Source organism: Pseudoalteromonas sp. DY56-GL22 (assembly GCF_041414715.1).
GTDB lineage: Bacteria > Pseudomonadota > Gammaproteobacteria > Enterobacterales > Alteromonadaceae > Pseudoalteromonas > Pseudoalteromonas simplex.
The window spans coordinates 229,676-287,346 of record NZ_JANHZR010000004.1; the positions used below are offsets into that span (position 1 = coordinate 229,676).

The following is a 57,671-nucleotide window of genomic DNA, read 5'->3' on the forward strand; positions in this document are numbered from 1 at the left end:
GCTTTAAAAACACCATCCTTGTAATTGAAGTGTGTTAGTTCAGTGTTCGGTTTTAATAGCCAAGCATGAAAATCTTCTGTTAAATCATGCAAGCTAGTTTCCTCGGCACTGCATGCCGCCATAAAAGTGCAAAAAACCAGTAACATAGCATTAATTTTCATTATTCCACCACCTTACTTTTTGCTCTTGAGCAGGGTATTCATCGAGAATAGATAGCCAGATTGTTTCTGATGACTCGATTGTTATTGAGTGTAAAGTATCTATATCACTTGATACTAAGTGCGTGACACTTGGATAGCTATTCAGTCGGCTATTCTTTGGGTGAATCAAAAAAGCATTAATTAGTTCAGATGGATAAAGCTGATATTTTTGCTTTTTAATACTGTATTCGCTTGTGAGTCCTGACTTGTATTTTGCTCTTTGTTTGACACTAAGTTCAACGGGAGCCTTATTATTTGATTTAGCAACTTTGAAAACAAGACTAATAGGGCGCTGATACTTATCAAATCTGAGTGTTAGAGGAGTCTTTTTATTTAGTTGGTACAGGCGTTGTTTAACCCAAGGCCGATTACCATACCAATTTTGATACATTGAGCGAGAACTGTCTTGGATTTGCTGTAGTTGTGAAACAGATAAATCCGCCATATTAGTTTCTTTAGCACTATTACCCTTTAAACGATAAATTAGGCTGTTATCTTCAGAGTTAATATACGGCGTATAATTATTCTTATTATAAATACCGTAGTTAAAAACCTGAGCGGGTTGTTTAGGTAAATAGTACTTATTGGGGCTTAGTGTCAGTGCTACATTTGAAATTGGTAGCTGATCAAATAGTTCCCTAGATTGATAGTATGTGACTTGTGGATCTAACTCTGCTGGTGGCGTGAAAGTCCGAATATTCGAAAAGTGCCCCATCAATGTAAGTTCATAATGATTATTGGCGCGCTGTTCATACCACGCAGCGATATCATGAAAGTTTGTAGGTGATTCTGTCACCAAGCCGTGAGTTAAGGTTCTTTGGTAGTTAAAATCAGCAAAGCGGGATTTCAGACGAACATAGACATCTTTATCTGCCTTGACTTCGACTCGCCTTGCATTCTTTGGCGAGCGCAAATAGTAAGTTACTAACATACCAACATCTTGACGTTGCGTGTTTTCGGCAATCAAACGATCAAACTCTGAAGCTTGTCCTTTCAATGTCACAGAATAGCTCTCGATTTGCTCGTTACTTTCATCAAACAAGGTGACATTTAGTTGGCTTGTCTCAAGAGCTCGAACTTCAATATTTAAATGGCTTTGCGATTCAATATCAAAACTGACAGAGGATTGGCTGTTAGCCAAGTAACTGCCTGAGTAACTAGTTAAGATTGCATTACCAGATAATGTTCGCCATTGCGTTAATAAATTATCTTCGCTGCAGATTGTGACTAAGCCCGGATTAAGTGGTTCAGTTTGATAACTATTAGCTTCGTCTATTGCACTAAAGTTTACAGGTAAAGGAGGGGAAAACTGTAGTTTGTCATACCAAATTAACGAAGGAAGCAGCCCTTGTTTGTCTGTTTTGAATATCAGGCTATCGGTTTCCTCTAAGCGAATACTCGCGCAAAGACCCGGTTTCGTGAAATAAGAGCCTAGATCATGTTGCTGTTCACTAAAGTCATATGTGACTACATTGTAGGGTAAACTTTCATACAATATGTCTGATTTAAAATCTATGTCAGGAATTCCCTGTGGTGCAATTTTTTGCCACCAGAATGCCATCGCATTTCTAATCTCTCCATCAGTTAAAGTATTTTCTCCCATAGTAAGGTAATCAGTTGCTCGTCTGCGTCTTTCTAAAGGACGCTTAAGCCAGCTGTTAAGCGGATCAATACTTTGCTCAGGAGTTTTAGCGTGGACCCTTACAACTACACCCTGTAGGTTAGTTTGTTCAGGGATAAGCGTTAGATCGAGACTCGCAGCATTAGGGTAATCTTTAATAGGTAAATAAAAAGATTGACCAGATGCGACGTTCAATGATTGTTTGTTTTCAATTATTTGTTTTACTTGTTGCTCTTGCGAGTTTGTAACCAATTTAGATGCATGATGGTAAACCTTGTCTAAAATGACATCTCCTTCTTGATCATATAGCACGTATTTAATTGCATAATTAACCGGTTGATCAAGTACAACTGACTGATCAAACACGGCATTTGATAAAATGCGTAGTGAGTGAGTACGTTGATTTGAAAACGTAAACTGTAGTGGCTTTTGACTACTAAGCCACTGTACATTTGAACGTGTTTCTTGACTAGTACGCGCATCAATGGGTTCAGCGGAATCGATCCATACCATTATGTTTCGTGAGAAATAAAAAAGTGCCACTAAAGCAATTGTGATTGCTAAAATAGCAAGTAGGCGTTTAATTAAGTACATATGCGCCTCCAGCCATAATGCTATTAAATAAGCTCAGATCAATAATCTGGTTATTGGTTGGATTGTAGATTGCCACAATATCGTTATTGTACTTAATCATAAGCGCGTACTTGTCTGCATTTTCCAGCTTAATGGTGTGTAAAGAGCAGTCTTTAATTTGCTCGCAGAAACCGCTTAATGATGTTAAACGCTGATGAGCTATATAGTTTTTAACGAGAGTTTGAATTCGTTGCTTTTCTTTAGTCGAGATTGCTTGCCAGTTTAGTGGCGACAAGGTAGCCAGATTTATAGTTTTTACCTTTGTATTGGTAGATATTGCCAATAATCGTTGCAATACGCTGTTTTGGTCGATTGAAAATTGTTCTTTAAAGTCTGATGCCAGCCATAATGTTGCCAGCTCACTATTGCTATTAAATTGTTGGTATCCTGATTGAGGTGAGCTGCCTATTTCAAGACCTCGCGTTGATTTTTGTCCTGATACTACTTGATATTCAACCCCTAAGTTATTCAGTTTTCCGTCGATTTGTTTCATTAGTGGCGAGGCCACATCGCTGATGCGCGTAGCTGAGAATGCAATTGCATTTGGGCGTACCCATGACGGCGCGCTATGGCTGCGGATTTGAATGTGTAAACTAGGCTGATTAGCTGTAAAGCGCAAATAGCTTTGATGAATAACATTAAATAAAGAGTCAATATTATCAGCCCCAAGTACATTAGCTTTAGGGTGCGCATAAGGGTGAGCCCCCGCAATTAATAAATTGGCAGTGTTTGCCTCGGAGAATAATTCAGCTGCAAAACTCAGCGTATTACTTTCAAATAAAGGCCTTGGTACACTGAGTGTGATAGCTTCATGAGCAGTCAATTTAAAAGCGTAAAGCCCTTGTCCTTGTGAGCGTGCTTCATTATTTTTAAGTGGGCTTAACAATAGATATCGACCACTGCTATTGTTGATTAGTTGCAATTGATAGTTAAGTAGTTCGGTTGTGCCATTGATTTGCTTTAACTGATTAAGCTTGTCTTCTGTCAGTGGGGCATTACCTATCTGTGTAATTAATTTATAGAGTGGCTTTAAAACTTCATACTCCCACAGCGCTATTTGGCTTTCTGATAGAGGTTGATACTCAAAACTACCTTTTTTACTAATTTGATAAGCAAACTCGTCAACAATAGTATTTATTTCTTCATTGATAACGCTAATTTGGGGGGTATTGTACTTATAGTTATCGCGATAAATGTTAGCCAAAATATTAGTATAGTTAGCACTATCTAAAAATAGTTCAAGCATAGAGCCCGAGTAATTCGCTGTTGGCAAACTGCTTTGTGTTGCTGCACCAAAATAAGTTGCCTCACTGCCTACAAATTGGTGAATGTCTCTTTGGCTAATTGAAGTTGGTAGTTGGTTATATATCCAATATTGGCTGTCGAATTTATTAGAAGGCTTTTCAACTAGTGCTGCCGTGAAGCGATTAGCTTCTCGAATTTGTAAGATTTCGTCACTTTGTAGTGCGTCTATGAAAGCTTGATAATAAAAGCTTTGTTGATCTTCCGTTGCAATCGTCTTTTGTGGCGTTTTAGCAGTGCCAAATAACATTGCTTTATTATTCATATGTTGAAAAATCAAGCTTGCAGAGTCACTCGCTAGACTTTCTGTAATTGGATAGGGAATAGTTATCAACAAAGGAGACTTTGGCGTTTTATTAAAAATAAATAGCCCTCTTTGCTGACTTTCGTAGGTATCTACCAAGTAAACATATTGCTCATCACTTTCAAGCGAAAAACCCAGCTCGCTAAATAAATAACCAAACTTTGCTATGGATTGCTTGTTCTCAAGTGCTTGATTTAACTGGTAAACAGCATACTTGAAATCATTAATTGCTTGATTAGCTTTATAACTACTGACTGTTACTTTATCTGTCCGAGTTGTGTATAAGTAGCTCTTATATTGGCTTACTTGTTGATTTAAGGTGATGACATGTGGATTGTCGATATCTGAATGTACATCCTGATTAGACAGCAAAGAGGGCACTAACATCACTAAGAAACCTACAGTTATAGCGAAAATGCCGCCAATTACCGAAGTTTGAAATGTTGCTCTGATTACTAATCCAAGCGCATTCTTTTGATATATTTTTAGTGCCAGTAGAGTTGCAAGCATGTAGCCAAATGCAAATGTGTCTGTCACTTTTAGCGTAGGAAAATACCAAACAACGACATAATTCAGTATTAACTTATAGACAAAGCCTATAGTGAAGAAGAACATTAATAGTCTGGCACCCTCAATGTTCGCATGTCTTAGCCGAGTAAAATGCACCAATGAGCTACCAATTATTAAAATAACGGCCGTTTCTATAAAAGAAGTTAAAAGCTTTGAAGGCTGTGTTAATTGCAGTGCAAGTAATGCCGGTAGCATTATTCCATTGAACTCCCAGCCGTACTTTATATTTGCTCTGGAAGCAATAAATGCAGTGATGACTAGTATGATATATGCTTTTGGTGCCGCGATGATTGAAGCGGCAACGGCTTCGTACATAATACCCAAATTAGCAATACTAAAATTAGTAAAAGGCATTAAGACAAAACGAACTAGCAAGAAAGTGATAAGTAATTGAATGAAAGTTACTTTAAGCCCGTACTTAAACCCTCCGTTCCACATCACGTTCGCTGTTAGTGCGATAATAATAAGGCCTAAAGAATAAAGCTGAGATGCATAATCAAAAGTAATATCCCATTGGCTTAACTGAGCGGCAATTAAAGGCCAAAACAATGTGTCCATGCAGACACGCACAAGAATACTAAGCAAGATTATGGCGAAAAAGCGATCCCGCCCAAACATTTCTCCATAGCCAAACTTTTCCATCATATAATGAGCACTAAAGCGCATTAATGCATAAACAACGATTGCCTCGATAATAATAACCGCAGCTGAGGTTGGGCTAATAATCAGTAAAGGGACTAGGTAGCCTGGTACAACAAGCCCCGTCAGAGGGAAACCAAAACGCAAATTTAACAAGCAGACGACCGCAGTACCTACCCATACGGTAGTAATAACAGACTGGCCTAAGCCTGTGCCTGCAGGAAAAAGCGCGAGTACAAAGTCCATTAACTTTGGTCCTCTTTAGTGGCTTCTTGCTCGTCTATGACAGCATGGTTATCAATAAATTCAAATAAGATACCTGATACTTGAAATGGTTCGCCTGAGGCAGTTTGCGAACTGTCGGTGTTCAGTGCTTTAATACTTAGCGTATAGTTTCGGTTATTAAGTTTGGCAGGTAAACTTATCTCAGCTTTGTTTAACGTCACATAACGAAGTTTGCCCTTGGCAACCTCAGTATCCAGTTTGCAACAGCGGCATAATAGATCTAATGCAGTCATCTCAAAGACAGCAATTTGATGTTGTTTTGCAAATTGCTCTAATGCGGCATTCGTCTGAATAACTTGGCCAAATAAGTTAAACAAAATATTAGCAGAACGAGTGTGGCTGAATACCATTTCTAAAGTTGTCATTTTTTGCTCCATTTCATCAATAGAGCGCTTAACTCGCTGGCTCGTAGGCTCATGCAGTCTCAAGTTAAGTAGTTGGTTAATTAGAGTTTTATTTTTTCTCTCAGTGGCTTTAAAAATATGGTAATGGAATAGCAATTCAGCGACTTGAGCAGCAAATCTATTAACATTCTTTTCAAAGGCTTGTTGATTGAACTGCGTATTTGGGATCACTGAAAGTGCCCAGAAACCGCGTACATCACCGGCATAAACAAGCGGTACCATAAATTCAATTTCATTCGCACTAACATGTTTAAAAAAAGGTCGAGTTATTTGCACTATCCCCAATGACTTTAACGCATTACTGTAGGGCGTTCGTTGATAATCTCTGCGCATTTCTTGTATGTCATCTAAATTACAATTCATTGCACGAATTTCTACAACTCGGTGATCATCTTCTTTGCGAGCAAGGAAAATTGATTTCTCTAAGTCTAATTGTTGACTAATTAACTGAATAATAGGGTCCCAAGGCGAAGCTTGATCTATAAAGCTTTGTGGTATGAAGCGTCCCATCATCTTTTGTTGGATATTATTTACCACAACATTAAGCTCTGCATCCTCTGTTACTTTGCGGACAACTAGGATCCAGAGAAGGGTGATAAAGGTAAGTATAATGTACTGGCCTATTGGGATATAAATCTGCATTGATTCAACGAAAAAATAACCAATTGTGCACCAGACAAAAATACTCATGAAGGCAATGAAAAATGAGTAAAAGAGTGATAGTTTCTGAAAACTAAAAAGCAGAACCACCACTAAAATTAATTCAATAACAATAGAGTAGGTTGGTTTTAGCAGTGTTACTACAGTGTTCTTATCAATACTGTCAGCCATGTAAGCCGTGAGTAATAGTGGGTCATGTAAGCCGTTAAGTTTTGGCGCGTGTATTTGCACGTTAAATGAGGAAGCTTTTTGACCCACAATGATGACTTTATTTTCTAATTGTTCACTCATAACATCAAAGTTAAGCACTCTTTGAGCACTAAATTTTGGTAAAGCGGCCACGGCGAGCTTAAAGTCAATCAAGGCTATTTGATTATTTTCATAATCAAATATTTCTTGCCAAATACTTATGCAATTCAAACCCTCTTGAGAAGGAATTTGAATCTGATAGGTTGCCCAAGCAATTACATGAGGGACACAATAGCTTTTGTTTGAGTATGGATAGAATACATTGTCTATCGGTAAGGGCTGCAAAGGTTCATCGGCTAAGACAATAATCGCTTTTGGTTTATAATCATGAAGTTTACTTACCAGCTGCTGGTGATTATTGCTCAAATTATCACTGTTGACTAATACGATATTAGTTTGCTGTGTTTGACCTAATGGCTCAAGTGCTTGGTATAAAAAAGCATTACTTGCCTGAAATAGGTTCAGTAAATTGCTGAACATTACAATCGCAAATAAGCTAACTGTTAACCAAAACGCACGTTGGTGCCTCAATCGTAACAATTGTTGAAATACAGCCACTGCTCCTCCTTAGTCAAGTAAAGTGAAAGTGAGCTTTATACTCGTATCATTACTTGCAGAGACTTTTAAAAAGTCAAATCCATGCATTTTACTGGTTTGCCATTGCTTATTTTCAAGACTGATTGGGTTTTGCCAAGTGATCATCGCGATATTGTCTAAGCGCGTTATTGCTTCGCCATTACTTGGCGCATATTGTCTAAATTGAAGCTTAATACCACGAGGCGGTAAGTTTTTTGGGCCAAGGGTAAAGTCGTCAGAAGGTAAGCTGAAATCATGGCTAAATACTTGCCACGAGTTATCACCTCCGTTGCTGATAACTACTTCATTTTCCGAAAAAGTAAGATCATCAATTTCGGTTGTATAAGTTAACAAGCTTTCTAGCTTGCCACCATTCTCAGATTGTAAGTAGCCATATAATGAGAAATCTTTACTCAATAATGGCGCTCCATTTTCGTCAATCAATTCCATCACTCGCATAGTGTGTCTAAAAGGAATGATTGAAGGGGTATTGTCAAACTCATCGCGGCTAGAGCAAAGAGCTTGAATCCCAGTGTAGGGTTTATCGGTGCAAGGAAAAACGCTATCACTAGTATGATCCCAGCGACTTACCTCAAAAGCTTCTGAGTCGTTATCCCAGTCTTCGAAATCGCCGAATACCATGATGTCTCGGCCTAAAATACTATTGCTAAGCTCACCACTAGTCACTTCAATATTAGACAAGTATGCAGCGGATGATGGTGCATATTGACGTAAGTCAATTATGTCACTGCTACTATCGAGTGTAACGGTCACTTGTGAAGTACGCTTTGTTGCTTGGTCTTTAGAGAAATATACTTCAGCATAATTGTCACGCGGTATTAACGTTACCGAGTCATCTGAGAACTCTGCTAGACGGCGCACTAAATAGTTACTTAAAAAGCCAGTGGTAAAACGAGGCTTGTAGTCTTCAATGTAAATAGGGTAAGCAAAGGCACGATTTACTGTTTGTGTGTCTGCGTTTAGGTCAATCATCACCGCAACACCTAATAGAGTGTCTAATCTAGGTTGATCAAACACAAAGTTACCTAAGCCGAGTACTGCAGGAATATCATTATAAACAGCAAAACCCTGAGCAACGTGAGGGTGATGAGCTATTAATAAATCAGTATTTTGCGAAGAAAGTGCTTGGAACCGACCGTCTATATAACTTGTTGGCGAGTAACTATATTCATCACCGCCATGCATTTGTGCAATTATAAAATTATTAGTATCAAGCGCTTGTAGAGTATCATTTACTGCATTTGCATTGGTAAGATCTGCCGCTCCTCCTTTACTCTGCTCTGCAACATAATTAAATTCATGCTCATCTCCAGTGATAGAGGTTGCAGCAAAGAGTGTTAAGTTAATGTCCCCAAGACTAGCATTCACAGGTGCAAGAGCATCAGTGTCATTTATTCCAGCACCACTGTGTAAGAACCCCGCATTTGCTACTTCTATAAGTGTGTCTTCAAGACCCGATTGTAAATAGTCATACACATGGTTATTACCGAGCCCCAAATAGTCAACGCCTATGGCTGAAAGTCCTTGGAGTGAATCAGGTAAAGAAAAAAAGCTAAACTCTTTTGTTGGATGAACGGTACTAGGATTGCTTGTTACTGGTGATTCAAAGTTAACGGAAGCAAAGTCTGCATTTAAAAATAGCTCAGCAACATCGGCAGTAATTGCAACACTATCTGCCCCAGCTGTTTCAGGGCGAATAAGTGCATTTTTAACATCGGGGATGTTTGTTCCCATAGTCGATAAGCTTGGATCTAAATAACGGCGTCCAAACATAGTATCTCCAGCAAAAATCAGGCTTTTACTGTTTTGAGCTTTTGTTTCTAATTGTACTTGAGAAGTTGCATAATTTGGTTGATTAACGATAACCCCTGCTTTTGCAAAGTAACCGTTTTGTTGCACCATTAAGGCATGGTTACCATAAGGCAAATCGCTAATGTTAACTTTGCCATTGGCATCTGATGTGTAGCTTTGTCCTGCGACTTTTATGACAACATTGCTTAAATTGGCTTTACTCTCATCCACCACTGATAGGGATAAATCAGCCTTACCAGCAAGTAAAGTTTCTCTAGCACTGATGGAATCTTGCTTTTGCTCTTGCGGCTTATCTTCATCAGGGTCTTTCACTTTACATGCTGTTAAGGTTAAACATGAAATTATAAGTAAATAGTTGATAATCTTTTTCAAAAGGCAAGCCTCGTTATCATTTTTTTTACATTGTATAGGTCAATATTATTATTGCTGTATTGTATCTTTGTTGGTTATTGGGAACAATAACCGCTGACTCTGAAAATTCAGATATTTCTTAGTCCGTTGAAATTTAGCAAAATAAATACGTCTTAAATTGAAGTTTAGCTCAAAAAAATGTTTTTTTTCAAAAATATAATTTGTTTACTAGGGTTTAACAAATATGATGCCAGAGTTAAAGAATAAATTTGTAATCGACTAAATGAAGATGAAAAAAAAGGCCATTAAATGGCCTTTTTGTGCGTATGGGCTTTCACAAAATGAAAGTTAGAATTTGTATTTAACACCGAACATAGCAACAACTGGGTCAATTTCTACCGTTGAAGTTAATGCCTTTGCGCCGTCAGCATAAACTGTTGCGTCTGTATCGATGTCGATTAGTGAAACCATGCCATGTAGGCCCCAGTTTTCACTCATCATATAGTTAAAACCAGCTTGAGCTGCAAAGCCAAATGAATCATCTAGTTTCACTTCTACATCGTCAGTACCTAATGTTGCTTTTAAAGCCGCAGAAGGTTTCTCATCAAAGAAGGTTGTATAGTTAATACCTACACCCACAAAAGGACGGAACTTATAAGTTGAGTCTAAGAAGTGGTACTGGGCGATTAGTGATGGTGGTAATTGCTTAATATCGGCAATTTTATTGCCCGCTAAGCCACCAGTTCCTTGAACATCATGGCTAAATGGTGTCGCTGCAACTAATTCAAGAACCCAGTTGTCATTAAAAGAGTAATCAATCGTAATACCTAATTGGGTATTGTCATCGCCACGAAGTCCTAACGTTGGCGCTTCATTGATTTTTGAGCTGTCGTTATCAGGGTTTACATTAATTGCACCTACATTCACGCTTAAGTTTGCGTTTGCAACAGGAGAGAGTGCTAATAGTGAAGTAAGTAATGCAATGCTTAATTTAGTTTTCATGTTGTTCTCCGCGAACTACTTGTTTTATTTGGTTGAGGCTATTATTACTAAGTTGCAGCGGACAAAACCTGTTCTAGATCAAAGTTTCAAAAATGTTTGAACTAAGTGAAGCCATTTTTTGATTTAGATTAAGTTTTTAAATGGGAAGATCAAAAAAAGATTGACTCTTATTGACTCTATATTCAGTTGCGGCTGGTAAACTAACGGTGTTATTTGCTTATTAGGTGTTTTGCATGGCTGATCCTCAGCACTTATTTCTTCATGGCTCGATTTCAAAAGCGCTACTTAAATTAGGTATCCCGATCATCTTAATCAATATTTTGCAGTCGGCTTATCAACTGACCGATGCATTTTGGGTAGGCCGCTTAGGGGCAGAGCAAGTAGCTGCCGTTTCTGTCAGTATGCCGGTCACTTTTTTAGTGATTGCTATTGGCTCTGGGTTGGCAATGGCGGGCGCTATTTTATCCGCTCAATACATGGGAGCGGGTCAGCAAGATAAGGTTAATCACGTTGCTGCCCAAACTATGTTAATGGTGACAATTACCGCAACCATACTTGGCTTAATAGGCTATATGCTTTCACCATATTTTTTGACTTTATTAGGTGTTGAAGATCAAGTGTTTGGTGATGCCCTTAAATTTATGCATGTATCTTTTATCGGCGTTGTGTTTGTATTTATTTATGCCATGTTTCAAGCCTTAATGCGTGGTATCGGGCAAACCAAGGTGCCGCTCTATATTGTAAGCGGTACTGTGTTACTCAATTTTGTGCTTGACCCCTTACTGATTTTTGGTTTTGGTGACTTTTCGGGTTTTGGCGTAATGGGCGCTGCACTAGCCACACTTATCACGCAAAGCTTAGCGGCTGCAATCGGGGTATGGGTGTTTTTGCGAGGGCGTCACGGCATTCAACTTAAACTCTCTAGTTTTAAACCAGACTGGCAGTATATGAAGCAAGCCTTCTTTTTAGGAGCGCCTGGCTCGGTTGAACTCTCTGCGCGAGCCTTTGGTTTAATTATTATGTCGTTTTTGGTAGCTAGCTTTGGTACGCACACGATTGCCTCTTATGGTGTTGGATCTAATATTTTACAAATGGTGATGATCCCGGCAATGGGTCTTTCAATGGCTGTTTCGACTTTGGTTGGTCAAAACATGGGGGCGGGAAATCCACAGCGTGCAGCACAAATAACTCGATTAGCCTCACTTTGGGGACTGCTGGGCCTGACAATAGTGGGTGTTGTTGCTTATCTGTTTGCTGAATACTTGGTGGCCTTTTTCATTCCTGATGATGAGTCTGTGATAGCGGGTGGTGCAGAGTTCATTCGGGTTATGTGCTTAACTTGGGGCGGAATAGGCGTGCAGCTTTGTGTAGTCGCTGCATTTAGGGCTTCAGGCAACATGCTAAATGCGATGGTTGTGTCACTGCTTTCACAATGTGTTATTCAATTTCCTGCCGCGTATATTTTGTCTAAGCATACTTCACTGGGACCACAGGGCATATGGTATTCCTTTGCTATCACCAATGTACTTGTGGCAATCATTACTTATCTTTGGTTCGCAGCTGGTCGTTGGCAACGAACACAATTAACCAAAGAAGACAAAGACATTGCCAAGGTAACTCAAGAAACCCTTATTGAAGAAGGAAATCATTAATTTAAGTTTCACACTGCGGTCATAATCTCTCGTTGTAATAACCTAAGCTTTCTAACTGATTAGGGTTATTATGAGTTTGATATCAAATGCAGAGTTAGTAACGCACCAGTCGGTGCAATCTGAGGTGGTTGAAACATTACAAACCTTGCTCCGATTTAAATCGGTAACGCCCGCTCAAGCTGGTGCAATTGATTGGCTTGAAGGTAACTTAAGCCAGCTCGGCTTTGATTGTGAGGTATTTAGCTTTAATCATGTTACTAATTTAATTGCTAAAATCACCTTTGGTGAAGGCCCTATCGTTGCTTTTTCTGGCCATATTGATGTGGTCCCTGCTGCAGAAGGTGATTGGCGAGTTGATCCTTTTAGTGGCGAGATAGTAGATGGCAGTGTCTATGGCCGTGGCGCAGCAGATATGAAAGGCGGTGTTGCTGCGATGCTTTGCGCAACAAAACGTTTTTTAGCGCAAAATAGCAATAAAGGCGGCACATTTTACTGGTTAATAACCTCAGATGAAGAGGGCGAAGCTGAATACGGATCCTTGTTAATTGCTGAGCGTCTAGCCAAACAAGGTGTTGTGCTTGATGGTTGCCTAGTTGGCGAGCCGACGAGTCATCAGCATGTGGGTGATACCATTAAAAATGGCAGGCGAGGCGCGTTGTCTGCTCGATTATCTATTCAAGGTAAAGCAGGGCATGTTGCCTACCCTGAAAACACCATAAACGCTGCACATTTAAGTGCAGAGGTCGTAAAGCGCTTAACGGCAATTAGCTGGCACAAAGATGAAACAAGCTCGGCAACAACACTGCAAGTGACCGGCATTAATATAGCCAATGTGGTCGATAATCTTGTGCCTGCTCAATGTGAGATCACGTTTAACGTACGTTATAGTCATGGCTACAAAAGTAAAGACGTTAAAGAAGAAATTCAGTTTGCATTGGCAGATTTAGCATTGCGGCTAACGCTTGTTTGGGAGCGTCCGTGCGAATCATTTTATACCTTGCATCAGGCGAGCAATTGCTTGTTGCAGCAGCTTGAACAAGCCGTGCATGAAGTAACAGGCAGCTTCCCTATGCTTAGTACCAGTGGTGGCACATCAGATGGGCGATTTTTTGCCAATGAGCACACGCAAGTGATTGAATGTGGTGTGCGAAACCATACCATTCATCAAGTTAATGAGCATGTTCCTATCGCAGATTTAAAAACTATTGAGCAAATATACTTAGCTGCGCTTAGAAATATCTTTAATTAAAAAGAAAAAGTCGGCGAATATGCCGACTTTTTTAAGCTATTTTTAACGACTATTCGCGTGGCTGCCCTAAGTATCGTTTGGCTTTACTCGCTTTTACTTTATCTAAGTCGACAAGCACTAATCCATCAATGCAATTATTGAACTCAGGGTCGATGCTAAAACTTAAAAACTGTACGCCTCCTGGCTCGCAAAGCTCTGTGTATTGTTTGAATAAGGTTGGGACTTGCGCACCAATATTGGCAAGCACATGCTTAAGTTCAACAAAATCTTCTTTAATATCATCCCCAGCAAATAACTGAGCACATTGTTCTTTTTGTGATTCGGTATGGCGATATTCATTATTGGGGATAGCTAACACTTTTTTAGCACCATAATAATGCTGGTAATAGTGAACCAATAGCGATTTAGCTTGCTCGGGGAGCGCGTTAGATACGCTAACTGCGCCAAACAAATAGCGGTATTGCGGGTACCGGTTCACAAATGCGCCAATGCCAAACCACAAATAGTCTAGGCTCTTTCTACCCCAGTATTTGGGTTGCACAAAGCTGCGACCGAGCTCAATGCCCTTTTCAAAATACGGCGCCATATCATCGCTGAAGCTAAATAGGCTGTCAGTATATAAACCTTTGCGGCCATGTTTTTCTATAATGTCTTGTGCGCAGGCAAGTCGGTATGCGCCGACTAGTTCAAGTTGCTTAGCATCCCACAGAACGAGGTGTTGATAATCCATGTCGTATTTATCTATATCACGGCGTTTACCACTGCCTTCACCGACTGCCCGAAACGCAATTTCACGAAGTCGTCCTAGTTCACGGAAAATCGGTGAGCTACCACAGTATTGATATAAATAAATTTTCATACCATCAGAGGTTTCACCTAATAGCTCACACTCTTCAATGGCTTTTTTAAGGTCTTTCGTTGCTTCAGGACTGGCAATGGGGGTTTGCGTTTTTAACGGCAGAGGTTTTTTTGTGATAAGTCGATACAGTTGTTTTCTTATCAACTGAGCTATTTCTTTATCTTTTAAATTTTCGATTAAATATGACTCAGGTGGGATGGACGCGCCAATTTCAAACTCTAATGATTTTTGTCGTTGTTTGAACATCTCTTTGACTAATAACAAACTGGCTAAGGGTTTGTAGATCATTGAGGTGCCGTAGAATAACGGGCTGTTTTTCGCTTTGATATAAATAGGCAAAATAGGTGCGTTGGCTTTTTTTGCCATACGTAAAAAACCGCTGTTCCACTTACAGTCTTTAATGCCCGTTGGACTTAAGCGCGATACCTCACCTGCAGGAAAGATTAATAATGCACCGTCTGATTTTAAGTGTTGCTGGATATTAGCGAGTTCTTTCTTTTTACTCGTACCAGAGAGGTTATCAACGGGAAGGAGTAACGAGTGCATCGGAGTGATTGACATCAGCATGCGGTTTGCAACGACTTTTAAGTCGGGGCGTACACTTGATAAGACTTTTATCAGCGCTAATGCATCAAGAGAGCCGATAGGGTGGTTAGCGACAATAACGACATTACCTTCACTTGGTATATGTTCCATTTGTTTTGGCTTGTAGCGCGTGTCAAAGTCAAGCTCATCAAGCACTTGCTCTACAAATTCAAGCCCCTGTAAGTGTGGGTATGCATCACCAAAGGCAACAAACTCTTGCTCATGTAATAAATAACCTAGGCCTTTCTTTACTAAACCTTTTACTTTTGGCGAATTTTCTAATTGTGGTAAATTTGCTTCTATTACTTTATCAACACTGATCATACAAACCTCAAACATAAACGCATTTAGCGATGAGGTTAGGGTAAGAGTTCGCTGTGACAGTTAGGTTGCAGTTGTGTGACTTTTTAAAGAGCGCTTCGTGTTCGAGGCTAAAATGGAGAAGACAATGATTTTACTTGTAGCTGTAACAGGCCGAGATTGCAGCCAATTAATTGCCCGATTACAAGCGTTATTACCAGAGATTGACGTACAGCTTTGGTCTGAGTGCACAGACTACGAAGCCGTAGAGTTTGTACTGGCCTGGAATGCGCCCGCTGATTTATGGCCTAAGCTGGTAAATTTAAAAGCAGTTTCTTCATTTGGTGCAGGCGTTGATAGCATCGACTTAACAAAGATAGCAGCGCATGTTCCTGTTGTTAGAATTGTTGATGATAACCTTGCTAATGATATGGCAGAGTATGTATTGGGTCATGTATTGGCGCACAAGCTGAGACTCAAAGAATATTATTTAAAACAATCAGCGGGTACTTGGAAGCCAAAGCGAGCGTATTCACATCAACATGTGGGTATCTTAGGTTACGGTGAACTAGGCAAAGCCTGTGCAAAGCGTTTACTCGCAAATGGTTTTCAAGTGAGTGCTTGGTCTAATAGTGAAAAACACGACGTTGAAGTAAGCACCTATTACTCACAGCAGGGGTTAGATGACATGCTTGGTCAAATTGATTATCTCGTGTGCTTACTACCACTTAACCAACACACTCAGGGCATTATCAATAAATCACTGCTGGGTAAACTACAAAGCCATGCGGTGCTAATTAATGTTGCCAGAGGCAAACATGTTGTCGATGAAGATTTACTCGAGGCACTTAATAGTGAGCAATTACGTGGCGCCACCCTTGATGTATTCAGCGAAGAGCCTTTACCTCAGGCGCACCCTTACTGGTCTCATCAAAAGGTGACCTTAACGCCTCACTGTGCTGCAATTTCAGATTTAGAGTCTGTCTCGTTGCAAATTGCAGGTAATGCTAAAAGATTAACTGAAGGTAAAGAACTAATAAATCAGGTTGATAGAACAAAAGGTTATTGACACATTGTAAATTTGTTTAATAAACGTCTTGTTAACATCTGTAATTTTGCTATTCTGGAGTTGCTCAATAAAAAAACAATAATAAAAGAGGCGTTATGAAATCTAATCAAAGTGGAGCTAAATTTAGTCTGGTCGTCGTGTCAGTTATCGTTTTAGGTGTGTCAGCATGGTTTAACCAAGCTAATGCATCGGAGCAACCAGTTCAGGACATTGAAGTTAGTCAATCATAACCACACAGCATGCTCATCGAGTGCAGCACGTTTAGATGCTGCACTTTAATCGCTTATTCAACTAACTTCTTTTTGAGTGGATTTCTCTGTTCTCGTGTTTCTTCTCGTCAGATTTTTTAATCATCACATACGTTGCACCACTACCACCATGATGCTTAAGAGCACTGTGAAAGGCTAAAACCGCTGGAATTTCTTGCAGCCACTTATTGGTATAGCTCTTTAAAATACCTGGCTGTGATTTATTTTTGATACCAATCCCATGGCGAATAAGTACGACACGAATATTTCGTTTATGACAGTCATCGATAAAATTAAATAACGTACTACGTGCACGTTGAAGAGGCTGACCATGCAAATCAAGCGTGGCATCGAGTTGATATTTAGCTAAACGTAAGTTTTTATATACTTGGCCTTGTACGCCATCTTTTTTAAATGCCAATATGGCATGAGGATCTAACAGCTCGACGAACTCGCTGCGCAAATAGTTTTCATCAATTGCTAAATCACACTCAGCTGCTTTACGTTTTTCTTGTTGCGCTAAAGAAGGGCCTTGCTTGGTGGAATCAAATTGAACAGTGTCATGCTTAAGAGGTTTTACGTCTTCCATAGATGAGAGAAATAAGTCGAAGTCGTTTAATGACATAAGGTACCTCCAAATTAATTATACCCAAACCACCTCAAGGTGCGAGTTTCAGTTGGAATTAAAAGCGATTTAGGCAAGGCATTGATTGCAAATAATAGTGGTTCTATTGTTAAAATCAATAACGCAGTATAAATCGCTTTTAAGCCAACCCTCTGGGCGTTTCACAGGCACTTACTCTCATCGTTGTTACTTCTTAAAAGGGACCACCATTCTTGCAAAGTAACGCCTTGATATTAAGCACCTGTGAAACGCTGAATTCTGCATCTTGAGGTGGCTTGGGTATATATACGCCGTTTATGGTATCTCAGTTCAACCATTTTGTAAGTAAAAAAAAGCCCAAGCAGGGGACTGCTTGGGCATAAATGCTGATAGATGATATAGCCTATTCTATCAATTTATCTTAGGGGAAGATTAACCTTGATTAATATTCAACTGGCCAAATGTGTAGACCTTGAATAAATAAAATGTGTTGATCAACACCAAGCTCATGTTTGATATTACGCTTGATGACATCAGATCTAAACTAAACGATAAAAATAATAAACTACACGCGCTAATCGCTGCAAAACGCAGTAATGTTAGCTGGTTAATAAAAAATGCACCTAGTCCTAGTGCAAGTAACGTTAAGTTTAAAAGCCAATCTAGCTCGTTTAGCATGGTCGTATCTGATCGTGTCTGTGTTGAAAAAGGAGCGCCATTATGGTGATCTTTTACACAGCTTTCAACCAAGTAATTTTAAATTTTCGGATTAGATTTTTTAATCCATTATCAGTTTTTTCATCGCTGCAAAAAATCCATTTTGTTCTGTAACTCGGTACTTCTGACAGGTGTCTGGTTTACGCTTATCTTGGCACAGGTAAATAATGTTGCGGCTTAGGTCTGCACGGGGGCTAAGAGTAGAATCAAATAAGTTTGCACCATAACCAAAAACCCCGGGCCAAAATATACTTTGTGAGACCATACCTAGCTTTTCGTAAGTGATTAACACGGGTTTTGGCGTAATTAGCAGAATTAATACAACTGCTGCGAGTGCATACCACCGTGTTTTGCTTTTCTTAAGTTCTACTTCAGGAGCACTGTGCTGAGCAGCTTGTGCGCGCGCTTGTTGTTGGTTTACTGGTCTTTGGCGCTTTGCTTGTGTTGGTTTCTTTCGTGCAGGAGCTTTACCAAGTAAAGATTGTTTTTTTATTTTATTAGACATAAAGCTTATCTGGCCTTTTAAATATAGGTCTCTATAATGAGATTATAACGAAGTTTTTGATATAATAGTCAAATTCAAATCACTCATAGCTTAAATGCGTTACACTCTACAGTGCAATGAGTGTTTATCTTCATAGTTTAAGAGGAATAGTATGGATACGCAGCTTTCAATTCTAATTGTGGACGACGTAGGTACGGTCCGCAGTTTTCTAAATCAAACATTAATGCACCTTGGTATCGATAATGTACGTGAAGCTTCTACAGCCGCACAGTGTTTAAGCGCATGTAAAGAGAAAGAGTTCAATATAATTTTTCTAGATATTGAATTACCCGATGGAGATGGTAAAGAGATTATCACGCAAATAAATGAAATTTCGCCCGAAGCGAATGTCGTGATGGTTTCGGCTCATTCAACAGTAGAAAACGTTAAAGAAGCAATTGAAAAGGGCGCTAAAGGATTTGTAGTAAAACCGTTTACACCTAAGAAAATTGCGGCAATGCTGAAAAAGTTTTACCCAGAACTAGAAATTGTCTAGCTAATTAACTATTGAGGCATTTAGAAAAGTGCCTTGTTAAATTACAAACAAAAAAAAACCGGCAAAAGCCGGTTTTTCATATTCATCAAAAACAAATTATAGCGCTTTGATTTTAGCTGCTAAACGGCTCTTATGACGAGCTGCTTTGTTCTTGTGGATTAGACCTTTAGTTGCGTAACGGTCTAGGATAGGTGTTGCAACAGCGAATGCCGCTTGTGCAGCTTCTTTGTCGCCCGCTTCAATTGCAGCAACTACTTTTTTGAAGTAAGTACGCATCATTGAACGACGGCTTGCGTTATGTTGACGATTTTTTTCGCTCGTAATAGCGCGTTTTTTTGCAGACTTGATGTTAGCCAAGGTTTGCTCCTAACAATCTTAAAATAAGCTTAATTTAAAGGCCGTGGAATATGCCTGTTTTTATCATGAATGTCAACGAAATTTTGACATCTCAAGAAAAACTGCTCCTTATAACGAACATCAATTTGCCGCTTTAGCAGTTAATATCGCCATTGTAACAAAGGGTCGGGTTCGAGCCTAGTGCTTTAAAGATATTTTAGGCATAATCGCCCATCTTAGAAGTTTTTTGATAATGGGTTTAAGGTGGCAAAAGGATTATTTCGTTCTGGGATGATTGTTAGTGCAATGACGATGATCTCGCGTATTTTAGGGTTAGTAAGAGATGCGGTTGTGGCGAATCTCCTAGGTGCCAGTGCTGCTGCGGATGTGTTTTTATTTGCCAATCGAATTCCTAATTTCCTAAGACGCTTATTTGCTGAAGGAGCCTTTGCCCAAGCATTTGTGCCGGTTTTATCTGAGATAAAAGAACAACAAGGCGATGACAAAGTCCGGTTGTTTGTGGCTCAAGCAGCCGGTACGTTAGGAACTATTTTATTAATTGTTACCCTGTTCGGAGTTATTGCTTCTCCAGTTATAGCGGCCTTATTTGGAACAGGCTGGTTTATTGATTGGTGGCAAGGAGGCGAAAATGCCGAAAAGTTCGTACTGGCCAGTGCACTGTTAAAGCTGACTTTCCCTTATTTATTCTTCGTGAGTTTGGTTGCCCTGAGCGGTGCGGTCATGAACGTCTATAATCGCTTTGCTGTTGCAGCGTTTACACCTGTGCTGTTGAATATATCGATTATTAGCTGCGCAGTTTTATTGCACGATAAATTTTCAGTTGGGGCTTATGCCCTTGCCATCGGCGTGTTTGTAGGGGGCTTAGTACAGTTATTGTTCCAGTTGCCATTTTTGTACCGTGCCCGTATGCTGAGCCGCCCAAAATGGGGCTGGCAAGATGAAAACGTTAAAAAAGTGCGAAAACTCATGCTACCAGCCTTGTTTGGCGTGTCTATCAGTCAAATAAACCTGTTGCTCGACACCATGATTGCCTCAATGTTGATGACCGGTTCTATCGCGTGGCTTTACTACTCAGACCGTTTAATTGAGTTTCCTCTTGGCTTATTCGGTATCGGTATCGCGACGGTAATTTTACCCGCATTGTCTAAGCTACATAGCACTAAAAGCACAAAAGATTTTCAGCTAACCCTGGATTGGGGGGTGAGATTTGTTATTTTCTTAGGCTTGCCTGCTATGTTTGGTTTAATGGTGATAAGCCCGCTCATTATTACGGTTTTATTTGATCATGGTGCATTTCAGGACGGTGAAATTGATCATGTAAAAGCGGTAAGTTACGGTGTCATGGCCTACTCAGTTGGACTGGTTAGCTTTATGTTAATCAAGGTGTTAGCACCGGGCTTTTATTCGCGTCAAGATACTAAAACCCCCGTAAAAATTGGTATTAAAACACTGGTGTTAAATATGGTGTTTAACATTATGCTAGCTCCATTTATTGGCTATTTGGGGTTAGCGTTAGCAACCGCGATGTCGGCCAGTTGTAATGCCTATTTGTTGTATCATCAACTACGTAAAGAAGGCGTTTATCAGTTTTCTGCGATGAGCCTTGGTTTCACCTTTAAGTGTTTGTTTTCAAGTTTATTAATGGCCGCATCTGTATGGTATGTGGGCCAGCAATTTGCCTGGAAAGCATGGCACTTTACTGAGCAAGTGCTGCTGTTGAGTGGGTTATTAGTGCTGGCGGTTTTTGTTTACTTTGCGGCCTTATTCATTCTAGGTGTGCGACTAAATACGATAAAAAGTGTTGCAACTACTGAATCAAACTAAAAAAAAGATTATAATCGGCGCTTCAAGCCCGATATCAATGTTTTGGGCTCGCTGATAAAGGCAAAAAGGTGGCATGGAGTTAATTAGAGGTATTCACAATATTCGCGCGCAGCATTATGGCTGTGTGTTGACCATTGGTAATTTTGATGGCGTGCACTTAGGTCATGCAGAAGTGATTAAAGGCTTGCTGCAAGACGCAGAAAAGCATCAATTGCCAAGTACCGTGATGTTATTTGAGCCTCAGCCACAAGAGTTTTTTGCCAAAGATAATGCACCCGCGCGTTTAACTCGACTACGTGATAAGCTCAGTTTGCTTGCTAAATTAGGCGTGGAACGAGTGATTTGTATTAGCTTCAATCAGCAATTTGCCAACATGGAAGCAGAACAATTTGTCAGCCAAGTACTGGTTGAAAAGCTAGGCGTTAAAGCATTAACTGTTGGTGATGACTTTTGTTTTGGCAAACGTCGCCGTGGCGACTTTGCGTTACTAAAAACCATGGGCGCTGAGCTGAACATGGATGTGAAAAGTACTGCAAGTTTTCGCAGACTCAATGATAGAGTAAGTAGTACCCTTATTCGCCATGCGCTTGCTGCAGGGCAATTGGAAGATGCAAAAGCCATGTTAGGTCATGGTTATGCGATTTCTGGGCGTGTTATTCATGGCTGGGCGAAAGGTCGTGAATTAGGGTTCAGAACGGCCAACATAGCGCTAAAACGCCAAGTATGCCCAGTAAATGGGGTATTTGCGGTAAGAGCAAAAGTGGGTGATAAAGAATTATATGGGGTTGCAAATATTGGCAACAAACCCACATTTAATGGGACACGCGCATTGTTAGAGGTTCATCTTTTCGACTTTGCGCAAGACATTTACGGACAATTTATGCACGTGGAGCTAATTAAAAAGCTTCGCGATGAGAAAAAATTCGAGACATTAACACAACTGACGGCGCAGATTGCAGATGATGTAACCGCCGCTAAGCAGTGTTTTGGTTTAAATTAGGTAGCCGATACGGAAAGTAGGATTAATGAGCGACTACAAACATACTTTGAATTTACCGGAAACAGCGTTTCCAATGCGCGGCAATTTGGCACAACGTGAACCAAAGATGCTTAAGACATGGTATGAAGACGATCTTTACGGTCAAATTCGCAGCGCTAAAAAAGGTAAAAAAACCTTCATTTTGCATGACGGCCCTCCGTATGCAAACGGTGATATCCATTTAGGCCACTCGGTAAACAAAATTCTTAAAGATATTATTGTTAAGTCAAAAACCTTGTCTGACTTCGACGCACCTTACGTGCCGGGTTGGGACTGTCACGGTTTACCAATTGAATTAATGGTTGAAAAGAAAGTAGGCAAGCCAGGCGTGAAAGTGTCTGCTGCTGAGTTCCGTGAAAAATGTCGCGCATACGCTAAAAAACAAGTCGAGGGTCAAAAAACAGACTTTAAACGTCTTGGTGTATTTGGTGACTGGGACAAGCCTTACTTAACAATGAACTTTGACTTTGAAGCGAACGCAATTCGCGTGCTTGGTCGCATCATTAAAAATGGTCACTTACACAAAGGTGCTAAGCCTGTTCACTGGTGTACAGATTGTGGTTCAGCACTTGCTGAAGCAGAAGTTGAATACCAAGATAAACAGTCTCCAGCAATCGATGTACGTTTTCAGTTTGCTGATCAAGATGCTGTAATCAATGCGTTTGAACTTGCTGAAGGCCATGAAGGTACCGGTGCAGTTAGTACTGTTATCTGGACGACAACACCGTGGACATTACCAGCTAACCGTGCAGTAGCCGTTCACGAAAAGCTTGAGTATGCCCTTGTACAAATTGATGACGAAGGTGCACAGCAACGTCTAATTTTAGGTTCTGAGCTAGTTAAAGATGCTATGGACCGTTATGGCTTCAAACATTACCACGTACTCGGTTATGTAAAAGGTGCTGCACTTGAGAACTTACAGGTTGCTCACCCGTTCTATGACTTCACAGTGCCTGTGATTGTGGCTGATCACGTAACGACTGATTCTGGTACTGGTGTTGTTCATACTGCACCAGGTCACGGTCAAGAAGATTTCGCGGCAGGTCTTGCTTATGGTTTAGAAGTAGCTAACCCTGTTGGTGCTAACGGTGTTTACTTACCTGACACACCAATGTTTGCAGGTCAGCACGTATTCAAAGCGAATGCGAGCGTCATTGACGTATTAACTGAAAACAATGCGTTATTGCATCATCATGCGCTTACGCACAGCTACCCACATTGCTGGCGTCATAAAACACCTATTATCTTCCGTGCTACGCCACAGTGGTTCGTAAGTATGGACCAAGCTAACCTTCGTCAAGATTCATTAAACGAAATCAAAAAGACTGAGTGGTTACCTGAGTGGGGCGAGAGCCGCATTGCAAACATGGTTGAAGGGCGTCCTGATTGGTGTATTTCACGTCAACGTACATGGGGTGTGCCAATTGCATTATTCGTTGATAAAGACACTGGTGCGCTTCACCCGAATACACAAGAACTTATCGAAGAAGCGGCGAAATTAGTTGAAAAGTCAGGTATTCAAGCTTGGTATGACTTAGACCCAGCTACTTTGCTTGGCGATGACGCTGAGCAATACATGAAAGTTCAAGATACGCTGGATGTATGGTTTGACTCAGGTGTGACTCACGCGTGTGTGGTTGATGCACGTGAAGATTTAACCGGTCCTGCTGATCTTTACCTAGAAGGTTCTGATCAACACCGTGGTTGGTTTATGTCGTCAATGATGACATCGGTTGCTATCAATGGTCATGCGCCATACAAGCAAGTGCTAACACATGGTTTCACGGTTGATGAAAATGGCCGTAAGATGTCTAAGTCATTAGGCAACGTAATTTCACCACAAAATGTGATGAACAAACTAGGTGCTGACATCTTACGCTTATGGGTTGCATCAACTGACTTTACAGCTGAAATGACTGTATCTGATGAAATCTTTAAACGTTCAGCAGACCGTTATCGTCGTATTCGTAATACGAGCCGTTATTTACTTGCGAACTTAAGTGGTTTTGATCCAAAAACAGATCAAGTTGCTATTGAAGACATGGTTGAGCTTGACCGTTGGATTGTGGGCCGTGCAGCTGAGCTGCAAGATGAAATCTTAGCGGCTTACGACAAGTACCAAATGCTACTTGTAACGCAAAAGCTAATGAACTTCTGTACTGGTGAGCTTGGTTCGTTCTACCTAGACGTAATCAAAGATCGTCAATACACAGCGAAAAGCGACAGCCATGCGCGTCGTTCATGTCAAACTGCGCTTTATCACATTGCCGAAGCAATGACTCGTTGGATGGCGCCGATCTTAAGCTTCACTGCGCAAGAAATCTGGGAAGCATTACCAGGTGAGCGTGACAAGTTTGTATTCACTTCTGTGTGGTACGATGGCTTACAAGCTTCTTCACAAGGTAAGTTCAGCAACGATGATTGGTTAACAATCCTAAACGTTCGTGATGAAGTAAACCGTGTGCTAGAAGCGGCGCGTAAAGAAGAAGTTATTGGTGCAACTCTACAAGCAAACGTAAGCATCTATGCAGGTGAAGAGTTAAGTGCGAAATTAGCTGCATTAGGTGATGAACTGCGCTTTGTACTATTAACTTCAGGCGTGACAGTTGAAACTGTGACTACGCAGCCAGAGGATACGCAAGCTACAGAAATTGATGGCTTATACATTAAAGTTGCCGCAACAACCGCTGAAAAATGTGAGCGTTGTTGGCATTACTGTGATGATGTTGGTGCTGATCCTGCACACCCTGAAATCTGTGGCCGTTGTGTAAGCAATGTTGACGGCGATGGTGAACAGCGTCAGTTCGCATAGGAGTTGTTTGTGAGCAAACTAGCCGGAAAAAGTGGCTTGGTTTGGTTATGGCTTAGTCTACTGCTTTTGGTAGTAGACTATGCGACAAAATCACTTGTCGTTAATACCATGGCCTATCAAGAGTCGATAGATATTCTGCCATTCTTTAACTTCACCTATGTACACAACTATGGTGCGGCATTTAGCTTTTTGAGTGATTCAGGTGGCTGGCAGCGCTGGTTCTTTAGTTTGATTGCAGTGTCGATCAGTGTGCTTTTAGTGTGGTGGTTGAAACGTTTACCTGCGTCTAACAAGGTATTATGTTCTGCTTATGCGTTAGTTTTAGCCGGTGCAATAGGCAATTTATACGACCGAATCGCGTATGGCTATGTTATTGACTTCCTGCATGTATATTACGAAAACTGGCACTTTCCTGTTTTTAATATTGCCGATTGTGCGATTTGTATCGGTGCCGCATTACTTTTATTTGATGCCTTCACAGGCGAAAGTCCTAAGGAGCAACAAGCATGAGCCAAGCTGTAATTGGTGAAAACTCTGAAGTGATCTTTCATTTCTCAATTAAGTTAGAAGATGGCTCAGCAGCCGATTCAACTAAAGTACATAATAAACCTGCAAAATTGCGAATGGGTGATGGCAGTCTGACAGCAAATTTTGAAAAGTGCTTACTCGGTTTAGCGGCTGGTGACAGTAAGTCATTTGCATTAGAGCCAGAAGATGCATTTGGTCAGCCAAATCCAGATAACATCTACTATGTTGACCGCAGCAAGTTTGGTGCAGACACGCCTGCTGAAGTAGGTAATATTATTGCCTTTACTCAGCCTGATGGTACTGAGTTACCAGGTCTTGTTCGTGAAGTGCAAGGTGAGTCAGTTACTATTGACTTTAACCACCCACTTGCAGGGCAACGCTTAACCTTTGAAGTCGATATTTTAGAGGTAACAGGTTAATGGATATTTTATTAGCGAACCCACGTGGTTTTTGCGCAGGCGTTGACCGTGCAATCAGTATTGTGGAGCGCGCACTCGATATCTTTGAAAAGCCAATCTATGTGCGTCATGAAGTCGTTCACAACCGATATGTTGTTGATGGCTTAAAAAATCGCGGTGCAGTCTTTGTTGAAGAGCTAGATCAGGTTCCTGACGACAGCATTGTTATCTTTAGTGCGCATGGTGTATCACAAGCTGTTCGAAGCGAAGCAAAGCGTCGTGACCTTAAAGTATTTGATGCAACCTGCCCGTTGGTAACAAAAGTACATATGGAAGTAACACGTGCAAGCCGTAAAGGTACTGAGTGTGTGTTAATTGGCCATCATGGTCATCCAGAAGTAGAAGGTACAATGGGGCAGTACGACAACGAAGCGGGTGGTATTTACTTAGTAGAAACGCCAGAAGATGTTGCAAACTTAACGGTTAAAAACCCTGAGAACCTGTTTTACTGTAGCCAAACAACGTTATCTGTAGATGATACAGCAGATGTGATTGATGCATTACGCACTAAGTTTCCAGCAATTGATGGCCCGCGTAAAGATGACATTTGTTATGCTACGCAAAACCGTCAAGATGCAGTGCGTGACTTAGCTGATAAAGTGGATGTATTGCTTGTAGTTGGGGCTAAAAATAGCTCTAACTCTAATCGTTTACGTGAGCTTGCCGATAAAATGGGCACTACGGCTTATTTGATTGATGATGCAAGTAATGTTGAAGCTGATTGGTTCAACAATGTAAATGCGGTGGGTGTTACTGCAGGTGCATCTGCACCAGAAGTTTTAGTTCAACAAGTTATTGCTCGTCTAAAAGAATTGGGTGGCAATCAAGTTGTTGAAAATCCTGGCGAAGAAGAGAACATAGTATTTGCCGTTCCTGTTGAGCTACGCTAATCTAAGCAAATAGTAGTCAACAGTTAAAAGAGGAGCCCATGAGCAAACAGCCTAATTCAAACGGCTTGCTGATTGCGGCTCTTTTTCAATCTCGTGGTGTCCTTGCCACACTGATCGTCAGCCAAGTCATTGCTATTTTACTCGCCTTTTCACCAATGAGCTTAGGTGATGTTTGGTTACGTCTAGCTATATTTAGCTGCTTTTTACATCTAATTTTTCTTTCAAGCTTGTCGTTACTGTATGTATGCCGGGCTCTACTTACAAAGCTGTCGCACTCTAAACAGTTATTCATTCTGATATCCACTTTACTGGCATTAACGTCTGTTTTTAGCTGGCTGTTTTTGTCTGTGTTTTCAGATGTGTTCGCTATGGAGTCGAGAGCTAACTTTATTGTCAGTAATTTACTGATCATATTTTTGGTCACCGCGTTGTTCAGCCAATTCCTGCTTATTCATAATCAAAAAGAGCAACAAACGAAAGCGTTAGCGCAGGCTGAACTTGATGCATTACAAGCAAGAATACGCCCTCACTTTTTGTTTAATAGTTTAAACACTGCTGCTGAGCTTACCCATTATGATTCTGAGGCGGCTGAACAAGCAATTTTGGCGCTGGCGGCGCTGTCGCAGGCCGCAATGCGCAGCGGTAAAGCCATAAAGCTTGCTGATGAAATCACTTTATGCCAGCAGTATGTGGCACTTGAACGTTGGCGCTATGGCGAACGCCTAGCATTAAGCTGGAAATTACCTGATGAGTTACCAGATATAGATATTCCGTGTCTGACAATACAGCCGATTATTGAAAATGCGGTTTTTTATGGCGTAGAGCCAGCAGAGCAGGGCAACATTTCTGTCGAGATGTATCAATCGAACAAAGCTTATACTTTCATTATAACTAACCCTGTAGCGAAGCAAGGGAGCCATTCACGAGCAGGCAACGGTATGGCACTTGAAAACATCCGCCAGCGTTTGTCACTTTTCTATCATCAAAAAGCGCAACTGACTACGACTGTTCGTGATGAGATCTTTAGGGTGAAACTGGTGATACCTAAGAAGAGAAGCGCATGATAAAAATTTTAATTGCTGATGACGAGCCTTTAGCAAGGGCGCGTATTAAACGTTTATTAGCTACCAACGAACTTTGCACAGTTGTAGGTGAAGCCAGTAACGGCGAACAGGTGATTGAACTTTGTAAGCGGCTCCAGCCTGATTTAGTGATGCTGGATATTAATATGCCCAAACAGTCGGGCCTTGAAGTAGCTGCTGAACTAAAACTGTTTTCGATCCCCCCAGCAGTGATGTTTTTAACAGCGCACCCTGAGTATGCGTTAACTGCATTTGAGCTCGCAGTAGATGGCTATTTAGTTAAACCTGTATCCGAGCAAGCTTTAGCAAAAGCAATGGCGCAGCTTAGTAAATTAAACCGAACTCAAGTATTAACACCTGAAAATAACTATATTTGTTATCAACTTGCAGGCGTATTAAGAAGAGTAAATATAGATGATGTTATTTGCTGTATTGCAGAGCAAAAATACACGCGGGTGGTGTTTTTTGAAGGTGAGGCACTTGTTGAGCAAAGTTTAAAACAACTTGAGCAAACCTATCCGCTGCAGCTACTGAGAATTCATCGTAATACACTTGTCAATAAGCAACAAATTGTAAGCCTTAATAGTCCTTCTTCTGGTGGACATACAGTCACGATGAACCAGTTTAAAGAGCCTTTGTCTGTTAGTCGTCGAGAGCTTAAAAATGTAAAAGCTGTAATGGGTAAATAATAAAAACTCTCAATGCAGCAGCTTATCTCCTAAAGTCCCAGCTTCTTTATTGTTTATTACTTTGCTCTGAAGAAAGTTTCGGTACCGTTTATCGCGCATTATGACCGCTTGTCCATATACAGATTGTTATTTATCTGTGTCGTAATATTCTTATGGTATGTAAAAGTATCAATGAACTTCACCATGATTAAACATTCTGAGCAGAAAGGCTTTACGCTTATTGAAGTGCTTATTGCCTTTGTTATTTTGAGTTTTGGTTTATTAGGTGCCGTGGCCTTACAAGCTAAAGCAAAACAAGCTAGCTTTGATTCAATGCAGCGTGCAGCTGCTGTGGCACTTGGTAATGACATAATCCAACGTATGAGAGCAAATGACTCTTCGGGTTTTGCCGGTTTATACAATGGAGAGTTTAGTAGTCAATCATCAGCCGACAAAGCTCAGGCATGTTTTAACTCCGCTTGTACTGCAAAAAATATAGCTGAGTTTGATAAACAACAATGGATCCGCGCAATTCAAGCTCGTGAAAATACGGGTGCTTTAGATAATGCCACTGTGTGTATAAATAACACCCCAGTCGCAGCAGGAAATGCGAGTGAATTTAATATAAGGGTGGTGATCAGCTGGCAAGGTAGGCAGGAGCAAAAAGCAAATAATGCGACAGCTGCTATTGATTGTGGAACACAAAACGACAAGCGCCGTTTAGTCGTGCTTGAAAGCTACATATACTTAAGGTCATAAGATGAAAAAGCAAACTGGATTTACACTTGTTGAGATGATGGTCGCTTTATTCATTGGCGGCATAGTGCTTGGTGGGGTGATGTTTACTTATTTAAGTATGAAAGTAACAACACGAGACACCATGACGATTGGTGAATTGCAGGAAACAGGTCGGTTAGCTTTAAATATCATGCAGCGTGATATAGAACAGATTGGCTTTTGGGGAACATTCTATGAAGACTCGTTCTCAGATGAAAATACTAATACGGATACTGTAAATAACCCTACAGGTGACTGCTCAGAAGGCCTCAATAATGCGAGCTTCCCTGCTGACAGTGCAACTAGTAATTTTCGCTCGGTTTATGCAGTGGAAACCTCAGATGGTTCTGCGCTTAGTTGTATCAACAATGCAAAGAAAAATACTGATGTTTTACAGATGAAGTTTCTTGAAGGGCTGCAGATCCAACCTAACCAGACAAGCAAAGACTATTACTACTTCATTGCTGAGCAAGAGCGGGCTGAATTTAGAAAAGGTCCAATTTTGGCCGCATCTATCAATGGTAATGCAACTATATGGCGTTATCGACACCATGTTTATTATATTGTTGAAGACTCATTCAAAATAAATGATCAATCAGTTAAAGTCCCCGTTTTACGCCGAAAAAGGTTAACTACTAACCAAAATATGAGAACTGAGAGTGTGATGGAAGGCGTGGAGAATATGCATTTTGTATTTGGTCTAGATACCACGAACAATAGTCGAGTAGATACTTACAAAAGCATAAACCAAATGACAAACAGCGACTGGGAAAATCGAAGAGGCATTTTAACAGTACAAGTTTTTTTACTTGTTAGATCGCTCTTACCGGATTCAAACTTAAAACTAAAAAACCAGACTTACACATTGGGTGAAGATGCCAGTAAGAAAGAGCTGAGTTTCAACGATAATTTTCGTCGAGCCGTGTTCACAACAACAATACGCTTGAATAATGTTGGAGCAAATTTATGGCGCATCTAACCTTGCAAAGGAAACAACAAGGGGTGGTGTTAATCGTTGCTTTGATCATGGTGGTGGCGGTTACGGGGATTGCAGTAACTCTGTTAAGCAGCAGTAGTGTTGATATAAAAATTACTAATGCAGCTCAAGAGCGGGGAGTAGCTGAAAACGTGTTAATGGGTGATGTACAAAATATTATAGCAAATGAAGCAAGTGCGCGAGGTAACAGCCGCTTTTTCTTAAATAAGGAACAAATTGGTGACGCTGGTATTAACTTAGGTAACCTAGGTGATACTACAAACAGGATGTTTAACAGGAATGAAGGCCCTCTGCCATTGAATTGTCCTAGGCGCTTTGACGATACCGAAGGCTTAAAGTGCAATATGATTGAGATAAATTCAGTTATTAAATATGGTTCGAAAAGTAAGCACAACCTCACTATTACAACAGGAATAGCTCAACAAATGCTGAGCTTAAATAGTGATAATTAATGGAGTAAGGCTAGTATGAAAATCAAATTAAGCGGCCTATTTTTTATTTTTTTTAGTGTTTTCAGCCCAAGTATTTTTGCTGAAGATATTGATCTATATATAAATTATAATGTTTCGGAAGACGAAAAGTTACGAATTTTACTCGTTTTTGATACATCAAATAGCATGGCATTCTCTATAGAGACGGGCAGAGTCTGTATGAATAAGGGGAAACTCATACTATGTCCCGAAGGAAGTCGATTAGAAGTCGCACAGGAGGCGATGATTAAATTAATTAACGACAATAGTGATATTGAGTTTGGTTTAATGCGGCTTATTAAAGGCACTGGTGGATATATTATTCATGGAATTGGTACAAACCATAAGGCGATTAAAAATACCATAAGAAACTGGGATGTAAATTCTTTACAGGGAGGAACACCCCTTGTTGAAACCATTACAGAAGCGTGGCGATACCTATCGGGCGATGAAATATTCTATGCTAATTTAGTAGACCCCGTTGAACGCGATACTTCTATAGAGCAAAGTGGTAAGTATGTTTCTCCTTTCAAGCAGAACTCAGGTGATCCAATTCGTTGCGATAATAGCGTTAATATCATTTTGATGACAGACGGTGAACCTTATTGGGATTTTAATCAAGATGACTTTATTAAACGCTTGTACAAAAGTATTTATGGTACTGAACCAGGAGCAGTTGGGAAGAGTTATTTACCATCAATGGCAACAATTCTTCATGGTAAAGAGAATGAAAAAAGGGATATTTACCCTGCAACAAGTGTTGTAGATGGCGCAAATGTTTACACGATAGGTTTTGGTAAAGGCTTAGCCAAAAACGCAGGAGATATTTTACAGGCGACTGCTGATAATGGTGGTGGTGACTATATTTTCGCAGACTCTCCAGAAGCGCTAAGTGAGGCATTTTCTTATGTTGTCAACAATATTAGAAAGGTTAACTCAACTTTTTCTTCGCCAGCGGTAGCATCAAATAATTCAGATAAATTATCACACCGTGATGCAGTATATTTTCCAATGTTTTTGCCTTCAAATCATGCTCGTTGGAGAGGAAATCTGAAAAAGTTAAAAGTTTCAAATGGTGTAATTATCGGTGCGGATGCTAAACCTGCTCTTGATAGTAATGGCGCAATTTTATCTAAAGCTAAAACATATTGGCAATCAAATGAGAATCTAAAAGCAGATGGTGGGTTTGTTGATAAAGGAGGTGTTAATTTATTTTTATCAACCCAATCTAGTATCCCTAATAAAGACAGGAAGGTTTTGACAAATGTTTCTGGTGGTCGAATGCTTCCATTTACTGACTATAGAGTCATTATCCATTACGGAAATCGTTTTAAAGCCGCTGAAGATTTTGAGTCTGATCCAGATGAAGTGTTTGATCTTATAGACTGGTCTAGAGGCCGTGATGTTGATGATGAAAATCAAGACGGCCTTACTAATGACACTCGACATGATATTTTTGGAGATGTATTGCATTTTAAACCTGCCACAATAGATTATGGGAATGATGATGTACGCATACTTGTGGGCACTAATGCAGGCTATTTACATATGTTTCAGGATAAAAATGATGTATTGAGTGAAAGCTGGGCATTTATACCAAGAAGTTTATATAAAATTATTAAGCCATTAAGAGATAAAGAAAAACGAAGTAAGGTGTATGGGGTAGATGGCCCAATCTCAATATTCTTTGATGACAAGAATAGCGACGGTGTTGTTAATGGTGCTGATAGGGTGTGGGCATTTTTTGGTTTAAGACGGGGTGGTAATGAATATTATGCACTCAATATTACAAACCCTAATTCGCCGAAGTTAATGTGGGGTGCTCCCATTGTTGGTGGCGCTGCAGGTTTTAAAGAGCTGGCGCAAAGTTGGTCTAAACCAAAGGTTACCTTTATTAATCTTAAAGGCTATGAAAATAGACCTGTTCTGATTTTTGGTGCGGGTTACGACACTAACAAAGATAACTCTATCTCAGCAGACTCAATAGGTCGAGGGTTGTATATTGTTGACGCAGAAACAGGTAAAAGATTATGGGCGTTAACAAACTCAGAAGGTGGCTTTAAAGGTGAGCATAGTATAGCTTCAGACATACATTTACTTGATTCTGACTATGATGGATATACAGACCGATTGTATGCAAGTGACACAGGTGGTGGTATTTGGCGAGTAGATTTAGCTACAAATGATTCTCGTAACTGGACGCACTATCAACTGGCAAAGTTAGGCAATAACAACCGTCGATTTTTTTATGAGCCTTATGTATCTAGAACTCTGTTCAGTAAAGTAACAGAAACAACAATCGATGGTGAAAAAACTTTTTCAAGAATTGATACCCCTTTTGATGCGGTACTTATTGGTAGTGGAGATCGTACTGATCCTTTAAATTTAAAAGTGAGTGACAAACTCTACATGATCCGTGATGCAAATACTGTAACTCGCAGCTTCAAAAATAGCGAGATACCCGAGACAATTAAACAAACAGATTTAATGAATGTTAACAGTGATCCTTTTTCAAAAGTGACTGATAATATACATGACTTTCAAGAATTAGAAGTAGACCTAGCTGGTAAAGATGGGTGGTTTTTCAATTTAGGGTGGGGAGAAAAAGCCACAGCCAAAGCAACTGTAATTGGTGGGATTGCATATTTTACTACTCATAAACCAGATACAAGCTCAAAGTCACGTTTTGAATGCTCTATTGCTGCTGGCCAAGGCTACCTTTATGCTTTTCATCTTCATTACGGAACAAAAGTTTACGATTGGTGGAGGAGCCCAACTGCTTCAGAATTACCCGATACACCGACAATGTATGTGAAAGATGGAAAAGTTTACCTATTTCCATTACCTCCAAAAGATATAAATTGCATTGAAGATTGTGAGAAAATAGAGGTTGGATCTATTAATGGCCCAATGCCGACGATTGATGAAAATGGAAAAGTTCAATTATATGATAAAGAACCTCTTAAATTAAAAGTCAAACAAAGCTATATATATAAACTAGAGAGGAATGATAATAGCTTGTAGTTATATATTAAAATCTTATTTTCTTATTTCAGATGGCCCAAATTTATTTGGGCTTTTTTTGTTTAAATGGGTTTTTATTAATAATATAAATTTCTTCAAATTTTTAAATTGTAGGCTCTGTTTTTATAGATTTGCATTTTCATTCCCTCTTTATGGTTAGCTTATGATTTTATTCTTTTTATACTTCTATACTCTTGAAAATGTTGGATCTTATTTTTTAAATCGTTGTTATCTCATTGTTTAACATTGCTGATTAACATTTTTGGATTGATATTATATATTTTTTATAATAATCTTGTACTAGTATTAATTTGCTAGCTTTTTATAGTGCTTTTGTTTTTGATAGTTGAATTTTCGCTAAGGGTGTTGGGTGGATATTTTTAAATGGGTTGGTTATGGAAAAAGTTTTAATCAATAGAAATAAAAAATATAGCGTTTCAAGTTTGCATAAACAGCAGGGTATTGTACTAGTTATAGCATTGATTATGGTCGTTGCTGTAACAGGTATTGCTGTTACATTGATGAGTAGCAGTAGTGTAGATATTAAAGTTGCAAACTCAGCCCAAGAGCGAGAAACGGCCGAAAATAGTCTAATTGGTATAGTGCAAAAAGTTATCGCTAATGAAGCGGCAGCAGGTGGCAATAGTGCTTTTTTAATGAAAGCATCTGAAATACCTGAGGGAGGTTTTGATATGGATGATATGGATGGCGCATCTAATACTATGACAAACCTAAATAATGGTGTGCTAGATTTACCATGCCCACGTAAATTTAACTTTACTGCCGGTGTATCATGTAACATGGTCCAAGTTGATACCACTATTACTTATGGCACTAAGAGTAAACATACCTTAACGATCAGCACAGGCGTTGCCCAAGAAATGGCTAGCCTCAATACCGGTGGTTAGTGGAGAAAAGTAATGAATATAGAAAAAATTACTCAACGAATATTGCTAGCTTCATTAGCTGTAATTAGTTTTTTGGGCCACGCCGAAGATATAGAGCTTTATGTCAATCATAATGTTGATCTCGATGAGAAACCTCGCGTATTAATTGTATTCGATACTTCTGGAAGTATGGCCTTCTCAACATCGACTGGTAACAGCTGTGGTTACAGTAATTATTCAGGCTATATCCTTTGTTCTGATAGTCGGTTAGGTGTTGCACAAAGTGCTATAACAAGCTTAGTTGAAGGTAATGACGATATTGACTTTGGCTTGATGCGCTTTAATAGTACTGATGGTGGTTATGTATTATCTGGGATAGGTTCGTCTAGTTCCTTCTTAAAACAAACAATTGCCGCCTTACCTGCAAATGGGGGGACCCCTCTAACAGAAACCCTCTGGGAAGCATATCTGTATATTACAGGACAAAATGTTTTTTACGGTGAAAAAGTTAATGAAGCGCTCAGAGATACGTCAATTGAGAAAAGGAAACAGACAGGTAGTTGGTGGAATCCAAAATACGACTATACCTATATTTCTCCATTTGATAACTCCGAAGAAGTTAAGCGTTGTGATAACTCGGTCAATATTATTTATATGACCGATGGTGACCCTTCTGCAGGTTCAGATAATCAACAAGATGGAAATATTAGCAATCTTTTTTACTCTCATTTTGGGACCTACCTTTATAACTCAGATAAAATTGCAGGGGTTCTCCTACACAAGTTAGCTCAGATCATACATGGCACTGATGATGTTGAAGTCGACTTAAGGCCAACCACAACGGATATCCATGAAACAGGGCGTGTATATACCATCGGCTTTGGTAGTGGGATGAGTAATAACGGTAAAACTCTACTTTCGGAAACCGCTCGATTAGGCGGTGGCCAGTACCTGCATGCGAATACGTCGGAGCAATTATCCGAGGCATTGAAAAATACAATCACCCAAATCCGTGAAGTAAATGATAGTTTCACTTCACCGTCAATCGCGAGTAACAATGTTGATCAAACCCGTAGCCGCGAATCGATTTACTACGCTATGTTTTACCCTGAAACGGGTGCGCGTTGGCGTGGAAATTTGAAAAAATTAAAAGTTTCTGGTGATCAAATTGTTGATTCAACAGGTAAATCTGCACTTAATGAAGATGGTTTGATTTCTAATAAAGCGAGAACGTTCTGGCTACCAACTAATGAAGAAGCTGATGGAAATACAGTGCAACGTGGTGGCGTAAATCTACATTTAACTAAACTAGCATCGCGAAAGTTATACACAGACGCGGGTAAGTCTAGTCTAGTAGATTTTACAAAAGCAAATGTTTCGAGTGCCTTAGGTGGCGATGAAAAAGCCGCGAAGTTGTTTGGGGTTGATAAGTCACAATTACAAAAAACAATTGATTGGGCGCGCGGGATAGATGTTGATAACGAGGATGGAGATTCTTCATCAGTGGACCAGCGACAAGATATTTTCGGTGATCCGCTACATTCTAAACCCGTTACAATTGATTATGGTAATGATGACATTCGCATTTTAATTGGTACAAATGCAGGCTTTTTACACTTTTTCCAAGATAAAAAGGACGTTCTTAAAGAAAGCTGGGCATTTATTCCAAGTAGTTTGTACAAAATAATTAGGCCGCTACGAGAGAATCAAGCGAACACTAAAGTATATGGTGTTGATGGTCCAATATCTGTATTTTTCGATGACAAAAATAATGATGGTGTGGTAAATGGGAGTGATCGTGTTTGGGCATTTTTTGGTTTGAGGCGTGGTGGTAATTATTACTATGGCTTAGATATTACAAACCCCGACTCACCTAGTTTACTGTGGGATCAACCTATTGAAGGTGGTTCCGGTGACTTCAAAGAGTTAGGTCAAACTTGGTCTAAGCCTACGGTTACCTATATTAATATGGAAGGTTACAAAAACCGCCCTGTATTGATTTTTGGTGCAGGTTACGACACCAACAAGGATAACGTGATCCGAACAGATGATAACGAAGGCCGCGGGATCTATATTGTTGATGCGCAAACAGGAAATAAAATTTGGGCACTAACTCCAACCGAAAACGGTTTTAAAGGTAAGCACAGTATTGCGGCTGATGTTAGTGTTCTTGATTCGGATTATGATGGCTTTGTTGACCGTTTATATGCAACTGACACAGGTGGTGATATTTGGCGAATAGATATGCCGAGTGAAAAACCAAATAGCTCTGATAGTCCCTGGACTCACTTCAAACTTGCAAGCTTGGGCAGTTCTTTGAGTACGCAAGATAGGCGTTTTTTCTACAAGCCGCTGATAGCAAGAACTATGTTCAGTAAGGTAACAGAAACAACTATTAATGGGAAAAAAATATTTTCTCGAAAAGATACACCCTTTGATGCAGTTTTAGTTGGCAGTGGTAATCGTTCAAAGCCAACTTCAACAGTAACTAAGGATCAACTTTTCATGATTCGAGATATTAATACAGTTACTCAATCTTTTGTAGGTAGTGACGTACCCAAAGTAATCACTCAATCTGATTTAATGAATATGGATTCAGATCCATTTGGTAATGCGCTGGATAATGTTGATAAATTTACCAAGCTAGAAGTTGAACTTGGAGCTTATAAAGGCTGGTATTATAACCTCCCGTCAGTGGGAGAAAAATCACTTGCTGCGAGTACAGTTATAGGGGGTGTTGCCTATTTCACAAGCTATACCCCTGCTTCTGCAACCGAGACAACTAACCAGTGCTCGTTAACTGGTGGCTCAGGAAGCGTATATGCCTTTCATTTACACTATGGCACAAAGGTTTACGATAGCCTGAAATTTACTACTTCCAATGATGTTCCGGACACACCTCAGTTGTATTTTGGCGTGGGGAATAGTTGTGTTGATAATAATAATAATGGCTATTGTGATGACTTACCTGATCCTGACAACCCAGATGTCATTAAAGATACTGAAGATAAAGTCGAAGAGTTAAGTCAATTTCTAACAATTGGACCTGGTATTAAGGGGCAAGAAAACCCATTTAAGGTTCAAGAAATCTTAGGTCCAGGTATAACTGTTGAAGACGGTAAAATTAAGCTTGTTAGTGATGCAGTGCCTATTGGCTTTGGCTTTAAAACACAACAAACTTTCATCTACAAGCAAGAGCGAAACGATAATAGCCAATAAAGCACTAAGCGAATGCTCTGCCTTAGATGTTAAGGCAGAGCATGTGGTAGCGATTTGAATACTCGCCTTAATTGCATAATTATTGTTAGCCATCTAAGATAAGAACAAATAGGGGTAATTCCTGTAAAAAAACAATTATATAGGTTTTTAAAAAATGAACTTTATAAGAACAAAGGGTCATAACGGTTTTACGCTAATCGAGCTGATGATTACTGTAGCTATCTTAGGGATCATCGCTAGCATTGCTATTCCTAGTTATTTTGAGCACGTAAAACGTACTGCTCGAACTGAGGCAATTACTTCGTTATTAGATGCAGCTAATAAGCAAGAGCAATATTTTGTCGATAATCGAGAATATACAAGCACAATTGCTGATTTAGGTGTTTCTAGTACTACAGAAAATAACTTTTATACCATTAGTGTCGAGGTAGATAATGACGCAGGTACATTTACATTTAAGGCAACACCTGAGTCTGGACCGCCGTTACAAGATGCCGAATGTAAAACATTGTCTATTTCTGATACGGGTTTAAAAACGTCAACAGGTTCTGCTGACTCAAGCACCTGTTGGGGTAAATAAGCTTTATCAATTATCAGTTTGGCATTTATCAGTATCAATTAACCTGACCCGTCCAAATGGACTAACGCTTATAGCAAGCCCTTTGAGGCTTGCTTTACTATATTCTGGGCAGTAGATAAAAGTACCATTACCTAGCCCCATCGGCATACCTGCTGGGCTAAATGTGACTGAATGACGCGGATAAGTCAGCATATCAAATTTATTAATCGCTTCGATTTCCATTAACTTGGTATCACCACTTTCAAATACACCTAGCACGCCTCTGTCTACAAAAACGGTTAACGATTTGTGCCATATAGCTTTGTTGCATCTGTTGTGTTTTAAGGCGCAGAAGGTGACATAGGCATTATTTGTTTGCGCTTTTAGGCGAGTAAACTGCAGCGCTCTTTTCACCGTTTGCATGTTGCTTTCTAAACGGTTTTTAGCTAGAAGTGGCTTATATTCAAATAAGGCGATATGCAGCAGGAGTGATAAAATTGATAGCACTACGAGGCTTTCAATTAACGTCGCTCCATTGAGGCTGCGCAGAGTTGTAAATGCCTTCATCCTTGAAGACTCCAAAATTGCGACTGTTTATTTAACTATAATTCGAGAGTGTGGGCTGTCAATTTACCAAGCTTAATTACAGCCATCTGTCGTAGTACCAATATATAAAGCAGTCCCTGAGGTAAGTACTTCTAGTTGTTTGTTATTATCGTCATCAGCTTTTGAAGGGCAGTAAGTGAACTTTCCTTGACTTGACGTGAGCATACCGCTGGTATCAAAAATAATAGAATTATCTCCAGTGAAATTTAACTGACTGCTTTCTGGAACTTCTTCCATGACTCTTAAAATGATATCGCCAACTCTTGGGTTATAAACGCCATTTTGATTCGAATCAAAAAAGACGAATACAGTACCTTGGCTCCAATCGTTTAAACATGGAACTCGTCTGTTACTTTCAACTCTTGAAGTGTTGCCACTACAAACAACAATAATTGCATCACTACTTGTTGCTTTTGCGCGTGCAAAACTGAGTGTGCGTTTTAACTCTAACAAATAGCTCTCTGCACGGTCATTTTCAAGCATGTCTGAGCTATCCCATAGTGCTATTAGTGCAACGATACCCACAATGGCAAGCGTGACCATTAGCTCTAATAATGTAAAACCCCGTTGTAATGATTTCATTGTTGTCTCTATTTTGAATCACTTTGTTTAATAATATCATGATTGCTGATTTAATCACCGTAATTCATAGCTTTGTTTGCCATCAGCAATGGGATTGTCTAAAATCGAGGCAATCGAGAAATAATAAGTAATCCGAAATGAAAAAAATCGAAGCAATTATTAAACCATTTAAGCTTGATGATGTGCGCGAAGCATTATCAGATGTGGGCATCACAGGTATGACGGTAAGCGAAGTAAAAGGCTTTGGCCGTCAAAAAGGACACACCGAGCTTTATCGCGGTGCTGAGTATATGGTGGACTTTTTACCTAAGGTAAAATTAGATATCGTATTAAGCGATGAAGATGTTGACCGTGCTATCGATGTTATCGTTAAAACATCGCAAACAGGTAAAATTGGTGACGGTAAAATCTTTGTCACTGACGTTGAGCGTGTCGTACGTATTCGTACTGCTGAAGAAGATGAAGACGCGATTTAATTCCAACTGACACTCGCACCTTGAGGTGGTTTGGGTATATTCGATCGCAAACATTAAAAAAGGCGCCTCAGGCGCCTTTTTGCTTTTTGTCTATTTTAACGCTTATTAGCTTCACGTGTTGCTTTAGCGTGTTCACTTAGCTCAGGTAAGCCAAGTTTGTTGTAGCTTTTTTCCATGATCTCTAGTGCTTGATCAAGGTAGCTGCTTTGTGAGTAGTGCTCAACCACGTATTTACCACGGTTTGCTGCAGCAAGGTATGCCTCACGCTCATAGTAGTATTCAGCAACTTTTAACTCATAGCGAGCCATTTTATTCAGTAGCCACACTAAACGTTTTTTCGCTTCTGGCGCATAAGCACTGTTAGGAAAACGTTTTAATAGCGTTGATAAGTCTGTAAATGCGACACGAGTACGGTTTGCATCTCTGTCAGCACGGTCTACACCAAAATATTCTTGGAATGCGTTTTCATCCGCTTTGATGTTTACCAAGCCACGCATGTAGTACATGTAGTCTAAGTCTTTATGGTTTGGGTTTAAGCGAATAAAACGGTCGATTGTTGCGAGTGCTTGCTCAGTATTACCTGCTTGATAATGCGCATACACTAAGTCCATTTGTACTTGTTTTGATAAAGGACCAAAAGGGTAGCGAGAATCAATAGCGCTTAATAGCTCAATTGCACGGGCATATAAGCCAGAATCTAATGTTTGTTTTGCATCTTCATATAAAGCTTGCGCAGATTTATTAGGAACGCGTTGGATATCTTCTTGATCCGGTGCTGATGAACAGGCACCTAAGCCAAGTACAGATACTGAAAAAACTATGGCGAACGCACGTTTCCCTATTTTATTTATCATTTTATTTCTTACCTTCGATGTCTTCGGCTAGGCCAAGTGAGGAAAACCGAGTAAACTATACGTATTATATTAAAGCGATTCTAACCCAGTCGAGCACAGCTTGCACTGGTAAATTGGGTAAAGTTACTAATGTCAGAGCAAATTTCTCTCCAAGCCGAGGTTCCAATTGACCTTGGCGGTAAACGTCTAGACCAAGTATTAGCGCAATTGTTCCCTGATTATTCTCGATCACGTATAAAAACGTGGATTTTGGATGATAAAATCACTGTAAACGGCGAAATATTAAACACGCCGCGCGAAAAACTACTCGGTGGCGAAATGGTGAGTGTAGAAACAACCATCGAAGCCCCTCGTGAATATGAGGCACAAAATATCAAATTAAACATCGTTTATGAAGACGATGATATTTTGGTAATTAATAAACCAATGGGATTAGTCGTTCATCCAGGTGCGGGTAACCCAGATGGCACGGTATTAAATGCTTTGCTACACCATTACCCAGACATCATTAATGTGCCTCGTGCGGGTATTGTGCATCGTCTAGATAAAGACACCACAGGTTTAATGGTAGTGGCGAAAACTATTCCGGCACAAACACATTTAGTGTCTGCGTTACAAAAGCGTGAAAACTTCACCCGTGAATACGAAGCAATTTGTAATGGCACAATGACTGCTGGTGGCATGGTTGAAAAACCAATTGGTCGTCATGCAACAAAACGTACTCACATGGCCGTGCATGAAATGGGCAAACCAGCGGTTACGCATTATCGTGTTGCAGAAAAATTCCGTGCACATACACGCTTACGTTTACGTCTAGAAACAGGCCGTACACACCAAATCCGTGTACACATGGCTTATTTAAATCACCCATTAGTTGGCGATCAACTGTATGGTGGTCGTCCGCGCCCGCCAAAAGGTGCGACGCCAGAGTTGTTTCAAATGCTACGCGACTTTAAACGCCAAGCATTACATGCTGTAAAACTATCAATTGCACACCCAATTACGGGTGAGTTAATGACTTGGCAAGCCCCTATTCCAGATGATATGGCAGCTATGACAGAAGCATTACGCGCTGATACTAAAGCAAACCCAAATATTGAGTTTTAAGCGTTATGATCACACCAGCATGGACTGCCCCAAACACTGTTAGTGCACTGAGTACGACCCGAGAGGGCGGTGTATCAGTTGCACCCTTTGATAGTTTTAATGTGGGTTTACATGTTGGTGATGATGAGCAAGCAGTGCTTGCAAATCGCGCGTTACTTACAAATCAGCTGCCAAACCCTGCTGTGTGGTTAAACCAAACACATAGCAGCGATGTAGTCGTGATTGATGAAGAGTCTGATTTAAGCCTCGTGCGCTCTGCTGATGCGCTCTACACCCGTTTAGTAAAGCAGCCGCTTGCTATAATGACTGCAGACTGTTTGCCGGTACTACTTTGTTCGAGTTCAGGGGATGAAGTCGCAGCAGTACATGGTGGCTGGCGTGGTTTAGCACAAGGTATAGTGGCAAACACGGTTTCGCATTTTCAAGCGCCAGCGAGCGATATTATTGCTTGGTTAGGCCCTGCCATTGGTCCTTCGCAATTTGAAGTCGGGCAAGAAGTAAAAGACTGTTTTTGTTCGCAAAACCCACTGCATCAACAAGCCTTTACAGCTAAACATGAAAAATACTTGGCTGATATCTACTTACTAGCACGCCAGCAATTGGCACAATTAGGCGTGGTCAAAATACATGGTGGTGAGCACTGTACCGTCACTGATAAATCACAGTTTTTCTCTTATCGACGCGACGGACAAACAGGCCGTATGGCAAGTTTGATCTGGCGCAATTAATACGCCTTTTTTGCGATTAAATTTTCTTCTTTTACTTGAACAAATCACTAAGCATACCCATTAATTAAGCAATTAGATTTTTTAATAGGTAAACCCTTATGCGTTTAGATAGATTTACAAGTAAATTTCAATCTGCGCTTTCAGATGCGCAGTCATTAGCACTTGGGCGCGATCATCAATTTATTGAGCCTGTGCATTTAATGTATTCATTGCTTCAGCAAAATGGTTCAAGCGTGCGTGCACTACTCGCACAAGCCGGTGTGAGTGCTGATGAGTTAAACACCAAGTTATCCCAAGAAATCGAAAAACTGTTTAAAGTTGAAGGTATTGGTGGTGATGTTCAGCTGTCAAATAACCTGATTTCGTTAATTAACTTATGTGATAAATACGCTCAAAAACGAAAAGATAAATTCATTTCGAGTGAGTTATTTGTCCTTGCCGCGTGTGATGATAAAGGTCCATTAGGCGAAATTTTTAAAGCACTGAATATTACTTCTAGCAAGATTGAACCTGCAATTGAAGCCATTCGTGGCGGCCAAAAAGTAGAAGATCCAAATGCTGAAGAAACTCGTCAGGCATTAAAAAAATTCACCATCGATTTAACTGAGCGAGCAGAGCAAGGTAAGCTTGATCCAGTCATTGGCCGTGATGACGAAATTCGTCGTACTATCCAAGTATTACAACGCCGTACTAAAAATAATCCGGTGTTAATTGGTGAGCCGGGGGTAGGTAAAACGGCAATTGCCGAAGGCCTTGCGCAACGAATTATCAATGGAGAAGTACCTGAAGGCTTAAAAAACAAGCGAGTATTATCGCTTGATTTAGGTGCTTTGGTTGCGGGTGCTAAATACCGTGGTGAATTTGAAGAGCGTTTAAAATCAGTATTGAATGAACTTGCCAAAGAAGAAGGCCAAGTCATCCTCTTTATTGATGAAATTCATACTATGGTAGGCGCAGGTAAAACAGACGGAGCAATGGATGCGGGTAATATGTTAAAGCCTGCACTTGCCCGTGGTGAGTTACATTGCGTGGGTGCCACAACCCTTGATGAGTATCGTCAATACATTGAAAAAGATGCGGCACTTGAGCGTCGTTTCCAAAAGGTATTTGTTGATGAACCATCGGTTGAAGACACCATTGCGATTTTACGTGGTTTAAAAGAGCGTTATGAGCTGCATCACTCAGTTGATATTACCGATCCGGCTATTGTTGCTGCGGCGCAGTTGTCGCACCGTTACATCAGCGATCGCCAATTACCAGATAAGGCAATAGATTTAATTGACGAAGCGGGTTCTTCAATTCGTTTGCAAATTGACTCAAAACCAGAGTCTTTAGATAAGCTAGAACGTCGTATTATTCAGTTAAAACTGGAAGACAATGCGCTGGCGAAAGAAAAAGACGAAGCGAGTCAAAAGCGCCGCACCGAAATGCAAGAGCTGATCACTGAACTTGAAGCACAATACCGCGAGCTAGACGAAGTGTGGAATGCCGAGAAGGCCTCATTGCAAGGCACGCAAGTTATTAAAGCTGAGCTTGAGCAAGCGCGCCTTGATTTAGAAGTGGCACGTCGTGCTAGTGATTTACAGCGCATGTCTGAACTACAATATGGTCGTATACCTGAGCTTGAGCGTAAACTCGACCTTGCTTCGCAAGCTGAAATGCAAGAAATGAGCTTGCTTAAAAACCAAGTAGGTGAAGACGAAATTGCGGAGATTTTATCGCGCTGGACAGGCATTCCGGTATCGAAAATGCTGCAAGGTGAACGTGAAAAACTACTGCAAATGGAAGATCAATTACATCACAAAGTGATTGGTCAAGATGAAGCCGTTGTCGCTGTTGCGAATGCAATTCGTCGCTCTCGCGCTGGGCTTGCTGATCCAAATCGCCCAATCGGTTCATTTCTATTCTTAGGCCCAACAGGGGTGGGTAAAACTGAGCTGACAAAAGCACTAGCCAGCTTTATGTTTGACACTGAAGATGCCATGGTGCGCATTGATATGTCGGAGTTTATGGAGAAACACTCGGTGGCACGTTTAGTCGGTGCACCTCCGGGTTATGTTGGCTATGAAGAGGGCGGCTATTTAACTGAAGCTGTACGCCGTCGTCCGTATTCAGTCATTTTATTGGATGAGGTCGAAAAAGCGCACCCTGATGTATTTAACATCTTACTGCAAGTGCTTGATGATGGCCGCTTAACAGATGGTCAGGGTCGCACCGTTGATTTTAAAAATACGGTGATCATCATGACCTCTAACTTGGGTTCAGATATTATCCAAGAGCAAGCGGGTTCAAATGATTATGCCGGGTTGAAAGAAAAAGTGATGGGTGTATTGGTCAGTCAGTTCCGCCCTGAGTTTATTAACCGCATCGACGAAACCGTGGTATTCCACCCACTTGCTAATGAGCACATTAAAGAAATTGCTGATATTCAGTTAAGTAAGCTACGTGAGCGATTAACTGAAAAAGGCTACATTCTTGAAGTTACAGATGCAGCTTTAGACCGCATCGCAGAAAGTGGTTTTGATCCTGTGTATGGTGCAAGGCCTTTAAAACGTGCTATTCAACATACCATTGAAAACCCATTAGCACAGCGATTATTAGGCGGGGATTACCAGCCAGGTGCCATCATTCATATTGATGCTGATGAGAATGGACTTGTATTCTCGAGTCGTTAATTAGCCTAAAAAACAAAAGCCGCATCATTTATGATGCGGCATTTTGTATCAGTTAAGTTTAAACTTTAAAGGTTAACAGCATATCGTTAACTTTGCGTGAGCCTTCAACTAGCCCCGCTGCATCTTTAGCCACGTTGTAGCTAAGCTTTAAGTTCTCTTCGCTGTGTCCTTTTATGCTTTCTACATTTTCGCGAATATCGGTGCTGACAACTTGTTGTTCCTCAGCAGCCGTCGATATCTCAGTCGCAAGGCCTGATATTTCATCAATTTGCGCGAAGATGCTCGCTAGCTCAGTTTGAGTGTGAGCAGTCGTATCAACACAACTATCTGCTTGCGCTTTAGTTGATTGCATCACTTTAGACCAGCTAAATAAAGTATCTTGAATTTCTTTAATTGAGCTGTGAATTTGCGAAGTTGCATTTTGAGTACGTGAAGAAAGTGCGCGTACTTCATCTGCTACAACTGCAAAACCACGGCCATGCTCACCTGCACGTGCTGCTTCAATTGCTGCATTCAGTGCTAATAAGTTTGTTTGTTCAGCAATGCCTTCAATCTCACTCATTACTTGGCCTATTTTGTCAGCTTCACTAGCAAGAGAGTTAGCAGTAGTGGCAGCTTGCTCTACTTGGTTAGCTAGATCAGACACCATGCTACTGTTATCTTCAATATGCAGTTTGATATCGTTACAGCTTTGATAAGTTGTCTTAACCTTATCAGCTGTATGATGAGTATTAGCAGAAATTTCGCCAATCGTTGCGCTCATTTGCGTCATTGCTGTGGCAATATCACTCAAACGTTGACTTTGTGCAGCAATGCCTTGCTCAGTTAGTGACGATTGTTTATCTAAGCTGGTGGCAATATTTTTAAACGAGTAAGTAGAGTCTTTAACACGACCGAGCACCGTTCTGAGCTTTGCAAACAGCATTTGCTGATTAAAGGCAGCAATGCTAAATGGATGTGATCCTGAATAGACATACCTTGATACTGAATCAAACTCTGCACGTTGCTGCTTTAAATGGCTAGGCGTAACAACCAGTTCGTCATAATTTAGAGCAAAAAGTAGCGCTATAAGCGCACATGCGGCTAAAGCAATCATCCATGACGCGGCCACAGCTAAACCAACAATACCTGCAACTAATAAAATCGCAGACACTATTTGTCTTAGTGAAATATTCTCTCGCAATGATGCGATTGATTTACCATCATTAATTTTAGTGTAGAGCGCTTTTGCACGACTCTTTAATTGCTCAGTTGGTTTGGTACGTACAGATTGATAGCCAACTAACTGCCCATGTTCGTAAATTGGCGTTACGAACGCATCGACCCAATAGTAGCGACCATCTTTGCAGCGGTTCTTCACCATGCCACGCCAAGAGTGACCTTGTTTTAGTTTTTCCCACATCTCTTTAAATGCCGCTTTAGGCATATCTGGGTGGCGTACTATGTTATGGTTTTTTCCGAGGAGTTCTTCTTCGCTGTAACCAGCAATAGCACAAAATTCCTTATTTACGTATGTGATAACACCACGTAAGTCAGTGGTAGAGACAAGCTCTTGATTGTCAGAGTATGTTACTTCCTGATTAATGATTTCTTGCCCACGACGCATATGAGTCCTTGAAATATACTTTTTTATGGTGCGCGGATTATAAACTCAGAAAAATGTAAGGGAAGAGCTTGAAGATTGATCTTTGTTAAACTTTTAAAAATTGTTTAAGAGAATTGATCTAGAACAATAACGAAGCAGAAAAAATATGGTTGCTCTAGTTCTTTAGTATTGGATGAAAGAATTGTTATCTTGTTTCGGTCTTTGTTTGCACTAATAAAATTTATACTCGTCACAGCGGTCACTAAAGCAATTGTATAATATGACTTACAGTGGCAAGATTAACTTTCAGTGTAAGGACTTTTCAGAAACTTATAATTGGCTCTTGAGTAATTATTTTTAGCCCCCATACACTTAGGATTAAAGCCACCTGGCTCGAGGAAGCATTTTTGATAAAACATGATTTAAATAAAACGCTAGCAGCGTTAACAGCTCAATTTCCTAACGCAATTAATGGGATTAAACGTGGTATCGAGCGAGAAGCTTTAAGGATCAAACCAAGTGGTCACATATCAAAGCTGGGGCATCCAAAAGGCGTGGGGAGTGCGTTAACTAATGAGCATATCACGACTGACTTTTCTGAATCTTTGCTAGAATTTATCACTCCAGTGAGCACATCAGCTGAGCAAACCCTAGCCCAGCTAAAAGACTTACAAAAGTTCACATTGTCACATATGAATGATGAACTTCTATGGCCGATTAGTATGCCATGTTTTATTGAGCATCAAGACGACATTGTATTGGCGCAGTTTGGTGATTCAAATATAGGGCGTATGAAAACACTTTATCGTGAAGGCCTTAAAAATCGTTATGGCAGTATGATGCAAGCGATTGCTGGTGTTCACTTTAATATTTCATTTCCTGAAACCTTATGGCAGAGCTTATATCAGCTAAATGAAAGTAAAGTAAGCTTGTCGGACTTTATATCACAAGGTTATTTAGGTCTGATCCGCAATTTTAAGCGTGAGCTTTGGCTTATCAGTTATTTGTTTGGTGCTTCACCGGCTTTGTGTAATTCGTTTCTACAAGGGCGTGAAACAGATTTACCCTTTAAAAAATTAGGTAAAGGCACGCTTTATTTAGAAGTCGGTACAGCACTACGTCTGGGAAATCTTGGCTACACAAATAGTGCACAATCGTCTTTGCGTGTTATGTATAACTCATTAGAAGAATATGTAGCTGGGTTAAAAGAAGCAATCCACTTATCTTCGGATTTGTATGGTCATCTTGATGATTATAAAAGTGCCGAACCAAAGCAGCTAAACAAAAACATACTGCAAATCGAAAACGAGTTTTACTCGCCAATTCGTCCTAAGCGTAATGCAGCTTCGGGTGAAACACCCACTGATGCGTTGTTACGTGGCGGTATAGAATATATAGAAGTACGTGCATTGGATGTTAATCCGTTTAGTGAAACTGGAATTGATCTACAGCAAATCCGCTTCTTAGATGTTTTCTTAACCTATTGCCTATTAAGCGAATCTCCAGAAATGGATTGGCAAGAGCAAAAATTAAGTACTGCAAATTTAGATGCGGTTGTTAATGATGGTCGTGATCCAGAGTTAATGTTAACAAAAGAAGGGCGGGCTACTAGCTTAACTGAGTGGGCGCATGCTATTTTTGATAAATTACACCCAGTAGCACAGTACATGGATAAAGCTTACGGTGTGAGCTATTACTCTGAAACTATAAAAGAAATGGTAACCTGGGTCGAGGATCCTAGTAAAACCTTTTCTGGTAGATATGTAGCAGCACTTGCAAATGAAAACCAGGATAATGGTCATTTCGCTTTAGCACTTGCACAGCAGTACAAGCAAAGTCACCTTGATGCAGATTACCAATTTTATGATCAAGCATTTTTGGCAGAGCAAGCGGCTGACTCGGTGCTTAAAGAGCGTGAAGTTAAAGCGGCAGACAGTGTATCTTTCACTGCATTTTTAGATGACTATTTTTCTAAAGCTTAGTATGTTGTAGGCATAAAAAAACGCAGCCTAGGGAGGCTGCGTCAAAGATTCTTCAGGGATGAAACAATGCTATACTGCTGCATTCATAAGTTCAGACTGACCTGACGAGAAAAAGTTCAGCGAGATCCATAAAAAAATGAAAAAAAGTATAATTATTTTATCGCTGGCCGCATCATTGGCTGGTTGTGCAACGGCTCCTCCTGAGCAACCTCATGATATTTGTAAAATTTTTGAAGAAAAACCCGATTGGTATTACGATGCCCGTGATGCACAAGAAAAATGGGGCTCGCCAAAACATGTACTGATGAGCATGATGTATCAAGAAAGTTCATTTCGTCATGATGCAGCGCCGCCAATGGAGTACTTCTTGTGGGTAATTCCAATCGGCCGTGCCAGCTCGGCATATGGCTACTCACAAGCAAAAACCCCAACATGGTCTGATTACATTCGCGAAACAGGTAATAGCGGTGCAGACAGAGATGATTTTGACGATGCAATCGATTTTATGGCTTGGTTCGTTTACAAAACCCATAAAGTAAATGGTATATCAAAGTGGGATGCCTATGCGCAGTACCTTAATTATCACGAAGGGTGGGGCGGCTACAAGCGAGGCACTTACAAAAGTAAGAAGTGGCTAATGAGTGTTGCAAATAAAGTTAAACATCGAGCAAGCCGCTATGGCGCTCAACTTAAAAAATGTGAAGCAGATTTAGATAAGAACTGGTTTGAGCGTTTATTTAGTTAGTACATAAATAAAAAGCCCGCATCAATTAGCGGGCTTCTTTTTCTTTATTTACCAGGAAACTGGTGAATATGAACATCCCTTTGCGGGAATGGGATAGTGATATCTGCAGCGTCGAAGGCAATTTTAACTCGCTCGTACAAGCCAAAATACACTGGCCAGTAGTTATCAGACTCCACCCACGCCCATACCAACATGCCGATATGGCTTTCACCGTGCTGGCTAACATGAACAGATGGTTTCTTATCTTCAATGTCTTTTAATACCAAATCATAATCATCAAGCACGCTCATAAGCACATCACGTGCTTTATGAACATCATCTCCGTAACTAATACCAAATTCGATTGCAACACGGTGTAGAGGTTCTGCGAACTTATTCTTAACGCAGCCGTTTGATAGCGTGCCATTAGGGATAATGATTTTTTCATTGTCGTAGGTGAGTAAAACGGTGACAAAAATTTGTATTTCAACAACTTTCCCCATATAGCCTTGTGCTTCGATTACATCACCCACTTTAAAAGGTTTAAAGAATAAAATAAGCACGCCACCTGCAAAGTTAGCAAGGCTACCTTGCAGTGCCATGCCCACCGCAAGGCCAGCAGCACCTAGCATTGCAATAAATGACGTGGTCTCTATACCAATCATCGAAGCAACAGAGATCAGTAATAGTATTTTTAGAATGACTGAGATAAAAGAGACTAAAAAGTGCGTAAGGCCAACTTCGAACTTGACCTTATTCATTGATTTTTCAGCCATATTGGCAATACGACCAATTAGCCACCAACCTATGATTAGAACCAGAATTGCCAGAATAAACTTCGGCCCGTAAAGCATCAGTAATTCAATGGCTTGGTTATAGATTTTCTCGATTGATATTTCGTCCATTATTTTCCCTTTTATATCAATATATGCAAAAGAAAATAATAGTAGAGGAATTTGTGTTTGGTTGTGCGGGTTAGCTTTTAAAATGTGAATCTTCAGAGGTAATTGAGCTATAAGTAACAAAAAGGAGTAGTAAGCTACTCCTTTTGTTTAAGTTTAGTTAGCAGTCAGTCAGTGCGTTTACTTGGAATAACTTTAACTAACTTCACCATATTTTCTTTTATCTCAATAACTTCAATAGGGTAGCCGGCAATACGCAAGCTTAGGTTTGAGTCAGGGATGTCCTCTAAGTATTCAACAATTAAACCACTTAGCGTTTTCGGGCCATCAATCGGTAGCTCCCAACCCATTTCTTTATTTAAATCACGAATATTAGCACCGCCATCAACAAGTACTGAGCCATCATCTTGCTCTGTTACTTCTTCACTCGGTGTACGCGTTTGAGTTGTAGTGAAATCACCCACAACTTCTTCAAGAATATCTTCAAGTGTTACTAGACCTTGAATATCACCATACTCATCCACGACTAAGCCAATACGCTCTTTTGATTGCTGGAACTTAAGTAGTTGCGTGTTCAGTGATGTGCCTTCAGGGATAAAGTAAATTTCACGTACTGCACGCAGTAGTGATGGTTTATCAAACTGCTCTTTAGTTAGTAGGCGCAGTGCATCACGTGAGTGAATAAAGCCAACAGCATCATCAATTTGATCACGATACAACAAAACGCGAGTGTGTTGTGCATGAGTAAGTTGGCGGCTGATAAGCTTCCAGTCATCATTGATATCGATAGCAACAATTTCGTTGCGTGGGATCATGATATCTTCAACAGTGACTTGCTCTAAATCTAAAATTGAAGTCAGCATACTTTGGTGGCGAGCAGGTAATAGTGCACCTGATTCGTTCACCACAGTTTTTAATTCTTCTTTGCTTAAGCTGTGCTCTTCAATTTGTGCTGTGGTAATACCAAACAAGCGTAACATGCCGTTAGTCATCCAGTTTACGATAACCACAAACGGGAAAAGGATTTTCAAAAGGCCTTTAAGCACAATTGAGCTTGGAAAAGCAACCTTCTCTGGGTAGAGCGCAGCAAGTGTTTTTGGCGTTACTTCGGCAAAGATTAAAACAACCAGCGTTAGCGCGCCGGTTGCAATAGCGATACCGAGATCACCATACAAACGAATACCAATAATCGTTGCAACCTGTGCTGCAGCGATATTTACAAGGTTATTACCAATTAAGATCAGACCAATGAGTCTGTCAGGGCGACTTAATAGTTTGCTGACGCGCTTCGCTGCACGGTGATCTTCTTTAGCAAGATGACGCAGGCGAATACGGTTGATTGACATAATTCCAGTTTCAGAACCAGAAAAATAAGCAGAAATAAGTATCAATAATCCCAATATAATAAACAGGGTACTAGTCGATATGTCGTCCAAGGATGGATCCTTTTTTTATAAATCAGTGCATATTAAGCTAGAGACAGCTTGCTGAGTCAAGTTAAAACTTATTTAGAACCACTTCTTGGATGAAACGGCTGCCAAAATAAGCAAGTGACAAGATAAAAGCGGCTATCATGATCGAAAACACCACAGGCTTTCCACGCCAGCCTTGGCGTAAATGACCTACAGTGACCACGGTGAAAATGAGCCAAGCAATTAGTGATAAGACTGTTTTGTGGATAAACTCACTGGCAAACATTCCCTCTAAGAAGATGAACCCAGAAAGGAGAGCAAAAGTCAGTAAGATAGTACCCAGCGTGAGTAATTGATATAGCTGACGCTCAACCACCATTAAAGGAGGGAGGTGGCTGTGTACAATTGCCAAGTCTTTGCGTTTGAGGCGCTTATCAATAAAGTAGAACTGTACAGCATAAAGTGTTGAGATTATCAAAACACAATAGGCTAGCAGTGATAACGATATGTGAGTAACTAAACCAAGCTCAACATCGATTGATTGCAAAATCACATGATGTGGTATAAACAAGCTGGCAAGAGTCAGTAAGGCTGCAAAACCATAAACAACTGGCAACAATAAAGTCGCAGGGAATTTGAGAGACACAGCAGTTACCGACACCACAATGACCCAACAGGTTAATAAAGCAACGTTGACGATACTTAAATCTTGGCCGTCAGCACGAAAAACTGAATTAACCAGTAATAGCATATGAGCAAGGATAGCCACAGTGCTAAGAATGACTGTGAGTTTTTGGCTTGGACCTTGTTTGTGAAAAAGGCGTGATAGCACATGTGACGTTGCTAACACATAAAACAAACTAGCAATAATAGTTAAACTAATAATCATCGTGTTTTGGCCACTTAATTTATATCGATAAATCCTTGTCTCTTTGATGCCATTGTATTTTATAGCAAGGCAAAAGCATAGAGTTTGTAAAAAGAAACTCAAACTGCGCACTTGAACACTGTATTGTCGACCACCATTTACGGTATACTGCTAGGAATTAAATTTTAATATTGCCTGTATTGTCACCAAACTTGTTTGATTTATGTACATTGCAGGTGCAACACGTTTTATCGGAACCTTTACATGTTTGAGAATCTCCAAGAACGCTTAGGTAAAACCTTAAAAAATATCAGTGGCCGCGGACGCCTAACTGAAGACAATATAAAAGATACATTACGCGAAGTCCGCATGGCATTTTTGGAAGCGGACGTTGCATTACCTGTTGTTCGTGAATTCGTTAAGCAAGTTAAAGAACGCGCCGTAGGTGTTGAGGTAACAAAAAGCTTAAGCCCTGGCCAAGTCTTTATTAAGATCGTTCGTGAAGAACTTGAAAAAGCCATGGGTGAAGCTAACGAAGAGCTAAGCCTTAATGCACAGCCGCCAGCGGTAGTGATGATGGCGGGTTTACAAGGTGCTGGTAAAACGACCAGTGTTGGTAAACTAGCTAAATTCTTAAAAGAGCGTAAAAAGAAGTCTGTATTAGTTGTGAGTGCCGACGTTTATCGTCCGGCAGCAATCAAACAGCTTGAAACACTGGCTGATGAAGTGGGTGTTGAGTTCTTCCCAAGTGACATTTCACAAAAGCCGGTTGATATCGCAAACAATGCGATTTCTCACGCGAAGAAAAAATTCATTGATGTGGTATTAGTTGATACTGCAGGTCGTTTACACGTCGATAACGACATGATGGACGAGATCAAAGCACTTCACAGCGCGATTAACCCAATCGAAACCTTATTCGTTGTTGATGCGATGACAGGTCAAGATGCGGCAAACACCGCAAAAGCATTTGATGAGGCACTGCCTTTAAGTGGTGTGATCTTAACCAAGACCGATGGTGATGCCCGTGGTGGTGCTGCATTATCGATTCGCCATATTACTGGTAAGCCAATTAAGTTTATGGGTGTGGGTGAACGCACTGATGCTCTTGAACCATTCCACCCTGACCGTATTGCTTCTCGTATCCTAGGTATGGGTGATGTACTTTCATTAATCGAAGAAGTCGAAATGAAAGTAGATAAAGAGAAAGCAGCTAAAGTTGCCGAAAAAGTATTTAAAGGTGATGGCTTCACATTAGATGACTTTGCTGAGCAACTTCGTCAGATGAAGAACATGGGCGGTATGATGTCGATGCTTGATAAGCTGCCAGGCATGCAAAACCTACCAGACGCTGTAAAAGGCCAGATGGGTGATAAAACTTTCGTACAAATGGAAGCCATCATCAACTCTATGACGCCAAAAGAGCGTGCCCGTCCTGAAATCATCAAAGGCTCGCGTAAAAAACGTATTGCAGCAGGTTCTGGTACTCAGGTGCAAGAAATCAATAAACTGCTTAAGCAATTTACGCAAATGCAGAAGATGATGAAGAAGATGAAAGGCAAAGGTGGCATGAAGAAAATGATGCGCGGCATGAAAGGCATGTTACCACCAGGGATGATGGGTGGTGGCCCTAAATTTTAATAGTACTGTCTATTAAATGTATAAAAAGGAGCATATAGCTCCTTTTTTTGTAGATAATTTATGCGTAGTTGTTAGCTGCATGTAAGATTTAAAGCCCAGATCAGTGTTTAATCAACTAAACTTACATTTTGCAGCAGTTCTTACTTGCAATGTTGCAAAAAACTCGTACAATTCCCCAGCTTCCCGTATTGGGGAGTAAATCTTATTAATGAAAACAGTCAATCTAATGTAGAGGACGGTATGGTAACTATTCGTTTGCAACGTGGTGGCGCTAAAAAACGCCCTTTCTATCAAATTGTGGTTGCGGATAGCCGTTTCTCGCGTGACGGTCGCTTCATCGAGAAAGTAGGTTTCTTTAACCCAATCGCTTCTGGTCAGGAAGAAAAAGTACGTTTAGATTTATCTCGTGTTGATCACTGGGTAGGTCAAGGCGCATCTCTTTCAGATCGCGTAGCTAAGTTAGTTAAAGACGCTCGTAAAGCGGCTTAATAGGCGTAAGAGTAACCATGAGTCAAGAGAACACCTCGTATATTACAGTAGGAAAGCTCGGTGCCCCGTATGGTATAAAGGGCTGGCTTAAGGTGCATTCATTTACTGATGATCCCGAAGGGATCTTCGATTTCAGCCCATGGTTGATAGGGCAACAAGGTAAATGGCAGACCTTAGAAGTGGTCGACTGGCGTCGCCACAACAAAGGCTTTATCGCTAAAGTTGCGCAAGTAAACGACCGAGACGAAGCAATGGCTTTAACCAATGCAGAAATCTCAGTAGATGCAGCGCAGCTACCAGAATTACCGCAAGGTGAATTCTATTGGCGAGATCTGATCGGCATGTCTGTTATAACTGATAAAGGTTATAACTTAGGCACTGTTGATGACCTAATGGAGACAGGGTCAAATGACGTTTTGGTTGTGAAAGCAAACAAAAAAGATGCATTTGGCCAAGCAGAGCGTTTAATTCCTTTCTTAACAGATTCTGTTATTAAAGAAGTTAAACATGATGCAAGAGAAATTACCGTAGACTGGGACCCAGGGTTTTAATGTCACAAACGAGTTCGCTATGGGTAGGGGTGATAAGCCTTTTCCCGGACATGTTTGATGCGATTACCACCCAAGGGGTAACAGGTCGCGCAGTTAAAAATGGTCTAATCGACTTTAACTGTTGGAACCCACGTGACTATGCCACTGATAAGCATAGAACTGTGGATGATCGTCCTTACGGGGGCGGTCCTGGCATGTTAATGATGGTTGAACCATTGAAACAAGCTATCCTTGACGCCAAAAAAGCGGCAGGTGATGGTGCAAAAGTAATTTATATGTCCCCGCAAGGGCGCAAATTAGATCAGCAAGGTGCAAGCGAGCTTGCACAATCAGAAAAGCTGATTTTAATTGCAGGTCGCTATGAAGGTATAGATGAGCGAATCATAGAATCATACGTTGACGAAGAATGGTCAATTGGTGATTTTATTTTAAGTGGTGGTGAGCTACCCGCGATGACGCTAATTGATGCAGTAGCACGATTAGTACCAGGGGTGTTAGGTCATAACCAGTCAGCTGAGCAGGATTCATTTTCGAATGGCTTGCTTGATTGTCCTCACTATACACGGCCAGAGACATTGGATGATAAACAGGTGCCTGCTGTATTACTCAGCGGAAACCACCAAGAAATCGCTAAGTGGCGCACAAAGCAATCACTTGGTAGAACTTGGCTTCGTCGTCCTGACTTGTTGCATAACCTAGCTCTGACTGAGGAGCAAGCGGCACTCCTTGCTGAATTTCAGCAAGAGTACCAACAAGCTTGTGGCTAGAAGACAGTTACACCTAGGAAAGTGAGAAATATAATGGCAAAAGTAAACCAAAATATTATTAAAGCGCTTGAAGAAGAGCAGCTTAAAACAGACGTACCAGCATTCGGCGCTGGTGATACAGTAGTTGTACAGGTACGTGTAAAAGAAGGTAACAAAGAGCGTCTACAGGCCTTTGAAGGTGTTGTAATCGCTAAGCGTAATCGTGGTCTTCACTCAGCATTCACAGTTCGTAAAATCTCGAGCGGTGAAGGTGTTGAGCGTGTATTCCAAACGCACAGCCCTCTTATCGATAGTATCTCAGTTAAACGTCGCGGTGCAGTTCGCCGTGCGAAACTTTACTATCTACGTGAGCGTTCTGGTAAATCTGCACGTATTAGAGAAAAACTTAACTAATACGCGCTGTTTTACAACGCAAAATAAAACGGGTTGCAGCCTTAGGTTGCAACCCGTTTTGGTTTTTATACCACAAAAATAATTTACCCCTCTGAGAGATACTCCCTTCTAACTTATCTACTTACTCCTATTTATCCCTTTATAAGCTATGCTACAAGAGCGTTGGGGCTTTGTGCTTTGGCTGTTATCCTGTTACTATAATTTGTATTAAAAGCTTTACTTTTTTGTATATAAATATTTACGTTTATAGGGTTTGAGGTGTAGTAACGTGGTAACAGTGAATGATCTAGCTGATTTAAGAGCAGGAATAGATGAATGTGATGCGCAATTGGTGGCATTACTGGCAAAGCGTAATGGGATTACAGAAAAAATAGGCGCAATTAAGCAACAAATCGGAGCACCATTACATGCCCCAGATCGCGAGGCTGAGTTACTTGCAGCTCGTCGTCAAGAAGCTGTCGCACAAGGGGTTAACCCTGAGTTAGTTGAAGATATATTGCGTCGTATGATGCGTGAAGCGTATCAAAACCAACAAGGTAGCCTTGCCTGTGTTGCACCCCAATTATCACCCATTGTAATTGTGGGTGGTGAAGGTGCCATGGGTCAGTTATTTGCTCAACAATTTACTCGTTCAGGTTATGAAGTGCGTATTTTAGATAAAGCACAGCAAGGACAAAGTGAGACGATATTAAAAGGGGCAAAATTGGTTCTTGTCAGTGTGCCAATTAATGCACTTGAGCAAGTCGTCGCAGCGCTACCGACACTTGATGATGACTGTTTGCTGGT

At 40.5% G+C, this 57,671-nt stretch carries 50 protein-coding genes (2 of these 50 running past the window's edge); 32 read left to right on the top strand and 18 right to left on the bottom strand.

Annotation, left to right across the window (positions count from 1 at the left end; translation table 11 throughout):
- From NO991_RS11275 to NO991_RS11300, 6 genes are all read right to left on the bottom strand, one after another.
- On the bottom strand, positions 1-161 hold the 5' end (the start) of the coding sequence (locus NO991_RS11275) for a hypothetical protein (protein WP_300357210.1). Its footprint begins 586 nt before the window's first position; 161 of the gene's 747 nt are visible here — the first part of the coding sequence; the start codon lies at positions 159-161; the stop codon falls past the left edge of the window.
- The gene (locus NO991_RS11280) at positions 151-2,415 is read right to left on the bottom strand and encodes a hypothetical protein (protein ID WP_300357213.1); all 2,265 of its coding nucleotides are present in this window, start codon (positions 2,413-2,415) and stop codon (positions 151-153) included. The genes NO991_RS11275 and NO991_RS11280 overlap by 11 nt, the downstream gene beginning before the upstream one ends.
- The gene (locus tag NO991_RS11285; RefSeq protein ID WP_300357216.1) at positions 2,402-5,515 is read right to left on the bottom strand and encodes a poly-gamma-glutamate biosynthesis protein PgsC/CapC; all 3,114 of its coding nucleotides are present in this window, start codon (positions 5,513-5,515) and stop codon (positions 2,402-2,404) included. Before NO991_RS11285 ends, NO991_RS11280 begins: the two co-directional genes overlap by 14 nt.
- Entirely contained in the window at positions 5,515-7,425 is a 1,911-nt protein-coding gene (locus tag NO991_RS11290; RefSeq protein WP_138601489.1) for a hypothetical protein, read from the bottom strand. Before NO991_RS11290 ends, NO991_RS11285 begins: the two co-directional genes overlap by 1 nt.
- Positions 7,426-7,434: 9 nt before the next feature.
- On the bottom strand, positions 7,435-9,648 hold the full coding sequence (locus NO991_RS11295; protein WP_371352017.1) for a CapA family protein: 2,214 nt from the start codon (positions 9,646-9,648) through the stop codon (positions 7,435-7,437).
- Positions 9,649-9,975: 327 nt separating this feature from the next.
- Positions 9,976-10,629: an OmpW family protein gene (locus NO991_RS11300; protein ID WP_054551769.1), complete on the bottom strand. Its 654-nt coding sequence runs from the start codon at positions 10,627-10,629 to the stop codon at positions 9,976-9,978.
- 233 nt (positions 10,630-10,862) lie between these two features.
- Here NO991_RS11300 and NO991_RS11305 point away from each other — a divergent pair, with 233 nt between their 5' ends.
- Together NO991_RS11305 and dapE are read left to right on the top strand one after the other, a co-directional pair.
- On the top strand, positions 10,863-12,281 hold the full coding sequence (locus NO991_RS11305; RefSeq protein WP_054551768.1) for an MATE family efflux transporter: 1,419 nt from the start codon (positions 10,863-10,865) through the stop codon (positions 12,279-12,281).
- A 70-nt stretch (positions 12,282-12,351) separates the two neighbouring features.
- Positions 12,352-13,530 carry a succinyl-diaminopimelate desuccinylase gene (gene dapE, locus NO991_RS11310; RefSeq protein WP_054551767.1) on the top strand — a complete coding sequence of 393 codons (1,179 nt, stop codon included), beginning with the start codon at positions 12,352-12,354 and terminating at the stop codon, positions 13,528-13,530.
- 49 nt (positions 13,531-13,579) lie between these two features.
- On the opposite strand, the gene NO991_RS11315 is transcribed toward dapE, so the two are convergent.
- On the bottom strand, positions 13,580-15,298 hold the full coding sequence (locus NO991_RS11315; RefSeq protein WP_300544274.1) for a lysophospholipid acyltransferase family protein: 1,719 nt from the start codon (positions 15,296-15,298) through the stop codon (positions 13,580-13,582).
- A 124-nt stretch (positions 15,299-15,422) separates the two neighbouring features.
- Here NO991_RS11315 and NO991_RS11320 point away from each other — a divergent pair, with 124 nt between their 5' ends.
- A complete protein-coding gene (locus tag NO991_RS11320) occupies positions 15,423-16,343 on the top strand; it encodes a glyoxylate/hydroxypyruvate reductase A (protein ID WP_054551765.1) in 921 nt (306 codons plus the stop codon).
- Positions 16,344-16,438: 95 nt separating this feature from the next.
- Positions 16,439-16,573 (top strand): hypothetical protein, encoded by a 135-nt coding sequence (locus NO991_RS11325; protein WP_262387613.1) that lies wholly within the window; start codon positions 16,439-16,441, stop codon positions 16,571-16,573.
- Positions 16,574-16,634: 61 nt separating this feature from the next.
- On the opposite strand, the gene smrA is transcribed toward NO991_RS11325, so the two are convergent.
- From smrA to NO991_RS11340, 3 genes are all read right to left on the bottom strand, one after another.
- Complete coding sequence (smrA, locus tag NO991_RS11330) at positions 16,635-17,216, bottom strand: DNA endonuclease SmrA (RefSeq protein WP_054551764.1); 582 nt, start codon at positions 17,214-17,216, stop codon at positions 16,635-16,637.
- Positions 17,217-17,627: 411 nt separating this feature from the next.
- A complete protein-coding gene (locus tag NO991_RS11335) occupies positions 17,628-17,873 on the bottom strand; it encodes a hypothetical protein (protein ID WP_054551958.1) in 246 nt (81 codons plus the stop codon).
- 100 nt (positions 17,874-17,973) lie between these two features.
- On the bottom strand, positions 17,974-18,417 hold the full coding sequence (locus NO991_RS11340; RefSeq protein ID WP_054551763.1) for a hypothetical protein: 444 nt from the start codon (positions 18,415-18,417) through the stop codon (positions 17,974-17,976).
- Positions 18,418-18,568: 151 nt separating this feature from the next.
- On the opposite strand from NO991_RS11340, the gene NO991_RS11345 reads away from it, so the two are divergent.
- Positions 18,569-18,952 carry a response regulator gene (locus NO991_RS11345; RefSeq protein ID WP_054551762.1) on the top strand — a complete coding sequence of 128 codons (384 nt, stop codon included), beginning with the start codon at positions 18,569-18,571 and terminating at the stop codon, positions 18,950-18,952.
- A 96-nt stretch (positions 18,953-19,048) separates the two neighbouring features.
- Here the strand turns inward: NO991_RS11345 and rpsT are convergent, their stop codons facing one another.
- On the bottom strand, positions 19,049-19,309 hold the full coding sequence (gene rpsT, locus NO991_RS11350; RefSeq protein WP_036967030.1) for a 30S ribosomal protein S20: 261 nt from the start codon (positions 19,307-19,309) through the stop codon (positions 19,049-19,051).
- A gap of 243 nt (positions 19,310-19,552) precedes the next feature.
- Between rpsT and murJ the strand changes: the two genes are divergently transcribed.
- The 15 genes from murJ to NO991_RS11425 all read left to right on the top strand — a co-directional run bounded on the left by murJ (position 19,553) and on the right by NO991_RS11425 (position 38,564).
- On the top strand, positions 19,553-21,133 hold the full coding sequence (gene murJ / locus NO991_RS11355; protein WP_300357244.1) for a murein biosynthesis integral membrane protein MurJ: 1,581 nt from the start codon (positions 19,553-19,555) through the stop codon (positions 21,131-21,133).
- Between the two features lie 73 nt (positions 21,134-21,206).
- The gene (gene ribF / locus NO991_RS11360) at positions 21,207-22,133 is read left to right on the top strand and encodes a bifunctional riboflavin kinase/FAD synthetase (protein ID WP_300418450.1); all 927 of its coding nucleotides are present in this window, start codon (positions 21,207-21,209) and stop codon (positions 22,131-22,133) included.
- A 25-nt stretch (positions 22,134-22,158) separates the two neighbouring features.
- Entirely contained in the window at positions 22,159-24,984 is a 2,826-nt protein-coding gene (gene ileS / locus NO991_RS11365) for an isoleucine--tRNA ligase (RefSeq protein WP_054551760.1), read from the top strand.
- 9 nt (positions 24,985-24,993) lie between these two features.
- Positions 24,994-25,494, top strand: a complete 501-nt coding sequence (gene lspA / locus NO991_RS11370; RefSeq protein ID WP_054551759.1) for a signal peptidase II — start codon at positions 24,994-24,996, stop codon at positions 25,492-25,494.
- Complete coding sequence (fkpB, locus tag NO991_RS11375; protein WP_300357251.1) at positions 25,491-25,931, top strand: FKBP-type peptidyl-prolyl cis-trans isomerase; 441 nt, start codon at positions 25,491-25,493, stop codon at positions 25,929-25,931. Before lspA ends, fkpB begins: the two co-directional genes overlap by 4 nt.
- Positions 25,931-26,860, top strand: coding sequence for a 4-hydroxy-3-methylbut-2-enyl diphosphate reductase (gene ispH, locus NO991_RS11380; protein ID WP_054551757.1), 930 nt, complete (start codon positions 25,931-25,933; stop codon positions 26,858-26,860). Before fkpB ends, ispH begins: the two co-directional genes overlap by 1 nt.
- 38 nt (positions 26,861-26,898) lie before the next feature.
- Complete coding sequence (locus tag NO991_RS11385) at positions 26,899-27,924, top strand: sensor histidine kinase (protein WP_300582020.1); 1,026 nt, start codon at positions 26,899-26,901, stop codon at positions 27,922-27,924.
- On the top strand, positions 27,921-28,631 hold the full coding sequence (locus tag NO991_RS11390) for a LytTR family DNA-binding domain-containing protein (RefSeq protein ID WP_366526120.1): 711 nt from the start codon (positions 27,921-27,923) through the stop codon (positions 28,629-28,631). The genes NO991_RS11385 and NO991_RS11390 overlap by 4 nt, the downstream gene beginning before the upstream one ends.
- Positions 28,632-28,814: 183 nt before the next feature.
- Entirely contained in the window at positions 28,815-29,369 is a 555-nt protein-coding gene (gene pilV / locus NO991_RS11395) for a type IV pilus modification protein PilV (RefSeq protein WP_194441683.1), read from the top strand.
- Position 29,370: 1 nt separating this feature from the next.
- On the top strand, positions 29,371-30,366 hold the full coding sequence (locus tag NO991_RS11400) for a PilW family protein (RefSeq protein ID WP_300357260.1): 996 nt from the start codon (positions 29,371-29,373) through the stop codon (positions 30,364-30,366).
- Positions 30,354-30,836, top strand: a complete 483-nt coding sequence (locus NO991_RS11405; protein ID WP_235372769.1) for a pilus assembly protein PilX — start codon at positions 30,354-30,356, stop codon at positions 30,834-30,836. The genes NO991_RS11400 and NO991_RS11405 overlap by 13 nt, the downstream gene beginning before the upstream one ends.
- 15 nt (positions 30,837-30,851) lie before the next feature.
- Positions 30,852-33,878, top strand: a complete 3,027-nt coding sequence (locus NO991_RS11410) for a PilC/PilY family type IV pilus protein (RefSeq protein ID WP_300418402.1) — start codon at positions 30,852-30,854, stop codon at positions 33,876-33,878.
- A 395-nt stretch (positions 33,879-34,273) separates the two neighbouring features.
- Entirely contained in the window at positions 34,274-34,786 is a 513-nt protein-coding gene (locus NO991_RS11415; RefSeq protein WP_194441679.1) for a pilus assembly protein PilX, read from the top strand.
- Between the two features lie 12 nt (positions 34,787-34,798).
- Positions 34,799-37,984 carry a pilus assembly protein gene (locus NO991_RS11420; protein WP_300357268.1) on the top strand — a complete coding sequence of 1,062 codons (3,186 nt, stop codon included), beginning with the start codon at positions 34,799-34,801 and terminating at the stop codon, positions 37,982-37,984.
- A 154-nt stretch (positions 37,985-38,138) separates the two neighbouring features.
- Complete coding sequence (locus tag NO991_RS11425; RefSeq protein WP_300357271.1) at positions 38,139-38,564, top strand: type IV pilin protein; 426 nt, start codon at positions 38,139-38,141, stop codon at positions 38,562-38,564.
- Positions 38,565-38,570: 6 nt separating this feature from the next.
- On the opposite strand, the gene NO991_RS11430 is transcribed toward NO991_RS11425, so the two are convergent.
- Together NO991_RS11430 and NO991_RS11435 are read right to left on the bottom strand one after the other, a co-directional pair.
- Positions 38,571-39,110 (bottom strand): GspH/FimT family protein, encoded by a 540-nt coding sequence (locus NO991_RS11430; RefSeq protein WP_300545362.1) that lies wholly within the window; start codon positions 39,108-39,110, stop codon positions 38,571-38,573.
- Between the two features lie 72 nt (positions 39,111-39,182).
- Positions 39,183-39,731, bottom strand: coding sequence for a GspH/FimT family pseudopilin (locus tag NO991_RS11435; RefSeq protein WP_269407564.1), 549 nt, complete (start codon positions 39,729-39,731; stop codon positions 39,183-39,185).
- 137 nt (positions 39,732-39,868) lie between these two features.
- Between NO991_RS11435 and NO991_RS11440 the strand changes: the two genes are divergently transcribed.
- Positions 39,869-40,207 (top strand): P-II family nitrogen regulator, encoded by a 339-nt coding sequence (locus tag NO991_RS11440; RefSeq protein WP_054551748.1) that lies wholly within the window; start codon positions 39,869-39,871, stop codon positions 40,205-40,207.
- Positions 40,208-40,302: 95 nt separating this feature from the next.
- Here the strand turns inward: NO991_RS11440 and NO991_RS11445 are convergent, their stop codons facing one another.
- Positions 40,303-41,061 carry an outer membrane protein assembly factor BamD gene (locus NO991_RS11445; RefSeq protein ID WP_054551747.1) on the bottom strand — a complete coding sequence of 253 codons (759 nt, stop codon included), beginning with the start codon at positions 41,059-41,061 and terminating at the stop codon, positions 40,303-40,305.
- Positions 41,062-41,190: 129 nt separating this feature from the next.
- Here NO991_RS11445 and rluD point away from each other — a divergent pair, with 129 nt between their 5' ends.
- The 3 genes from rluD to clpB all read left to right on the top strand — a co-directional run bounded on the left by rluD (position 41,191) and on the right by clpB (position 45,571).
- Positions 41,191-42,168: a 23S rRNA pseudouridine(1911/1915/1917) synthase RluD gene (gene rluD, locus NO991_RS11450; protein WP_054551746.1), complete on the top strand. Its 978-nt coding sequence runs from the start codon at positions 41,191-41,193 to the stop codon at positions 42,166-42,168.
- A 5-nt stretch (positions 42,169-42,173) separates the two neighbouring features.
- Positions 42,174-42,896: a peptidoglycan editing factor PgeF gene (pgeF, locus tag NO991_RS11455; protein WP_300545355.1), complete on the top strand. Its 723-nt coding sequence runs from the start codon at positions 42,174-42,176 to the stop codon at positions 42,894-42,896.
- A 98-nt stretch (positions 42,897-42,994) separates the two neighbouring features.
- Positions 42,995-45,571, top strand: a complete 2,577-nt coding sequence (gene clpB, locus NO991_RS11460) for an ATP-dependent chaperone ClpB (RefSeq protein ID WP_371352018.1) — start codon at positions 42,995-42,997, stop codon at positions 45,569-45,571.
- A 58-nt stretch (positions 45,572-45,629) separates the two neighbouring features.
- Here clpB and NO991_RS11465 read toward each other — a convergent pair whose 3' ends face one another.
- On the bottom strand, positions 45,630-47,177 hold the full coding sequence (locus NO991_RS11465; protein WP_235372762.1) for a PAS domain-containing methyl-accepting chemotaxis protein: 1,548 nt from the start codon (positions 47,175-47,177) through the stop codon (positions 45,630-45,632).
- A gap of 386 nt (positions 47,178-47,563) precedes the next feature.
- Between NO991_RS11465 and gshA the strand changes: the two genes are divergently transcribed.
- Together gshA and NO991_RS11475 are read left to right on the top strand one after the other, a co-directional pair.
- Positions 47,564-49,138: a glutamate--cysteine ligase gene (gene gshA / locus NO991_RS11470; protein ID WP_054551742.1), complete on the top strand. Its 1,575-nt coding sequence runs from the start codon at positions 47,564-47,566 to the stop codon at positions 49,136-49,138.
- 136 nt (positions 49,139-49,274) lie between these two features.
- Positions 49,275-49,883, top strand: coding sequence for a hypothetical protein (locus NO991_RS11475; RefSeq protein ID WP_054551741.1), 609 nt, complete (start codon positions 49,275-49,277; stop codon positions 49,881-49,883).
- A 44-nt stretch (positions 49,884-49,927) separates the two neighbouring features.
- Here NO991_RS11475 and NO991_RS11480 read toward each other — a convergent pair whose 3' ends face one another.
- From NO991_RS11480 to NO991_RS11490, 3 genes are all read right to left on the bottom strand, one after another.
- Positions 49,928-50,767, bottom strand: a complete 840-nt coding sequence (locus NO991_RS11480; RefSeq protein WP_138601540.1) for a mechanosensitive ion channel family protein — start codon at positions 50,765-50,767, stop codon at positions 49,928-49,930.
- Between the two features lie 164 nt (positions 50,768-50,931).
- A complete protein-coding gene (locus tag NO991_RS11485) occupies positions 50,932-52,200 on the bottom strand; it encodes an HlyC/CorC family transporter (protein ID WP_138601544.1) in 1,269 nt (422 codons plus the stop codon).
- 61 nt (positions 52,201-52,261) lie between these two features.
- A complete protein-coding gene (locus tag NO991_RS11490; protein WP_054551738.1) occupies positions 52,262-53,065 on the bottom strand; it encodes an inner membrane protein YpjD in 804 nt (267 codons plus the stop codon).
- Positions 53,066-53,308: 243 nt separating this feature from the next.
- On the opposite strand from NO991_RS11490, the gene ffh reads away from it, so the two are divergent.
- The 6 genes from ffh to tyrA form a co-directional block, all read left to right on the top strand.
- Positions 53,309-54,685 carry a signal recognition particle protein gene (gene ffh / locus NO991_RS11495; RefSeq protein ID WP_054551737.1) on the top strand — a complete coding sequence of 459 codons (1,377 nt, stop codon included), beginning with the start codon at positions 53,309-53,311 and terminating at the stop codon, positions 54,683-54,685.
- 240 nt (positions 54,686-54,925) lie between these two features.
- Complete coding sequence (rpsP, locus tag NO991_RS11500) at positions 54,926-55,174, top strand: 30S ribosomal protein S16 (protein ID WP_054551736.1); 249 nt, start codon at positions 54,926-54,928, stop codon at positions 55,172-55,174.
- A 17-nt stretch (positions 55,175-55,191) separates the two neighbouring features.
- Positions 55,192-55,725, top strand: coding sequence for a ribosome maturation factor RimM (gene rimM, locus NO991_RS11505; RefSeq protein WP_054551735.1), 534 nt, complete (start codon positions 55,192-55,194; stop codon positions 55,723-55,725).
- Entirely contained in the window at positions 55,725-56,492 is a 768-nt protein-coding gene (gene trmD / locus NO991_RS11510) for a tRNA (guanosine(37)-N1)-methyltransferase TrmD (protein WP_054551734.1), read from the top strand. Before rimM ends, trmD begins: the two co-directional genes overlap by 1 nt.
- 33 nt (positions 56,493-56,525) lie before the next feature.
- Positions 56,526-56,885, top strand: coding sequence for a 50S ribosomal protein L19 (gene rplS, locus NO991_RS11515; protein ID WP_054551733.1), 360 nt, complete (start codon positions 56,526-56,528; stop codon positions 56,883-56,885).
- A gap of 268 nt (positions 56,886-57,153) precedes the next feature.
- On the top strand, positions 57,154-57,671 hold the start of the coding sequence (gene tyrA, locus NO991_RS11520) for a bifunctional chorismate mutase/prephenate dehydrogenase (RefSeq protein WP_300544110.1). It continues 616 nt past the right edge of the window; only the first 518 of its 1,134 coding nucleotides appear in the window; the start codon lies at positions 57,154-57,156; its stop codon lies beyond the right edge, outside the window.

Excerpts from the sequence above, each read along its gene's own strand:
- NO991_RS11280 (WP_300357213.1), bottom strand. The coding sequence starts at position 2,415 with ATGTACTTAATTAAACGCCTACTTGCTATTTTAGCAATCACAATTGCT.
- NO991_RS11285 (WP_300357216.1), bottom strand. The coding sequence starts at position 5,515 with ATGGACTTTGTACTCGCGCTTTTTCCTGCAGGCACAGGCTTAGGCCAG.
- NO991_RS11300 (WP_054551769.1), bottom strand. The coding sequence starts at position 10,629 with ATGAAAACTAAATTAAGCATTGCATTACTTACTTCACTATTAGCACTC.
- NO991_RS11305 (WP_054551768.1), top strand. The coding sequence starts at position 10,863 with ATGGCTGATCCTCAGCACTTATTTCTTCATGGCTCGATTTCAAAAGCG.
- dapE (WP_054551767.1), top strand. The coding sequence starts at position 12,352 with ATGAGTTTGATATCAAATGCAGAGTTAGTAACGCACCAGTCGGTGCAA.
- NO991_RS11315 (WP_300544274.1), bottom strand. The coding sequence starts at position 15,298 with ATGATCAGTGTTGATAAAGTAATAGAAGCAAATTTACCACAATTAGAA.
- NO991_RS11320 (WP_054551765.1), top strand. The coding sequence starts at position 15,423 with ATGATTTTACTTGTAGCTGTAACAGGCCGAGATTGCAGCCAATTAATT.
- NO991_RS11325 (WP_262387613.1), top strand. The coding sequence starts at position 16,439 with ATGAAATCTAATCAAAGTGGAGCTAAATTTAGTCTGGTCGTCGTGTCA.
- smrA (WP_054551764.1), bottom strand. The coding sequence starts at position 17,216 with ATGTCATTAAACGACTTCGACTTATTTCTCTCATCTATGGAAGACGTA.
- NO991_RS11335 (WP_054551958.1), bottom strand. The coding sequence starts at position 17,873 with ATGCTAAACGAGCTAGATTGGCTTTTAAACTTAACGTTACTTGCACTA.
- NO991_RS11340 (WP_054551763.1), bottom strand. The coding sequence starts at position 18,417 with ATGTCTAATAAAATAAAAAAACAATCTTTACTTGGTAAAGCTCCTGCA.
- NO991_RS11345 (WP_054551762.1), top strand. The coding sequence starts at position 18,569 with ATGGATACGCAGCTTTCAATTCTAATTGTGGACGACGTAGGTACGGTC.
- ribF (WP_300418450.1), top strand. The coding sequence starts at position 21,207 with ATGGAGTTAATTAGAGGTATTCACAATATTCGCGCGCAGCATTATGGC.
- ileS (WP_054551760.1), top strand. The coding sequence starts at position 22,159 with ATGAGCGACTACAAACATACTTTGAATTTACCGGAAACAGCGTTTCCA.
- fkpB (WP_300357251.1), top strand. The coding sequence starts at position 25,491 with ATGAGCCAAGCTGTAATTGGTGAAAACTCTGAAGTGATCTTTCATTTC.
- ispH (WP_054551757.1), top strand. The coding sequence starts at position 25,931 with ATGGATATTTTATTAGCGAACCCACGTGGTTTTTGCGCAGGCGTTGAC.
- NO991_RS11385 (WP_300582020.1), top strand. The coding sequence starts at position 26,899 with ATGAGCAAACAGCCTAATTCAAACGGCTTGCTGATTGCGGCTCTTTTT.
- NO991_RS11390 (WP_366526120.1), top strand. The coding sequence starts at position 27,921 with ATGATAAAAATTTTAATTGCTGATGACGAGCCTTTAGCAAGGGCGCGT.
- pilV (WP_194441683.1), top strand. The coding sequence starts at position 28,815 with ATGATTAAACATTCTGAGCAGAAAGGCTTTACGCTTATTGAAGTGCTT.
- NO991_RS11400 (WP_300357260.1), top strand. The coding sequence starts at position 29,371 with ATGAAAAAGCAAACTGGATTTACACTTGTTGAGATGATGGTCGCTTTA.
- NO991_RS11405 (WP_235372769.1), top strand. The coding sequence starts at position 30,354 with ATGGCGCATCTAACCTTGCAAAGGAAACAACAAGGGGTGGTGTTAATC.
- NO991_RS11410 (WP_300418402.1), top strand. The coding sequence starts at position 30,852 with ATGAAAATCAAATTAAGCGGCCTATTTTTTATTTTTTTTAGTGTTTTC.
- NO991_RS11415 (WP_194441679.1), top strand. The coding sequence starts at position 34,274 with ATGGAAAAAGTTTTAATCAATAGAAATAAAAAATATAGCGTTTCAAGT.
- NO991_RS11420 (WP_300357268.1), top strand. The coding sequence starts at position 34,799 with ATGAATATAGAAAAAATTACTCAACGAATATTGCTAGCTTCATTAGCT.
- NO991_RS11425 (WP_300357271.1), top strand. The coding sequence starts at position 38,139 with ATGAACTTTATAAGAACAAAGGGTCATAACGGTTTTACGCTAATCGAG.
- NO991_RS11430 (WP_300545362.1), bottom strand. The coding sequence starts at position 39,110 with ATGAAGGCATTTACAACTCTGCGCAGCCTCAATGGAGCGACGTTAATT.
- NO991_RS11435 (WP_269407564.1), bottom strand. The coding sequence starts at position 39,731 with ATGAAATCATTACAACGGGGTTTTACATTATTAGAGCTAATGGTCACG.
- NO991_RS11440 (WP_054551748.1), top strand. The coding sequence starts at position 39,869 with ATGAAAAAAATCGAAGCAATTATTAAACCATTTAAGCTTGATGATGTG.
- NO991_RS11445 (WP_054551747.1), bottom strand. The coding sequence starts at position 41,061 with ATGATAAATAAAATAGGGAAACGTGCGTTCGCCATAGTTTTTTCAGTA.
- rluD (WP_054551746.1), top strand. The coding sequence starts at position 41,191 with ATGTCAGAGCAAATTTCTCTCCAAGCCGAGGTTCCAATTGACCTTGGC.
- pgeF (WP_300545355.1), top strand. The coding sequence starts at position 42,174 with ATGATCACACCAGCATGGACTGCCCCAAACACTGTTAGTGCACTGAGT.
- clpB (WP_371352018.1), top strand. The coding sequence starts at position 42,995 with ATGCGTTTAGATAGATTTACAAGTAAATTTCAATCTGCGCTTTCAGAT.
- NO991_RS11465 (WP_235372762.1), bottom strand. The coding sequence starts at position 47,177 with ATGCGTCGTGGGCAAGAAATCATTAATCAGGAAGTAACATACTCTGAC.
- NO991_RS11475 (WP_054551741.1), top strand. The coding sequence starts at position 49,275 with ATGAAAAAAAGTATAATTATTTTATCGCTGGCCGCATCATTGGCTGGT.
- NO991_RS11480 (WP_138601540.1), bottom strand. The coding sequence starts at position 50,767 with ATGGACGAAATATCAATCGAGAAAATCTATAACCAAGCCATTGAATTA.
- NO991_RS11490 (WP_054551738.1), bottom strand. The coding sequence starts at position 53,065 with ATGATTATTAGTTTAACTATTATTGCTAGTTTGTTTTATGTGTTAGCA.
- ffh (WP_054551737.1), top strand. The coding sequence starts at position 53,309 with ATGTTTGAGAATCTCCAAGAACGCTTAGGTAAAACCTTAAAAAATATC.
- rpsP (WP_054551736.1), top strand. The coding sequence starts at position 54,926 with ATGGTAACTATTCGTTTGCAACGTGGTGGCGCTAAAAAACGCCCTTTC.
- rimM (WP_054551735.1), top strand. The coding sequence starts at position 55,192 with ATGAGTCAAGAGAACACCTCGTATATTACAGTAGGAAAGCTCGGTGCC.
- trmD (WP_054551734.1), top strand. The coding sequence starts at position 55,725 with ATGTCACAAACGAGTTCGCTATGGGTAGGGGTGATAAGCCTTTTCCCG.
- rplS (WP_054551733.1), top strand. The coding sequence starts at position 56,526 with ATGGCAAAAGTAAACCAAAATATTATTAAAGCGCTTGAAGAAGAGCAG.